Genomic DNA, 55567 nt, shown 5'->3' on the forward strand with positions numbered 1-55567 from the left:
GCTTTTTACACAGCGATACAGGACGACTGTATAAGGAAAAATCCCTTTGACTTCCAGCTAAACACCGTGATTGAGGACGACACAGAGCCGAAAGTACCCCTCACGGGAGAACAGGAAGAAAGCCTTTTATCCTTTATGCAAGGTGATAGTGTCTATCAGAAGTACCGTGACGAGGTTATCATACTGCTGGGGACGGGGCTTAGGATTTCCGAACTCTGCGGGCTGACTGAAACCGACCTTGACTTTGAAAACCGGGTAATCAATGTAGACCACCAGCTTTTACGGAGCGCGGAAACAGGCTACTACATAGAGAAGCCCAAAACACAGAGCGGTATCAGACAAATTCCAATGAGTGAAAAAGTGTATGAAGCGTTGGGGCGCGTGTTGGAGAACCGCAAGGGAGCGAAGCAGATCACCATTGACGGGTGCAGCAATTTCCTTTTCCGGGGCAGGGACGGCTGCCCGAAAACGAATGTGAACTATGCGACCATGTTCCGGGGGCTTGCAAAGAAGTACAACAAGTGCCATGAGGAAGCGTTACCCAAAGTAATGACACCCCACACCATGCGCCATACATTCTGCACCAATTTAGCCAATGCGGGCATGAACCCAAAAGCGTTACAGTATATCATGGGACATTCCAACATCACTATTACGCACACGCAACTTTCGCTTCCGCAAAGGCTGAAATGGAAAGGCTGATTGCCGCATAGGTGCGGGTAGAATTTACTACTTTTTTACTACCGCCCAGAGGGAAAACCTAAAGGTTTATGAGGGTATATGTGAACTTCTCCCCATATCTAAACTGCCGGAAAAGCCCGAAAATACAGGCTATTCCGACATATAAGAATTTCTAAAGAGATAATCTAATTTTACCAATAATTTTCTGCAAATAACAAAGGACTTTGAGATACTAAATTTTTCATAAAATGTAGTTGACAATTTTATTTTCCTGCTATATACTTCTCCTGTCAAACAATTTGATAATCAAAATATTTGATAATCAAAATATTTTTTCGTGACAATTGGTACCTATAGGATAGAAGCACATTTGCACGAGATGTTGCGAGAAAATAAGCCAACCTAAAATTGTATAAAAGGAGAAAAGTCATGTTAGAAAGAATTGCAGAAATTATCAGGGAACAGTTAAATGCGGATGGCATCGCAATCACCATGGACACATCCTTTGAGAAGGATTTGGAGGCGGACTCTCTTGATTTGTTCGAGCTTGTGATGACACTGGAGGATGAATACGGTGTGGAAATCCCCTCAGAGGAGCTAGAGCAGCTCACCACAGTGGGAGCAGTTGTTAAGTATTTGCAGGACAAAGGGGTTGAAGAATGAAAACCAGAATAACGCAGCTATTGGGAATCCAATATCCCATTATACAAGGGGGCATGGCCTGGGTGGCTGAGTATCATCTTGCATCGGCTGTCTCTTTAGCCGGAGGGCTTGGAATCATCGGTGCGGGAGGCGCGCCGGCCGATTTCGTGCATGAGCAGATCCGCCGGATGAAAGAAGCGGGGGATAAGCCTTTTGGCGTAAATATTATGCTGATGAATCCGGAGGCGGAGGCCATCGCCCGTCTGGTAGTCACAGAGGGTGTTAAGGTGGTTACCACCGGCGCAGGCAATCCTGCAAAATATATGTCTATGTGGAAAGAAGCCGGAGTAAAAGTCATTCCTGTGGTGGCAAGTGTGGCAATGGCTAAAATGATGGAGCGGGCAGGAGCGGACGCCGTGGTGGCTGAAGGGACGGAGTCCGGCGGTCATATTGGTTTTGCAACTACTATGACGCTGGTTCCCCAGGTAGTGGATGCGGTAAAGATTCCTGTGATTGCAGCAGGCGGTATCGGAGACGGCAGAGGGCTTGCAGCGGCAATGATGCTGGGAGCGGAGGCCGTACAGATCGGAACCCGTTTTGTGGTGGCGAAGGAATCCATTGTACATGAAAATTATAAGAAAAAAATCATAGGGGCCAAGGATATTGATTCCGAGGTCACAGGAATGAGCCACGGACATCCGGTGAGACAGCTTCGCAACAGTATGACGCGGGAATACTTAAAGCTGGAAAAAGCAGGGGCGTCCTTTGAAGAACTGGAACACTTAACCTTAGGAGCGCTTAAGAAAGCGGTTGTGGAAGGGGATGTGGTAAACGGCACCCTGATGGCGGGCCAGATTGCAGGTCTTATTCAGAAAGAGCAGACCTGCAGGGAAATGATTGAGGAAATGATGGACCAGGCCAAAGAAGCAGGAAAACAGTTTCCGTTACAATAAGCCAGTAAGTGAAGCAGAGTGACGTTTGCAATGATAAGGCGTGGCAGCGTTTGTTGGGAAAGGAATAAAGGAAAAGTTATGGGCAAGATTGCATTTGTATTTCCCGGACAGGGAGCGCAGTATGTAGGAATGGGCAAAGGCTTCTATGAGCAGGAGGCAGTGTCCAGGGAGATTTTTGACAAGGCAAGTCAGATGACAGGAATGGATATTCCTGCTTTATGCTTTGAAGAAAATGACAAACTGAATATTACGGAATATACCCAGATTGCCATGGTGGCTGCGGAGGTGGCAATTTTAAAGGTTTTGGAGGAAAAGGGCATCCGTCCTGATGTGACGGCGGGCCTTAGTTTGGGAGAATACAGCGCTATTGTGGCATCGGGAGCCATGATGGCGGAGGATGCCTTTGCGGTTGTAAGAAAAAGGGGCATTTATATGCAGGAGGCCGTTCCCACAGGCGGAGCAATGGCGGCTGTGCTTGGACTTGGGAGTGAAGTGATAGAGGATGCGCTACAAAATGTGGAAGGAATTGTTTCAATTGCCAACTATAACTGTCCCGGGCAGATTGTGATTACCGGTCAGGCGAAGGCAGTTGCCCAAGCAGGAGAGAGCCTTAAGGAAAAGGGGGCAAAGAGAGTGATTCCCTTAAATGTCAGTGGGCCTTTTCATTCTCCTATGCTTGAAAAAGCAGGGAAACGGCTGAAAGAGGATCTGGAAAAGGCTCGGCTGATGGAATTTACAATTCCCTATGTGGCAAATCTGACGGCAGACTATGTGACGGAGACGGGCCCTATGCGTGAGCTTTTGGAAAAACAGATTTCTTCTCCTGTTAAGTGGCAGCAGTCCGTGGAGCGGATGCTTTCGGACGGCGTGGATACGTTTGTGGAGATTGGTCCGGGAAAGACGCTCAGCGGTTTTGTGAGAAAGATCAACAGGAATGTGACAATGGTCAATATTGATAAATATGAGGATTTGGCCAAGGCAATGGAGGTGCTTGCAAATGCTTAATGGAAAAGTGGCACTGGTAACCGGCGCTGGCAGAGGAATTGGAAGGGCCATTGCGAAGGCTTTAGCAAAAGAGGGCGCCTTTGTGGTGGTAAATTACAACGGTTCCCAGGACAAAGCCAAAGAAACCGTAGATCTGATTGAAAAGGCCGGAGGAAAAGCGGAGATTTATGGCTGCAATGTGGCGGATTTTGCCGCATGCGGCGAAATGGTAAAGGCGTTGATTGCCCAGCATGGGCATATTGATATTCTGGTGAACAATGCGGGAATTACCAAAGATAATCTTCTGATGAAAATGTCAGAGGAGGATTTTGATAAGGTAATCAATACCAATTTGAAGGGCTGTTTCAATACCATGAAGCATCTTTCAAGGCAGTTCCTGAAACAAAGGAGCGGGAAAATAATTAATATTTCATCTGTCACCGGGATTATGGGAAATGCCGGACAGGCAAATTACTGCGCCTCGAAAGCTGGAATCATTGGTCTTACCAAAAGTGCCGCAAGAGAGCTGGGAAGCAGAGGCATTAACGTGAATGCGGTTGCGCCCGGTTTTATTGAGACAGAAATGACAGGCATACTGCCTGAGAGTATCAAAGAGAAAATGAAAGAGCAGATTTTACTTGGCAGAACCGGAGGCGCCGAGGAAGTTGCGGATGTGGTTGCCTTTTTGGCATCTGAGAAGGCGGCTTACATAACCGGACAGGTAATTTCCGTGGATGGCGGAATGGCCGTGTAATAGAAGAAGGGAGAAATGTAAAATGGGCAGACGTGTGGTAGTAACCGGAATGGGGGCAATCACTCCGGTGGGATTAAATGTAAATGCATTTTTTCAGTCTTTGAAGGAAGGCAGACATGGCTTTGGAACCATAAGCAAATTTGACAGCGGGGACTATAAATGTCATGTGGCGGCTGAGGTGAAAGGCTTTGAGGGTAAGGATTACATGGATATTAAGGCGGCAAAACGTATGGAGCTTTTCAGCCAGTATGCTGTGGCGGCTACAAAAGAAGCTTTGGAGGATGCAGGCATCCATATGGAAGATGAAGATCCTTACCGAGTGGGCTGCGCGGTAGGCTCAGGGATAGGAAGCCTGCAGGCTATGGAAAGAGAGTACGATAAGATGGCAGGCAGAGGTCCGTCCAGAATCAATCCATTGATGGTACCTCTGATGATTTCCAATATGGCAGCGGGAAACGTGTCCATACAGTTTGGCCTTAAGGGGAAAAGTATCAATGTAGTTACCGCATGTGCCACAGGAACCCACTCTATAGGAGAAGCTTTCAGGAGCATACAATATGGAGAAGCGGACGTGATGGCGGCAGGGGGAACAGAAAGCAGTATTACACCTCTTGGAATCGGTGGCTTTTGTGCCCTGAAAGCCCTTTCAAATGTAGATAATCCGGACAAATGTTCTCTGCCCTTTGATAAAAACCGCAGCGGTTTTGTCATGGGAGAAGGAGCCGGTGTGGTGATTCTGGAAGAATTAGAACATGCAAAAAAGCGGAATGCCCACATTTATGCCGAGATTTTGGGCTATGGCAGCACAAGCGATGCTTACCATATTACCTCTCCGGCGGAGGATGGAATGGGAGCTGCAAAGGCCATGCTTTTTGCCTTAAAAGACGGCGGGGTTGCGCCTTCTGAGCTTACTTACATCAACGCCCATGGAACGGCCACGCATTTAAATGACCTTTTTGAAACAAGAGCAATCAAAACAGCCTTCGGGGAACATGCTTACAAAATCCATATCAACTCTACCAAATCAATGGTAGGGCATCTTCTTGGTGCGGCGGGAGCAGTGGAGTTTGTGGCATGTGTGAAGGAGTTGGAGGAAGGCTTTATTCATAAAACGGTTGGATACGAGACGCCGGACGAGGAGATGGATTTGGATTATTGTAAAGAGCCCTATCAAGAGGAAGTGCCCTATGCCCTCAGTAATTCACTGGGATTTGGCGGACACAATGCAAGTTTATTGATTGGTAAGTACTGGGGAAAATAAATTTTTCACAGGCAGATGAGAGGAAGAAGGGAAAGAAAAGATGTCTTTACTGTCAGCTAAGGAAATTATGGAAATTATTCCGCACAGGCAGCCCTTTATGCTGCTGGATACGGTGGAGGAGCTAGAGCCGGGAAAGCGTGCTGTGGCGAGAAAGTGCGTCTCCTACAATGAACCCTTTTTTCAGGGGCATTTCCCAGGGGAGCCGGTGATGCCGGGGGTACTGATTGTGGAGGCCCTTGCCCAGACAGGGGCGGTAGCAATTTTAAGCCTTGCGGAAAATAAAGGGAAAACCGCTTATTTTGCGGCGATTCAATCTGCAAAGTTTAAGAAAAAGGTGGAGCCTGGCGATGTGCTTGTATTGGAGACGGAAATAATCAAACAGAAGGGAAGTATAGGCGTAGGAAAGGCGGTTGCCACGGTAGATGGGAAAATAGCCGTGCAGGCGGAGCTTACCTTTGCGGTTCAGTAAATTTGCACACGGAAGGCTATCGAAAGCATGGAGGATTCATATGTCAGCATTATTTCGTAAGGATAAATATATACAGGTAAAAGGTGCGGGCACGGTAAAAGAAGATGCCGAAGGGACAAAAGAGCAGGAGCAGTCAGAGCAGAAAGAAAAGAACAAATATAAAAAAATAAACCAGGTACTGGAAAAAATAAGAAAAAAAGATGAGGATAAAGAGAAAGATGCTACGTTTATCTGCCCCGAATGTGGAAAAGAGTTAAATAGGGCAGATGTTGTAATCAATCACTATATTTGTACAGCCTGCGGCAGTTATTTCAGGGTCAGAACGAAAAACAGAATCCGTATGGTCTGCGATAAAGGCAGCTTTGTTCCCTGGTTTGAGGATATGCCGGTAAGTAATCCTTTAAGCTTTCCGGGCTATGAGGAAAAGCTTGAGAGTATCAAAGAAAAAACGGGACTTCACGAGGGCGTTACGGTGGGAGAAGGCAGAATCTTTGGAGAAAAGGTCTGCCTTGGCGTGTGTGATGCCAGATTCCTGATGGGAAGTATGGGCCATGTGGTAGGGGAGAAAATTGCAGGCACTGTGGAGCGTGCTACCGATATGAGGCTTCCGGTAGTTTTATTCTGCTGTTCAGGAGGGGCCAGAATGCAGGAGGGAATCATTTCTCTGATGCAGATGGCGAAAACCTCGGCCGCTTTAAAAAGACATGCCCAAGCAGGCCTTTTGTATGTGAGCGTGCTTACAGATCCTACTACCGGCGGTGTGACGGCAAGCTTTGCCATGTTAGGAGATATTATTTTGGCGGAGCCTGGTGCGTTGATTGGATTTGCAGGTCCCAGGGTAATTGAACAGACCATAGGACAAAAGCTCCCCAAAGGCTTTCAGAGGGCGGAGTTTCAGTTAGACCATGGCTTTGTGGATGGGGTGGTGGAGAGAGACGGATTAAAGAGCGCTCTGTACCAGATTTTGAAATCCCACAGGGTTTCTATGGAAAATGAAACTTTCAGCAACTTTATGCAGGAGATTCCAAAGTTTCAACCTATGGAAATCAGCAGGGAGCGGTTGGCCAAGACGCCTGTAAAAGATGCATGGGAAAAGGTGAAAGAGGCGAGAAGCTTAAGGAGGCCTTCAGCCCTTACTTATATAGAACTGATTTTTGACGATTTTGTGGAGCTGCATGGGGACAGGAATTTCAGGGATGATAAGACCATTGTAGGCGGTATTGCATGGCTTTATGGCCAGCCAGTTACAGTGATTGGGGTGCAAAAGGGGAATGACGTGAAAGAGTGTGTTCTTCGAAATTACGGAATGACTTCCCCTGAGGGTTATCGCAAGGCTCTCCGGTTGATGGAGCAGGCGGAGAAATTTCACCGCCCTGTTATTTGCTTTATCAATACATCAGGTGCATATCCGGGGATGGAAGCCGAGGAAAGGGGCCAAGGCGAGGCGATTGCAAGAAACTTATTTGAAATGGCCGGGCTTAAGGTACCAGTACTTTCCATTGTAATAGGGGAGGGCGGCAGCGGCGGCGCTTTAGGGCTTGCTCTTAGCAATGAGGTATGGATGCTTGAAAATTCCACCTATTCTATCCTTTCTCCGGAAGGCTTTGCATCTATTTTGTGGAAGGACGGAAAGCGGGCCAAGGAGGCGGCGCAGGTGATGGGAATCACAGCCGATGACTTAAAGAGGCTTGCGGTTATTGAGGAAATTATACCGGAGTATGGCAGTGCGGGGCCGGATACCGTGGCGGATATTGCAGGGTATATGAAATATCATATGACAGAGTTTTTGCGGAAATTTGATAAAATGAGCGGTGAGGAAATTGCATCGGACCGCTATGAAAGATTTAGAAAGTTTTAAGTAATTGCAAATAGACAGGAGGAAAGCTATGCCGGCAAGAATAATTGGGACAGGGAGCGCCCTTCCGGAACTGGTTGTTACGAATAAAGAGCTGGAGCGAATCATGGACACCACAGACGAGTGGATTACAAGCCGGACAGGAATCAGGAAGCGGCATATTGCGGTGAGGGAAACAACCACCTCCATGGCAGTAAAAGCGGCGGAAATAGCTGTGAAAAAGGCAGGCATAGAACCGGAAGAAATCGACCTGATTCTTGTAGGTACGGTGTCCGGAGATAAGTGCTTTCCTTCTACTGCCTGTGAAATTCAGGCATCCCTCAGGGCAGTCGATGCGGTTGCATTTGATATAAATGCCGCCTGCGCAGGTTTTCTTTTTGGGCTGACGATTGCGGATACGTACTTTCAGTCAGGAAAGGCGAAAACAGCGCTGGTTGTGGGAGCGGAAACTTTATCTAAGATGGTGGACTGGAAGGACCGCAGCACCTGTGTGCTTTTTGGAGATGGCGCCGGGGCGGCAGTTGTGCGAAAAGAAGAAAACGGTATCCTGCATATTGTGCAGGGATCGGACGGCGGATGCGGGAATGCGCTGACCTGTGATAACAGGCCGGTAGAGAGTCCTTTTGTGAGGAAGCCTTTTACAAAAGAGTTTTTTGCAGGAGGTGCTTTTGAAAAGGAATCACAGAGCCACGGCCAATTTGTAGAGGAAGCTTATGATTATCTTAAGATGGACGGTCAGGCGGTTTTTCGTTTTGCGGTCAGGACGGTGCCAAAGGCAATTGGCCAGGTGTTAGATGAAGCTGGAATTTTACCGGATGATATTAAATATTTTTTCTTGCATCAGGCAAATATAAGGATTATAGAGGCAGTTGCGAAAAAACTTGCCCAGCCCATAGAAAAGTTTCCCACAAATCTTCAAAAATGTGGTAATATATCAGCAGCAAGTGTGCCGATTTTGTTGGATCATGTAAACCAGGAGGAGAAACTTAAAAAGGGCGATAAAATTGTGCTGGCCGGATTTGGGGCCGGGCTTACCTGGGGAGCGGCGGTTTTGACATGGTAGGATATAGCAGGGCATGCAAGGTGTCATGAATGGACGGTGAGAATATGGAAATGGGAAAAACCCTTAATACTTTGCTTGTGACTTTGTTTCGGGACATTATGAATATTGAACAGGACGCCCTTATTAGCGGGGAATTTACGGATATTACCGTGAATGATATGCATGTGATCGAGGCGATTGACTGTGCGGAATCCAAGCCCAGTTCAGTGATAGCAAAGAAACTTTCCGTGACCATGGGAACCTTGACCAAGTCCATTGACAGGCTGACCAGAACAGGTTATGTTCTGCGGGAGCGGAGCGAGGCGGATAAACGGCTTGTGCTGCTTTCCCTGACAGAAAAGGGGAAACGGGCTTATGCTCATCACATGAAATTCCATGAGGAAATGATTCGGGCGGCTATGGCACAGTTCAATAAGCAGGAGGCAGGAATCCTCATATATTCGCTCCAGGGCCTGGTGGATTATTTTAACAGTCATAAAAAGAGTGAGTCTGAAAGGGTAAGGGCAGCGGAAAACAGAACGAATGGAAAACTGCCATGTTAGGATGGGATGATAGACAAAGAAAAATTTCATGTATTAAATTATATAAAGAAGGAAGAATATACTGCAAGTATGGATGGAATGCGGTATATGCTTAAAAAGAAAGAAACCGGGGAGGAGAGCCGGCTAGAGGCAGTGATTTGGCCGGAGCCTTATTGCTATGCGAAGACGGAGGAAGAAAAAAAGCGGAGAAAGGAATTTCCGTTTTCACCGGAAGGAATAAAACAGGCAGCGGATTGGCTGAATGAACAATATAAGACGCGCGTCTCCTTTTGGAAAGAATCGAAAACAATGAATTGAAAACACTGACAGAAGAAAAAGAGTCATCTTCTGTTGGTGTTTTTTTAATAGGATGTTTTGTATAGGCTGGCGGTGCTTGATAGCTGTAATTGTCATTTTTGCACGTTTATTGCAAATTAATTTGGTAAAAATTGGTTAAAAATTCAATTTATAGAAAAATATGTTTGCATTTTATTGTTTAAAATATATAATAAACTTATGCGCTGTGAATTTTTTTGTAAAGGAAGGTAAAAATTATGGAAATGACACTCAGATGGTATGGGAGTAAGTTTGATACGGTTACTTTAAAGCAGATACGCCAAATACCCGGCGTAACCGGGGTTATTACAACCCTTTATGATACGGCGCCGGGTGAAGTGTGGAGCCGGGAGAGGATCCGTGCACTGAAAGAAGAAGTGGAAGCATCGGGACTTCATATAGCAGGGATAGAGAGCGTAAATATTCACGATGCAATTAAGACAGGCGCGCCGGAGCGCGATAAGTATATTGCAAATTATATTGAGACATTGGAAAATTTAGGACAGGAAGATTTACATCTGGTGTGCTATAATTTCATGCCTGTATTTGACTGGACAAGAACGGAACTATCAAGGGTCCGTCCGGACGGTTCTACGGTGCTTGCCTATACCCAGGAGGCGGTTGATGCCCTTGACCCGGAGAAAATGTTTGAGTCTATAGCAGGGGAAATGAATGGAACGGTTATGCCGGGCTGGGAACCGGAGAGAATGGAGCATGTAAAAGAGCTCTTTGAACTGTATAAAGATGTGGATGAGGAGAAGCTGTTTGAAAATTTGAAATATTTTCTGGAAAAAATCATGCCCGTCTGCAATGCGTATGATATCAACATGGCAATCCACCCGGATGATCCTGCGTGGAGTGTGTTTGGCCTTCCCCGTATCATCACCTGTAAAGAGAATATTCTCAGGATGGTAAAGATGGTGGACAATCCCCATAATGGTGTAACTTTCTGTTCCGGTTCTTATGGCACAAATTTAAACAATGATTTGCCGGATATGATTCGTTCCCTGAAGGGACGGGTTCACTTTGCACATGTGCGCAATCTGAAATTCCATTCTTCTACCAATTTTGAGGAGTCTGCACATTTATCCTCGGATGGAACCTTCGATATGTATGAAATTATGAAAGCTCTCTACGATATCGGTTTTGAGGGCCCGATTCGTCCCGACCATGGACGTATGATTTGGGACGAGGTGGCAATGCCTGGGTATGGGCTTTATGACCGGGCGCTGGGTGCAACCTATCTGAACGGTTTGTGGGAGGCAATTGTTAAGAGTGCAAAATAAAGCATACATTGGAAAAGGTTTAAATCCACTTTGCGGAAATGAGGATAGGAACGAAGTAGCGTAAGCTGTGCTTGCGATACATGATAATAAGCTTTGCCTATTGTATGCAGGAGGTATGGATATGAAATTAAACGAACAAGGACTTAAGGACAGACTAAAATGGGAGGAAGCCGAATATTCCCTTCCTAAATTTGACAGGGGAAAGGTGATGGCGGCTACGAAAGAAAATCCTTTCTGGATTCATTTTGGGGCAGGTAATATTTTCCGGGCTTTTCAGGCAAATGTGGTTCAGAATTTGCTCAATGAAGGCATTTTGGATAAGGGGCTTGTGGTGGCGGAAGGGTTCGACTATGAAATTGTTGAAAAAATGAACCGCCCTCATGACGACTATACCCTGTTGGTCACCTTAAAAGCGGACGGAAACGTGGATAAGACAGTAGTGGGCAGCGTGGTGGAATCCCTTATTCTGGATTCGGAGAATGAGAAAGAGTATGAAAGACTGAAAGAGATTTTCAGAAAGGATTCCCTGCAGATGGTATCCTTTACCATAACGGAAAAGGGCTACAGTCTTGTAAACGGCAAAGGAGAAGTGCTGCCGGCAGTAGCTGAGGATTTGGAAAAGGGACCCGAAAAGCCCATGAGCTATATTGGAAAGGTGGTTTCTCTTTTATACACCCGTTATCAGGCAGGGGAAAAGCCGGTTGCTATGGTCAGCATGGACAACTGTTCCCGCAATGGGGATAAGCTGTATGCGGCGGTCAAGGAATTTGCATTAAAATGGGCGGAAAAAGGGCTGGCGGACAAAGGATTTCTGGCCTATGTCAATACAAAGGAGAAAGTGTCATTCCCCTGGACCATGATTGACAAAATCACCCCCAGGCCGGACGCTTCTGTGGAGGCAATTCTTAAGGCGGACGGCATAGAGGGGCTTGAACCGGTTATCACTTCCAAAAACACATATGTAGCTCCCTTTGTCAATGCGGAGGAATGTGAATATCTGGTGATTGAGGATGCATTTCCTAACGGAAAACCGGATTTGGAAAAAGGCGGCGTCATGTTTACCGAGCGGGAGACGGTAGACAAGGTAGAGAAGATGAAGGTCTGTACCTGTTTAAATCCTCTCCACACAGCACTGGCCGTATACGGATGCCTCCTTGGATACAAAAAGATTTCAGAGGAAATGAAGGATGCGGAGCTTACCGGACTGATTGAGACCATAGGGTATAAGGAAGGACTTCCGGTGGTAGTCGATCCTGGTATTCTTGACCCTAAGGAATTCATTGACACGGTTTTAAAGGTGCGTTTTCCCAATCCTTTTATGCCGGATACCCCCCAGCGTATTGCCACAGATACTTCCCAGAAACTGGCAATCCGTTATGGTGAGACCATCAAAGCCTATCAGGCATCTCCAAAGCTTAATGTAAAGGACTTAAAGCTGATTCCTTTGGTATTTGCAGGATGGCTGCGCTACCTGATGGGGGTGGATGACGAAGGCAATGCCTTTGAGATTAGCCCTGACCCTTTAAAAGATACGGTGTGTCCTTATGTTGCAGGTCTTAAATTAGAGGAAGGTCAGGAGGTGGAGGCAGCCGTTGGGCCACTGCTTAAGATGAAGCAGATTTTTGGAGTGGATTTATACGAGGCCGGTCTGGCGGATAAAGTCTGCGGATATTTGAAGGAAATGACGAAGGGCGTTGGGGCAGTGCGGGCAACTTTGAAAAAGTATGTGCTATCCTGAGGCAACAGCTTGGTATACCCGGACGGTTAACGATATATGGTCAAAAAATGATGAAGGAGGAAGTAAATGCGTAACTTGATTCACTTAAACCAGGATTGGCGGTTTATCCAAAAGGATGTAGGTTTGCCGGACCATCTGCCTGCAGATTGGCGTAAAGTTGATTTGCCCCACACCTGGAATGAGATAGACGGGCATGACGGAAACGGGAGCTATGACCGGGGAAGGTATTGGTATGCCAAAAGCTTTAAGACGCCTGTGCAGCCTCTTGGAAAAGGCAGGGTGTATGTGGAGATTTTAGCGGCCGGTCAACAGGCAACCGTGTATGTGAACGGCAGGGAGGCGGTTTACCATGAAGGGGGTTATTCCATTTTCCGTGCCGATATCACTGATTTATGTAAAGAGAAGGAAGAAAATCTGTTGGTGGTTGCATGCAGCAATGCGTATAAGGACAGCGTGTATCCTCAATCGGCGGACTTTACTTTTTATGGCGGGCTATACAGGGGAGTAAATTTGATTAGCGTGCCCGATGCACACTTTGATTTGGACTATTATGGAGGTTTGGGCTTTCAGGTAACGCCCAGGGTATGTGAGTGCGGAGCCGCAGCTTTTGAGATGGAGGCATGGGTAAAAAATGCGGATGAGAATTTTACCGTTATGTATTCCATTCAGGATGCCCTGGGCAGAGAGGTTGCAGGCGCCGTCCGCCCGGCGCAAGATACCAGGGTCACGGTTTATGTGCCGGATGCCATTAAATGGGATATGGACCATCCTTATCTGTATACGGTAACGGCCCTCTTGCAGCGCCGGAACGAGGCTTATGACGAGGTATCTGTGAGAACAGGGGTGAGAAGTTTTTCCTGCGATCCGGACAAGGGCTTTATCATAAATGGCGTTGAGACGCCGCTGCGGGGCGTAAGCCGTCATCAGGACAGATTGTATGTGGGAAATGCCTTAAGCAGACAGGAACATTATGAGGATGCCGAAATAATAAAGGAGCTTGGGGCAAATACCATCCGCCTGGCACATTACCAGCATTCCCAGGACTTTTATGACGCCTGTGATGAACTGGGATTTGCAGTTTGGGCTGAAATTCCTTTTATCAGCGTGTTTAACACCGACCTGGCAGCCCATGAGAACTGTATCAGCCAGATGAAGGAGCTGATTATCCAGAACTATAATCATCCTTCTATTATGTTTTGGGGGATATCCAATGAAATTTTGATTGGTGGCATTTCGGATAAGCTGGTGGAAAACCATGTGGAACTGAATGCTCTTTGTAAAAAACTTGACCCAAGCCGTCTGACCACCATAGCCCACGTATCTATGACGCCTGCCAACAGCCCTATGCATGGGATTACGGATATAGAAAGCTATAACCATTACTTTGGATGGTATGGGGGAAGAATGGAGGATAACGGTCCGTGGCTGGACGAATTCCACCGCACTCACCCGGAAATCTGCCTTGGACTTTCTGAGTATGGATGCGAGGGCATTGTCACTTACCATGGCCCTAATCCTGCCTGCAAAGATTACAGCGAAGAATACCAGGCCCTGTATCATGAGCATATGGCAAAGGTTTTGGAGGAGCGCCCATGGATTTGGTCAAGCCATGTTTGGAATATGTTCGATTTCGGCTGTGCGGCCCGGGATGAAGGCGGCGTATCGGGGCGCAACAACAAAGGCCTGGTTACCATGGACCGCAAGACCAAAAAGGACAGCTACTTTATTTACAAAGCATACTGGAACAAAGAACCTATGGTTCATATTTGCGGCAGACGTTATGCCCAGCGGGCCGGTGAACGCACAAAGATTCGCGTATATTCCAACCAGCCTGCCGTAACGCTGTACCTGAATGGGAAAAAGGTAGAAGAAAAATCGGCGGATAAAGTATTTGTGTTTACGGTGGCGTTGGAGGATGGCTTTAATACAATCGTAGCAGCCACCGGAAATTTAAAAGATACCATTGTCCTGCAAAAGGTTGAAAAAGAGCCTTCCATCTATGTGCTGCCTGAGGTAAATGAGAGAGCGGAGGGAGTTGCCAACTGGTTCAAGCTTACGGGAGATATGGATTTAAAGGCGCCTATGGAATTTCCGGAAGGAAAATACAGCGTGAAAGATACCATGGAGGAGATTGCAAAATGCCCGCAGGCAATGGAAGTTGTAGCAGAGGCAATTAAGCTTACCATGAATATGAAGGTAACGCCTGGAGAGGGTATGTGGGATATGCTGAAAGCGATGACGATGGAAACAGCGATTTCTATGGCAGGTTCTCTTGCTCCGGAAGGGTTCCTGGAAAGCCTGAACGCAAAATTGATTCGATTTGATAAATAATAATATGATATGTAGCACTTCAATATATAAGACTTGCCTTGTATAAGGTATTCAAAGTTTTGTGAATATTTTAAGGGAGTACAGTTCAAAGATGCAGGTGTAACAGATTTCACCGCGCATGTTTGAGCTGTACTTTGAACTATACTATATCGGGAAAACAAAGCAAGCTATTTGCACAAGAAATTTGAGCAGGCGGTACCTGTCCTATATTTTCCCGTCAACTGCCTGTAAATTTATCATAGCAACAATTTGGTTCTGCATATCTTCAACGGTTTCAATTCTAATCCTGCCAATATTGTTTCTTACTAGTTCAAAATCTATCTGGGGAAACATTCTTTCACAAAATCTATTTGTTTCGGGAGATGCGCCCATTAAAGCGATTACAAGAGAATCAGCGTCAAAATGCCGCAGCGCTTCTTTCAGTTCCTTTTCAGAGATGGCAGAAATCTGCTCAAAATCAGATATCCGCAGCGGCTTTATTTTAGGCTCTAATATTTCATTTATGGAGACGTCATATAATTTTGAAATTTTCAGCAGAACCCCTAAGTCAGGGATGGCTGTTCCGGTTTCCCATTTAGAAACTGCCTGCCTTGATAGATCTAATTTTTTTGCCAAATCATCTTGCGTGTAATTGTGGATTTTGCGCAGAAACTGTAAGTATTTCGATATCATGTTTAGATTCATAAAAATCCCCCATTCTTGCCAGTGATCCATAAATTTGCGCATTCTAGAAATATTGGTAACTTTCAGGCGGCGTTTTTGACGCCTTAAAGTTTCTTAATGCTTTTCGCATACTACTTTTCTTAATGTAATTATACGGTATATGGAAAAAAGAATAAAGAAATTGATAAGCGCTAAAAGGCAAATGGCAATTGCATTGGTTTATTTTTACAGGTCAGGAATGCCCGAGGGCTGCGTGTTAGGCAAGAATATGATTCAGGTGGTGTGTATTTTCTTACTATTTTTTCCTGCAAATGAATAAAAAAGTAGTTTATAGAAGATTGGATGTTTACAAGTATTGGCAGGATGGGGCTATCATATGATAATAAAATTTTGCGTATAATAATTTTGCTATAAAATTATGGGTAAAATTTGATTATCTCTTTAGAAATTCTTATATGTCGGTATAGCCTGCATTTTCAGGCTTTTCCGGCATTTCAGATATGGGGAGAAGTTCACATATACCCTCAAATCCTTTCAGGTTTTCCCTCCCAAACGTAGTAAAAAAAGTAGTAAACTGGTTTGTGCCTATGCTCCCATCAACCTTTCCATTTCAGCCTTTGCGGAACCGAATGTTACGTGTGCGTAATAATTTAGCGTCATGGTGATGTTAGAGTGCCCCATGATATATTGTAACGCTTTCGGGTTCATCCCGGCATTGGCTAAGTTGGTGCAGAACGTATGCCGTAAGGTGTGCGGGGTCATTACCTTTGGCAAGGCTTCCCCATGGCTATTGTTGTACTTCTTTACAAGCCCCCGGAACATACTGTCATAGCTGGTTGCCGTTTTAGGGTAGCCGTCCCTTCCCCGGAAAAGGAAATTGCTGTAACCGTCAATAGTGGTCGTTTTCGCTCCCCTTTGGTTATCCAATACACGCACAAACGCTTCATACACTTTTCCACTCATTGGGATTTTTCTGATACCGTTCTGGGTTTTGGGCTTTTCTATGTAGTAGCCTGTTTCCGCACTCCGTAAAAGCTGGTGGTCTACACTGATTATCTGTTTTTCAAGGTCAATGTCGGCTTCCGTCAGCCCGCAGAGTTCGGAAACCCTAAGCCCCGTTCCAAGCAGTATGGCAACCTCATCATAGTATTTCCGGTAGATGCTGTCACCCTGCATAAAGGATAAAAGGCTTTCTTCCTGTTCTGCCGTGAGGGGGACTTTTGGCTCCGTGTCGTCCTCAATCACGGTGTTCAGCTGGAAGTCAAAAGGGTTCTTCCTGATGCAGTCGTCCTGTATTGCCGTATAAAATGCGGCTTTTAAGGAACGCTTGTCGTTGCTTATGGTCTTATAGGACAATCCCTTTTCTTTCATGCGCAAAGCCCATTCTTTTGCATCGGAGGGCTTCACGCTGTCAATGGGGCAGGAACCAAGTTTGTCCGCTTCCAACAGCTTCATAAGCCGTTCACGTCCCTTTGTGGTATTATGCCTAACATTTCCCCTGTGGCGGTTCTGCTTTGCGTAAAGCTCGCAGACCGTCATTTTCTTTCCGGCTGTGTCTATCCCGTCGTCAAGGTCTTTCCGTATCTCTTTTTCCTGTTCCCGGAGGGATAAGCCGCTACGCTTTCCGGAAGGTGTCCTGTCCGTAGGTACTAACTTCCATGCATAGACAAACCGCACTTTACCAAAAGTATCAGTATATTTGTAAGCGTATCTCCCGTCTTTCCTCTGGCTCTCTCCTGTATTTAAAATCCTTCCCTTGGAATCCCTTCTTTTTTCCATTTTTTTCTCCTTCCTGATAAGGAAAGAGCCCTGATATGACTGTATCTATTATATCATACCCGGGCTCTTTCTGCATCATATTGTGCTTGTTTCATCAAGTAAATTTTCAAATTGTCTCCGCTTAATCTGCATGCGGTTCCCGTTCTTGAGCACCCAGCCTGCCGTGGGATTTTCCTCTGCAAATTTGCGCAGCTTGTTTTCCCCGATACGGAAATATTTTGATGCTTCCTCAATGGTAAGCGTGTACTTTTCCCAGATGGGAACATCAGTCCTGTTCATTATCTTCCTCCTTTCCTACAGAAGCAGGGCTGCCCGTCTCCCCGCATGGAACCTTACGGAACATGGATTCAAACAGGTCTTGGGGATTGCTGGCAGGGCAGTCCTTTTCCCGGTGTTTCGTGGAATAGTGGTTTTTCTTTTCGGCATTCTCCACAATCCGGTATTTCTTTGCGTCCCTGTCATATTCGACCGCACGGATATGATCTTCATCCATTTTAATGGTCAGTGTAATTCTCCGCAGTAGCTGTTCCAGACTGTCAACGGAATCTTCGGGAGAATCGGTGAATAACTGACAGTAGATTTCTTCCGGGTCATATGGGGATGTAATAAGTATCAGGTCACAGACAAGGGGCTTGTCGCTGTATCTGGACGGAGCCATGACCTGACAGCCGAAAGGGTCTAGGATTCGCAACAAATCCGGGTATTTCATCATGCCAGCCCGGAACTCGTCAATGATTATGGTATGCTCGCCGGAATAATTCTGGAAGATATCCCGGCTACTTCCTGTAATGAAGTAAGGCTGGTCTGTTTTTTCGGCATATTCTCTGGCTAGGCTTGTCTTTCCTGTCCCTGATTTTCCACTGATCCATATAACTTTTATCTGTTTTCCACTCTTTTTCATTTCTTCCCGCCATTCAGCCGCCTGAAATTGCAGGCGCTTGCTCCATACGTCTTCAATCTGGCGTTTCATTCTCCCGTACTGACTGCCGCACAACCGTTTTTCTAATTCTTCTTTGGAGATTTCTCCTTTATAGAGAGAATCGAGCAGGATTCTGCTGTCTGTCGTCTGTCTGCTCCGTTCCACTTCTTCCGTGATTCTTCGCATATCTTCCAGATAATTAAAGTTTGCTGTGACTTCTTCCGGTGAATACTGGTGCTTATCGCTGGAATCTCTTGTTCTGTGGATAAGATATGAATAGCCATTTCCTGATTGCCTTTTCCACATCTGCATGTACTGTGGCTCGTCCCCAAGTGCTTTGGCAATGCTGTTGATGGAACGGGCATTTTCAAAGGACAGCATCACATGTACGTGGTCTTTTACGGGCTCTCCCTGTTCATTTACATCTTTGTCATGCACAATCAGTGCATATTTCCTCGGCGACGTCTTTTCAATTAGTGCTGTTAAGTTCTCAACGGTTTTAGCCGGGAGGTGTTCTAACTGTTGTGTGTACATCATGTTTTTGCATCTGACACGGCAGTTTTCGCTATCGTCCATTTGTTGTCACTCCTTTCCTTGGTTTTGCTGTGTTTCTGGATATTTCTGGCACTCTGACACTTTGGTTTTCTGGCGGTATAACAAGCCCACCGCCAGAAAACATTAGCTTTTAAATGAAACTGACACTGACACCACGATTCCGGCAAGCCGGAATCGTGGATGCTTTTCATTCATCCGGGGCGTAGTATTCGGTCATAAGCCTTCCCAATTCCGCATAAACTTCAAATTCCATGTTGGGAAAATGGAGACAACCCGGCGTATCGTGTACGCCATCCGTGGAGGAAAACCAACAATCACCGGCTCCATAAGTACGCCCCACATTCAACGCCTTTAACCGTTCACTGTTCCAAATCAGCCGGGCTTCTTCCACCGTAGGCTTGAACAGGATTTTGGTAGTCATGGCGGATTTCAACATGGATGGCAGTCCCCCTTCTTCCACAGATGCCTCTGCAATGGAAATGATAACAAAACACCCAGCCGAAGCACCCATGGTTATGATGCGTTTCAGCGAACCTTCAAAACTGGTAAGGTTGTATCCCCCGTCCCCCTTGGCTGGCTTCGGGAAAAGGCTCTTCAATGCCACGTATTCATCAATGAACAAAAAGCTGGGATTCATATCTGCATCCCACCATTTGACAGCATTCCCTGTTTCCTCTGAAAGCCTGTTCAATACTTCCTGCCGGGTCTTCATCGTGGCTTCAAACTCCTTCATCTTCTCCATGATTGGTTCAGCTCCCCCGTTGGAATTTACCGTCACAGCATGGGGAATCCTTGACAGTTCCGCTTGTTTCGGGTCAATGATTATAACATTGGAACCATGTCTGTCGCGCCAAAACTGTAAGACCGCGAGCAGGATTGCAATGATTCCCGTAGTCTTCCCGCTCCTTGTCTTCCCGGCAACAAGGATACTGCCGGAGGTTTTCAAGTCAATAAAGGTTTCCGTGTCAATCGGGATTTTCGTCTTGTCTGGCGATTTCAGCCCCTCCACGGAATCCACCGTCAGGCTTTTATCAATCATCACGTCCTCAATCCGGTAAGTCACGCTGTTAAAAGCTTCGTCCGCTTCACTGCTGACAGCCGCATACTGTTTGTACTTCCCGCTTATGGAAGAGGATATGACCGGCGCAATCTTCAATAAATTCTCCACTGTACATGAAACGGCTTTAATTGAGAGTTCAAATGTTGTCCTGTTGATTTTCCGGCACTTGACAGGCGGGAGCAGTTCTCCTTCCCGGAAGCCCAGCGGGTTCCCGTATCTTGGGTCAAACAGCCTCCTTCTTACAAAACGTTCTATATACTTTCCTTCACCTCCCGTGACATACTGGGGATATGATGCTACGAATAGGACAGCCGCTGTCACCATGGATATATCAGAGAATTTTCCGATAAGCGGATTCAGACCAAATACGTCCGGCTGGTTAAAATAAACCAGCAATTTAAAAAAAATTGTGCAAAAGAGGAAAAGTCCCCCTGCCGCAAGAACGCAAGCGGCAGGGGAGATGTACCTCCCTCCCTTCCTATAATGTTTAATAATGCCATACCCTCCTTTCAATTACTTTTCTGGATAGTCCGGATGTCATCAGCTGTTACTGATAACTGGTTACGGTAGTCACCGTACACAACGGCGACCGCATTGACCGGCATAACCCAAGAACCAACCGGAATGCTTGCAGCTTTGCGTATCTTGAAGGTTATCTTTTCGAATGCGTTTGTGACGTGTTCCCCTTCTTTCTGCTTATAAGGAGTATTATCCTTCGCAATAAGGGCTTCGACCTTGACTCCCATATGAGCCTTGGTTTCATAATCCTTCCATTCGCTTGTGCCAATGGTCTGATACACTTTGCCTTTGGAAAATTCCTCAAAGTCAAATTTTAAAAACTGGTTTAATTTCTTTAATGCCATTTCTTTTGTCTCCCTTCTAAATTGAATTTGTGTTAGGTTATATGTTACTACCGGGCAGTTTTACGTCATGTCCGGGACGTGGGACACCATAACATCCATTGGGACACCTCCTTTCAAAAGTGGCTGTTTTTATCTGTTATGAATACTTTAAATCCGGGAATGGTCAGCCATTTGACCATTCCCCAATTTTACTAATTTTTTTTTTACAGGGCGTCAGTGTTCCGCTTTTTCGATAATTTCATGGAGCCTGCATCCCAGCACATCTGCAACCATCTTAGCCGTTATCAGGTCGATATGGTGGCTACGTCCGCTCACATACCCTTTATAGGTGGAAAGGCTGATGCCTGCTTTTTCTGCCACATAGCCCTGCGTATAGATACTGTAATTTTTCCGGCGTTCTTTCCGTTGCTCTTCCAAGGCTTTGATTACCGCTTCTGCGAAAAGCTCCCTTGCGATACGCTCCATCTCGCGTTTCGCACGTCTGGTTTCCTGTTCTGGTTCTTTTTTCCGATTAGACATATGAATTTCTTCATATGATGCGCATCACGATTCCTTTCTTTTTTTTATTTGATATCCGGATGTCATTTTTTTTCCGCATTTGCAACTGCGGGTGTTGGTGGTCGTTGCCACCGATACCATCATCCCATACGCAAAGGTCACTCAACTGACTGTTCCACTATTTTTACGTATCTTTTTCATTCTTCCAGCGGGACTATTGCGGCAAGGGATGGTTTATAAAAATTTTATAAAATTTTAAGAATAATTTAACTAAAAAACTCTTAACTAAAAGACGATATATTTGGAAGGGAAGAGAGAAGTGAGATAAAAGTTTTTTAATTTCAAAGGAAAAAAGGGGAACGGGGACAAATCCCCGTGTTTTTGCTTGCGTATGCAAGCAAAAAATATATAATTTAAAAAAATAAGTAATAATAATGTTTGGTATCTGGTGGAATGATAAAAGAAATATAAAAAGAGAGTGGGCGTGAACCGCCCTTTTTCTATTTTGGAGAAGTCAAAAAAAGAAGGAACCTTCCTTCATTTATTCCATAATGATATTGTGAATTTAACTGCAATAAGGAAGGAAAGCATCATAAAACAGAGGGCTTGCTGTATGGGGGTTTTATAATTTTTAGGCAATGGCTCTTAATAGCCGTACCAGTCAGCCGCACTAGGTTCGCTACGATTTTTTGTCTGTCAGTTACGAAAACCGGCAGGCAGGACAGACAAAAAATCTACCTCTCCAAGTGCTTTGTGACAGCCTGGACGCCAGGCGAATTATTAACAGGGAAATATGGGCGGGTGCAACATAAACTTTTACGGCTATCCGGCAAGGCAGTGTTGCTCCCAAAATACATTTTATGGGAGGGCAGGCTGATAAATTTTTCTATAGTGTTCAATCCGCATATGCAAATGAAAAAAGGGAATTACCTGCATTGGTACAGGCAATTCCCTTTAAAATTATTCTGTTATTTTGTTTCTGTTTCTGCTTCTGTTTCTGCTACGGGAACCGTAGAGATGGCAAGTACACCGTTCATTTTGATGCCGCTTACGCCAAGTGTGGTGGAAAGATAGGTTGCGTCACCTGTACGAACTTCCATGGTAATGGTGGTTGTGTCAACTGTAGCGGGATAAGTCACATTCAGGTACCATAACCCATCATCACCTTTCTCCAGTGTTACTGCACTGTATGATACCTCGTTGCCATCTTCATCCTTTGCAACAAAAGACACTTTACGGTCTCCCATATGATAAATATTGAAAATTGAGCGTGTCGGGTCTTTTGTGATACGGAATTTCTGTCCGCCTGTCACCTGCACATTGAAAGCGTTCGGGTCTTTTGCTGTGCTGGGGGCAGAAACGGTGGAACCGCCATTGCCGGAAGCAGTATTGCTGGATGCGCTGTTACTGGAAGAACCGCCGCTATAGGATTCATTAGCAGAAGAACTGGAAGAACCAGTGTCGGCAGGCTGGGCGGGTTCTGTGTATTCGGGCTGGCTGGGTTCTTCATAAGAAGGCTCACTGGGCTCTTCGTAGGTTTCATCGGAACCCGAACCGCTTGAATCATAGTCATTCCAATCCCATTCTTCTCGTTGTGTATCATCAGTAGGACCACTTGAATCGAATCCAAATGCATGGCTTGTGATGGTTGCAGAAGGGGAAGCCACAAAAAGACCTACGGCAAAAGTTGTTGCAAGTACCTTAAAAATATTTTTCTTCATAAGTTATGTACCTCCATGTTAAATTATTTTGTTTTTAAGTATCAATAGATTAATATTCATTTTAGGTCAATTTCACCCTAATGTCAATAGGTCAATGTGCCATATTGAATGCAAAACATATATGGAGAGATTATCATGTCAAGATTAAAAGAACTTCGTAAACTTAAGGGTTATACCCAACTTAAAATGCAACACCTAACCGGAATTGACCAAAGTGACTATTCAAAAATTGAAAATGGCAAGCGATATTATACTTTTGAACAGTGTAAACGAATAGCGATTGCATTGGATACGAGCATGGATTATTTGGCAGAGTTGACTGATATAAAAACTCCATACCCACGTAATAAAAATAAACAATAAACTGAAAATGATACTTGAAAAAGACTGCCCCTGAATAGAGAGCAGTCTTTTGTCTTTTTATTGGTTTGTTACCAAATATTGAATTTTCTTTCAGACCTACAGTAAAATGAATATTGTATGTTGGTCTTTGGGCTTGCAGGGTTTCGGGTGTCATATCAAGGCTCTTTCCATCAAAAGTAGTAATTTGGTAGTAAATTCAGCTTGAAATCCTGCTTATATGCCCGTAAATCAAGGTTTTTTTGAGATAATCAACATTTTAGGAGAAAAATTTATGTCTGCGCCCCAATTTGCGGGCTGTTGGCAAGAATAGGGGATTCATATGCATGGAAAATAGTAATAGTCCTGCTGGGCCCTTTGGCATGAAAGATAAACTGGGATATATGTTTGGGGACTTCGGTAATGATTTTACCTTTATTTTATCCTCCTCCTTTATGCTGAAGTTTTACACAGATATTATGGGGATTTCCGCGGGCGTGGTAGGCTTGTTGATGATGGCAGCCCGCTTTGTGGATGCTGTTACGGACGTAACTATGGGACAGATTGTTGACCGTTCCAGGCCCACAAAGGACGGGAAATTTAAGCCCTGGATAAAGAGAATGTGCGGGCCGGTTGCCATTACTTCGTTTCTGATTTATCAGTCGGGATTTGCAAATATGGCCTATGGGTTTAAAGTCTTCTGGATGGTAATAACCTATATCCTATGGGGTTCTATTTTTTATACATCTATTAATATACCTTATGGCTCCATGGCGTCTGCAATTTCCGCAGACCCTAAGGACCGGGCGGAGCTCTCCACATGGCGAACCATTGGGGCAACTCTTGCAGGTCTTGTGATTGGTGTTGGGACGCCTATGGCAGCTTATGAAGTAGTGGACGGAAACACAGTTTTATCCGGCCCCCGTATGACAATCATTGCCGGCGTGTTTTCTTTGGGCGCGATTGTCTGCTACCTGCTTTGCTTTCATCTGGTGAGGGAACGGGTTGTGGTTGAAGCGAACAACCGGAAACTGGAGGTGGGCAATCTTTTAAAGAGCCTTGTGATGAACCGTTCTTTGCTTGGTATCATTGCCGCCGCAATTTTGCTATTGCTTGGTATGCTTGGCATGCAGGGCATGTCAGGTTATGTATATCCCAACTATTATGGATCGGCTCCGGCACAGTCTGCCTCTGCGCTTGTTGGAAACGTTGTGATGCTGGTCATCTGTGCGCCTCTGGCATCTAAGCTGTCAGCTAAGTTTGGTAAGAAAGAATTGTCCATGGTATCCTGTGCATTCGGCGCGGGAGTTTATCTGGTCTGCCTGGTGGTCAATCCGCAAAATCCCTATGTATATGTGGGATTTTATTCATTGGCTTATGTGGGGCTTGGCTTTTTTAATACTGTGATTTGGGCGATGATCACAGACGTTATAGACGATGCCGAGGTGAGAAACGGCGTCCGAGAGGATGGTACGATATATTCGGTATATTCCTTTGCCCGGAAACTTGGCCAGGCACTATCCTCCGGCCTGATTGGTGCGGTGCTTAGCATGATTGGATATACGCCGGATACAGCATTTGACCCTGTGGTCACAAAGGGTATTTTTAATCTGTCCTGCATCATTCCAGCAATGGGATTAGGCGCTGTGGCGTTGGCACTTTTCTTCCTTTATCCGCTGAATAAAAAACGTGTGGAAGAAAATGTGGCGATATTGGAAAGACGCCGCAGGAAGGCATAAGAAGATTTAGACAAGTCAGATGTAAAGACGGATCTTTTAATAGTTCCTAAGATGGTAAGGGGCGATTTTGCGTGGCGAAACATGAGATGTCGCCCCGAACGAAACTATGGGTAGTCCCAGGCCGTGAAACGTAACAGGAATTGATTGAAAGATTGTAGAATTTTGATATAATGATATCGTACAAAGGAGTAAAGCTAAGTGGCGAATAATACATATGATATGGTAATGGGCGGAAAAAGTGATAATAATATCCGCTTTGTTGATTCTAGAAATACGATTCTTTCATATGGATTCCGAGAAAGAATCCGGGGAGACCATTATATTTATAAACGTGACGATATAGATAGAAAGAGTAAACATTCAGCCAAGTGGAAATAAAGCAAAAGCATATCAGGTTAAACAAGTAAGGATGCTATTTGAAAAATATGGATTGTAGGAGGTCTTTATGTCTAAATATTCTATGGTTATGTCATGGTCTGAAGAAGACCAGGCCTATATTGTGTCGGTTCCTGAATTGCCTGGATGTATGGCAGACGGAAAAACACCAACTGAGGCAGTAGAGAATGTAGAGATAATTATACAGGAATGGATTGAAACAGCTTTAGAAGATGGAGAAAAAATACCGGAACCGCGTTTGTTTAGCGATAGGGAAATGCTAAAGCAAAGTTGATTAAAGAAAAAACAGGGAACATAATTTTTGAATATGGGGAACGCCGGTATCGAAAGTTATTTGTAATAATGATTTATACTGTTGGCACAGGCGTAGGGGAACAACTGAACAATGTAATAAAAATGAGGGAAAAACTTTAGGTTTTTCCCTCATTGATTAAGATTAAGCTGTCCCACCAAATGTGACCGCATCTGTTGATTCCCGCGGCAGTTTACAATTTTAGTGATAAAGAATCAGCTGTGAAAATATTTACTTGGTATAGTTATCGAAATAACCCTGCACCAGGATAATAGGCGTTCCTTTGTCGCCGCTGCCGCTGGTCAAATCGCACAATGAGCCAATCAAGTCAGTGAGCCTTCTGGGGGTAGTGCCCTGGGTTACCATGGTGCCTACCAGGCTGGCCGCCTTCTCATCCTTTTCCCGGATGTAAGCAGAAATCGCATCCTTTAGGGCATCGCCGGATAAATCGGCAAAGTCATTGTCTGCCAAATATTTCAGCTTCACTTCATTGGGAGTTCCTTCAAGGCCTTTGGTATATGCCGGAGAAACCACCGGGTCCGCAAGTTCCCATATTTTTCCCACAGGGTCTTTGAAAGCACCATCGCCGTAAATCATAACCTCAATCTGCTTTCCTGTTTTTTCAATCAGGCTCCTTTGGATGCGCTCTACCATTTCCTGGCAGTGAATCGGGAACAGCTTAACGCTTTCCTCGGTTGCCTTGTTAGAGCCGAGCAGACCAAATCTGTCATTGTAGCCGCTGCCATCCACGCTTTTTGTAAGGATTTCATCAAGGGTGTAAACCTTTTGGGCACCATTTTTTAACAAGGTGTTTTTCGTTCTGAAGCGGGTGTGGATATCGCAGGTCAGGACGGATTTGGTATAAGAGAGGATCGCCTTGGGCTGGTTTGCAAAGATAATTTGAACCTCCGCCCCTGCATCCTGTATCAATTGTTTGTAGTATTCCACATAATCTATGCCGGTGAAAACATGTTTTTTGTAACCGAACAGTTCCCTGTATTTTTCTTCCGTGAGCACGTCCGTCCAGGGATTTACACCCTTTTCGTCCATGTCTTCCTCGTCAATCAGGTGATTGCCTACCTCATCGGACGGATAGCTGAGCATCAGCACAACCTTTTTAAGACCCTTAGCAATGCCTTTTAAGCAGATAGCGAAACGGTTACGGCTTAAAATAGGGAATAATATACCTACCGTATCATCGCCAAATTTCTCGTGTACATCCTTTGCGATCTGGTCAATTCCTGCATAATTTCCCTGGGCCCGTGCCACAACAGCCTCTGTTACGGCTACCACATCTTTATCATGCAAAGCAAAGCCCTCGCTTTTTGCAGCCGCCAGCACAGAATCCACAACAATTGCCGCAAGATCGTCTCCCTGCCGGATAATCGGCGCTCTAACCCCTCTGGATACAGTTCCTACCAATCGTTCCATTTCTTTCCTCCATTCATTCCGAAGCGTAACCTTCAAGGCATGCAGACAAAAAGCCGAAAAGTTTCCTTATCTGCCTGCTTTACATAGATACCTTCTCTATTTGGGCTGTCAAAACAAACCTCTTATATTATAAAGGCTGCTATATGGTTCATCAAGTAAAAATTAACATATCTAAATATTTTTTAGCTTTTTTTAAGGATTTTCCTAATAAATTCTCAAATAATCCTAAAGGGAAAGTGAAAAAATAAAACAAATTTGATTGTTACAATTTGTTTACAATGTACTGTGAAAGGCTAGGCGATAGGACTGGCATCGGCACGCAATGTAAGGTTAATTCTTAACGGTTCCTTACTGGATACAAAAAACAGGGAAAGGAAAAGGAAAATGGAAAAAATAAATGTTGCAGTAATTTTTGGAGGCTGTTCATCTGAATATAAGGTATCTTTAGAATCAGCCTGCGGGGTGATTCTGAATCTGAACAGGGACAAGTATGAGCCGGTATTGATTGGCATCACCAGGGAGGGGGAATGGTTTTATTTTACCGGAGATGTGGATGAGATAAAAAATGATACATGGTTTACCGGCAAAAATTGCATGAGGGCGATCCTATCCCCGGACAGAAAGGCCCACAAACTTTTGGTTTTTCATAAAGAGGACGGTGTGGACACCGTACCAGTGGATGTGGCATTTCCTGTATTACATGGGAAATGGGGAGAGGATGGAACGGTTCAGGGGCTGATTGAGCTTGCAGGGATTCCCCTTGCCGGCTGCGGCGTTTTATCTTCAGCCCTTTGTATGGATAAAGACCGGGCTCATAAGCTTGTGGAGGCGGCAGGCGTATGTGTCCCAAAGGCGCGTGTGTTTGGGATGCAGGCCAAAATCACAGAGGGCGGCAGGGAGATAAAAGATTTTGCAAAAGAAACAGGATATCCTCTTTTTGTCAAACCGGTAAAAGCAGGGTCTTCCTTTGGGGTAACGAAGGTGGGGGAGGCGGCCTGCCTTAAAGAGGCTGTGGAGCTTGCCTTTTTGTACGATGACCAGATAATTGTGGAGGAAAATATAGACGGATTTGAGGTTGGATGCGCTGTGCTGGGAAAGGAAACTCTGACGGTAGGGGAGGTGGATGAAATCGAGCTTTCCGGAGGCTTCTTTGACTTTACCGAAAAATATACCTTAAAGACTTCCGCAATACATGTGCCGGCAAGAATCAGCGCACAAAAGGCTAAGGAGTTAAAGGAGACGGCAAAGGTTATTTACAGAACCCTTGGATGCGCCGGGTTTGCAAGAGTGGATATGTTTTTGACACCGGAGGGAAAGATTGTATTTAACGAAGTCAACACCATTCCGGGATTTACGGAACACAGCCGCTATCCGGGGATGATGAAGGCGGCCGGGTATTCTTTTGGAGAAATTCTGGAAAAAATCATCACATTGGCATTGGAGGGTATTTAAAAATACCATGCATACTTTTGGCTGGAGCTATGATATGTTTTCAGTTAGAGGCATAACAATTTGGTATGGGCTCTGCTTTGTAAAGAGGCATTGCAGGCTGTGCTTGTGATATGGGGGAGGTATCGGCATGGAGAAAGTTATTTTGCAGAGGGAAAACATTTATACAGGGAGTCTGGTTCTGGTAAACCGTGCTTATAGATGGGCAGCGGGCAGCGGAGAGGATTTGGAACCGGTTCAAAGCGGAGAGTGCGATATCCTGATGCAGCGTATGGCGGTCAAACTTTTAACCAGGCTCATGGGGAAAATAAACGGCTGGCAAAGAATCGTTCCGGTCAGCGGCTGGCGGTCAGGAAAAGAGCAGAGAGAAATTTGGGATCATTCACTTGCGGAAAGTGGCAGGGAGTTTACGGAAAAGTACGTTGCTTACCCTGGCCACAGTGAGCACCAGACAGGTCTTGCCATTGACCTTGGCTTAAAACAGGAAAATATTGACTTTATACGCCCGGATTTTCCTTATGAAGGAATCTGCCAGACGTTCCGGCAAAAAGCGGTTCAATATGGCTTTGTGGAGAGATATCCTTCGGGAAAAGAAGAAATCACGGGAATCGGGCATGAACCTTGGCACTTTCGTTATGTGGGCATTCCCCACGCTATGATTATGGAGCAGGAGAATTTAGCCCTTGAAGAATACATTTCTTTTGTCAAAAAGTATCCCCATGGACAGAAGGTTTATAGCTTTAACAAAAATGGAATGCGGGCTTTCATTTCTTATTTAGAGGCGGAGCAGGGGCAAACCACCGTGCTTGAAATGGAGGAGGATTATCCCTATACGGTCTCAGGTAACAATGTGGACGGATTTATCCTTACTCAGTATGAGACAATGAGAACTATTTTAGATTGAATATGAGGGAGAGAAGAAAATTTGAATACGAATCAAACTTACGGAGGGCTTGACAGATTCAGGGTGATTGCGGCTTTTATGGTGGTGGCCATTCATACATCGCCCCTTTTATCTTACAGCGCGGACGCGGACTTTTTACTGACAAGGGTTTTGTGCCGGGTTGCGGTTCCCTTCTTTTTTATGGTGACAGGGTATTTTGTGGCGGGCGATTTTTTTATACGCCGGGATGGGGCTTTCAAAAAATTTTTAAGATATATAAAAAAGACGGCTGTTTTGTACGGCAGCGCTATCTTGCTTTATCTGCCTGTAGGTATTTATGCGGGCCACTATAAGGAATTAAACATAAGCTCAGTAATCAGAATGCTGCTATTTGATGGAACCTTTTATCATTTGTGGTATTTCCCCGCCTGTATGATCGGTGTGGCGCTGGTGTATTTGATGAGTATATCCGGAATAAAAATACAGGTATGGATGGTGGTATCGGGAGCGCTTTACCTAATCGGGCTTTTAGGGGATAGTTACTTTGGCTGCATAAAAGAAGGTTCCGTTTTGTACCACATTTATATGCAAGGCTTTCAGATTTTTTCCTATACAAGAAACGGACTGTTCATGGCACCAATCTTCTTAATTTTGGGGATTAAAATTTTTTTAGGGAATAAATTTTATTCAGAAAGTAAAGTTTCTTTCGAAAACAAAAATGCTTTAAAGACAAAGAAACTTTCAGGGGCTGGAATGGAAAGTGGAAAAAGCACCCAGGATTCCTTAAATTTGTTGGCGAATTGTATAGGACTTACGGTTTTTGGATTGTTGATGGTGGCAGAAGCATTTACCCTGCGGCATTTTGGAGTGCAAAGGCATGACAGTATGTACATTATGCTGATACCAACTGCAATCTTTCTCATGAAGGCGCTTTTAGCATGGCAGGGTAGGTCTTCTAAATTCTTAAGAAATACGGCAATGTGGATTTATATACTGCATCCCGTCATGATTGTAGTGGTGAGGGGAGCGGCCAGGGCTTTGCATTTAACCGGAATTTTGGTGGATAACAGCCTTGGGCATTATCTTGCGGTGAGTTGTTTTTCCACGATTGCAGCCGTGGTCCTTTCTCAATGGACGGAGCGTAAAAAAAAAGAGGATTTTAAATGCGGGAGAGCGTGGATTGAGCTGAGCAGAAGCGCCCTGCGGCAAAATGTAACGGCTCTGCAAAAGAGAGTGCCGGATGCATGTAAGCTGATGCCTGCCCTTAAGGCGGATGCCTATGGACATGGAGCGGTTCTGATCGCAAGGGAATTAGCCGATATGGGTGTGGACGCTTTTTGCGTTGCCAGCGTGGAGGAAGGGATAGAGCTGCGCAGACATGGGATAAAAGGTGAAATTCTAATTTTGGGTTATACCCACCCTGACTTGTTTCCCTTACTTTTTAGGTATCGCCTGTCACAGACCGTGGTTGACTTTCCTTATGCGGTGCTTTTGAACCGCTATGGCAAAAAAATACATGTGCACATTGGAGTGGACACCGGAATGCATCGTTTAGGGGAGCGCAGTGAAAATGTGGACAGGCTGTACAATATCTGCCGGATGAAAAATCTGATTGTGGACGGTATGTATACCCACCTTTGCGCCGATGATACCCTAAAAAAGCGGGAAATGGAATTTACGGATTTGCAGGCGAAGGTTTTTTATAAGCTTATTAAGGAATTAGAGGAAAGAGGCTGTCCGCGGCCTAAAATCCATTTACAGTCAAGCTACGGAATCTTTCATTACCCGGAGCTTGCGGAGGATTATGTACGGGTGGGTATTGCGCTGTACGGTGTTTTGAGCACCGGGGAAGATACGGAGAAATATAAAGATATATTGAAACCGGTTTTATCTTTGAAGGCAAGAATTACATCGGTAAGAAACTTGTATGCAGGTGAAAGCGCAGGGTATGGTCTGGAATTTCAGGCAAAAAAGGATATGAAGATCGCCGCGCTTTCAATCGGATATGGGGACGGCTATCCACGGGGGCTTTCCGGGGGCGAAAGCGCAGTTTTAATTGAGGGCCGCAGGGCTCCTGTGATTGGGCGCATCTGTATGGACCAGACCATTGTGGATGTAAGCGGCATTCCGGGGGTGAAAGCAGGGGATGTGGCGGTGCTGATTGGGAAAAGCGGTGAGGAGGAAATTTCAGTCTGCCATCTGGCAAAGGAGACGGGGACGATTACAAATGAGATTTTAAGCAGAATGGGTGCGAGACTTGAAAGAATTGTGGTGTAAAGAACGGCGCGAAATAATGTTTTCCGCGTGTTTTTTACTTTTTGGAAAATAAAGGCGGCAGTTTTCAGGCTGCTAATTCATATAAAAGATCTGAAACTCTATGAAACATGTAGAGCTCAGGTCTTTTTTATATCAGCGCGGTGTGTGAATCATAGGCGCCTGTTTTTTGACTTGACAAATCAATTTGCAGCGCATGACAATCTGTAATTATCCCAATCAATATGCATAAATGAGAAGGAACACATGAACGATATTTTGTTGTTTACTGTCCGAATTTGTCTTATTATAGTGCAGAATATACCTAATGTAGGAGAGAAAAGCATTGCAGACGAAAAATAAAAAAACATTTCATAAAATTATATATTTTACGAAATGCAAAAAGAAAGAAATAATTGCAAATAAATGTAAATATTACAAAAACGCTAAAGAAACTATACTACAAACCACTAAAAAAATCAACTATGTATTTTATTTTTACATTTTTTATCTTTATTTCAAATAAATCCACTTATTTTTTCGAAATATTAAAGGCTTGGATTGCTGCTGATGGTATATTTATCTGAAACTATTGTTCTTAAATTTTTTTTAGACCGTCAAAATTCTGGTCAAAAAGAAAGGAGTCAGTCATGTCAAGAAGAGGAGCTAATATTTATAAGAGAAAGGATGGCCGCTGGGAAGGCCGTATTGTAATAGAAAGAAGCAAAAACGGTATACGCAGCTATCGTTCTGTCTACGGAAGAAATTATAATGAAGTGAAGGAAAAGCTGGAGCTTTTCAGAAAACCCACAAAGTGGAAGGGGAGCCTGTGAAAGGCAGCCTTGCGGATGTGATAGATATGTGGCTTAAGGAAAAGGGACCTTCATGGAAAAAAACCACTTATACGGTTTACTGCCAGACAATAGATAAGTATATTATCCCCAGAATTGGAGATGTGAAAGCAAATCAGATAGATACCAAGAGGTTAGAGGCATTTGTAGAAAGCATCCGGGAGGATACGGACGGAGCCATGCTTTCTGACCGGTATTTAAGAAGTATATGCGCAATTGTCCTGCGTGCCCTTAGATATGTAAAAAAGAAATACCACTACGCCATAGAAATTCCAGAGAACCTGATTATGCCGGCCAGGAGGACACAGGTGATGCTTCCCGGACAGCAGGATATGGGCGTTTTAGAAAAATATCTTTTGGAAAATGCAGGGGATGATACCTGTCTTGGGGTTTTGATTGTTTTTTATACGGGCATTCGAATTGGGGAAGCCTGTGCTCTGACCTGGGGAGATGTGAATCTTGAGGAGGGCGTTATTTATGTTCGAAAAAACATGCAGAGGGTAAAAACATCTGAAGGGAAGAAAAGCAGTACCGAAGTTCTATTGCAAACACCGAAGACATGCACTTCATTTAGAATTATTCCTATTCCACCGGTGCTTTTTCCACTTTTACAACAGTATAAGCAGGAAGATGCTAAGTATATCATTAAGGGGAGGAAAAAAAGCTGGGTAGAGCCGAGGACCCTGCAGTACCGATTTGCAAAAATATTGAATGAATGTCAGATTAAGAGCTTTAACTTTCATATGCTCCGGCATGCTTTTGCTACCAGATGCATTGACAAAGGGTTTGATGCCAAAAGCCTCAGTGAGATTTTAGGACACAGCAGTGTGCAGGTCACATTAAATTTGTATGTTCATTCCAGCTTGGAGCATAAGAAGGAACTGATGGAAAAATTTGATATATGCTGTTATGGGAGTTAGAACTTGCATTTGTATTATAGATAATAAATATGTGTAATAAAGGGAATATTTGCTTACTACCTAAAAAAAGAAATACTGTGAAATTTGATAAAACGATATGTAATGTGCTTAATAATATACAATTTGTTTGTCTTTTCAAAATTATAAAATTTTTTTAGACCGTCAAAAATCTGGTCAGGAAGCAGGGCATATGTCCTGCTTCCCTTCATTTAAAGGTTTTTAGGAGCCATCTTGCTTATTTCGTAAAATATATAAATTTACGAAATAAGAAAATGCAAATTCAGGTAAAATCCGGCGCTTTCATAGTGGACTGGACGGACGCAATGGACGGCAGATTTGGATGTTCAGGCCATTGTCTGGTGCCATAGCAGAAAGCGAATAGGGAGGAAGGTGAAAAAAAGCTTGGATTCCTACATAGATATTCATTCCCATATTCTGCCTCAAATAGACGATGGGGCGGAAAGTTTTGACACAAGTATGGAAATGCTGCGCACAGCATGGGGCGATGGAATACGGGAAATTATCTTAACGCCTCACAACAAGCCCGCACACCATAATGCAGGACCTGAAAAAATAGAATTGCTCATAAAAGATTTGCAAAAAAGAACCAAAGAGGAAGGAATAAACATGGCCTTTCATATGGGAAATGAAATGTATTATGGCAGTGACATGACGGAAAAGTTAGACCAGGGAAAAGCCTGCACCATGGCGGGATCTGCTTATGTTCTGATTGAGTTTGGAGTGGGGGACGATTTTGATCACATCAGGTATGGACTGTATGAGGCGCTTGCCCATGGTTGGCGGCCCATCCTTGCCCATGTAGAAAGATATAGCCGGATGCTTATGAAGACAGAGCGGGTAGAAGACTTAGTCAGGATGGGATGCTATATACAGGTGAACGCTGGCAGCATCATGGGAGATTTTGGATTTGGGGCAAGGCAGTTAACCAAAAAGCTTTTGGCACAGGGGCTGGTACATTTTGTGGCAACGGATGCCCACGACATGGGAAAAAGGCGGCCCATGCTTTCGGAATGCGCAAGATATGTGGGTAAAAAATATGGGGAGGAGTATGGGGAGAGACTCTTTTACGGGAACCCCATGCGCGTTATAAGGGATGTATATATCTAAAGTTGTGCCTGCGTTTGTAATGGAAAGCTTTTTTGGATGAATAAACTTTTACAAAGTAGAAGTTCCATGTTGGGAGCTTTGAGCAAAAATGGGAAAGGAAAATGGAAATCAGATGGGTAATGATGAAATTGAAATAGACCTTCTTGAAATCTTTCATATCTTGGTCGGAAGACTATGGCTGATTTTGAGCGCCGGACTGCTGGCAGCGCTGGTCTGCCTGTTGCTTAGCAGCTTTGTGCTGACACCTTATTATGAATCAACCACAAGGATTTATATCCTGAATAAAACAGAAAATGCTGCAGTCAGCTACAGTGATGTGCAGATTGGCACCCAGCTTACAAAGGATTACGCGGAGCTGATTAACAGCCGTTACGTGTTGGAAGAGGTTATTCAGAAGCTTTCTTTAGATGTGGAATATAAAGAACTGTTAAAAAAGGTCAGCGTGGAAACGCCTACGGATACCCGTATTGTGGCAATTACGGTGGAGGATGCGGATCCGATACAGGCGATGGAGACGGCTAACTGCATTAGGGAAGTGGCTGGCAGCCACATACAGAATGTGATGGACATAGAAGCAGTGAACGTGGTGGAACAGGCAAACATGCCCACAGAAAAAGCGGGCCCCAGTGTGTTGAAGTGGACGGCAATTGGAGGCGCTATAGGCGTTCTGATTGTATGCGCTATTATCATAGTGCGGTACCTGATGGATGATACGATCAAATCATCAGAGGATGTGGAGAAATACCTGGGCTTAAGCACCTTGGCGCTGATACCGGCGGCAGCGGATGAAGCGGGCAGTAAAAAGAAGAAAAGCAGCAGCCAGGTCAGGAGCGGAATTTTGTCTCGCAGAATAGGCAGAGCATAAAACAAAGATATGGAAGCTATACGTAAGAGGGGAAATTATATTTCAATTCCGGAAGTTGTTTTCAATTCCAGGTGCGAATTGTAAAAAGAAAAGGAGGCAGGAAATGGCTGTCAGATATTTACCAAGAAAAGCAGCAGGGTTTAAGAGGCCGGTGAAAGAAGGAAGCGAGACTCTGCCGGAATATTTAAGGCAGCTAAGAGTCTCCAGCCACTACAGGCAGAACTTTGTGGCCTCTAAGCTTAATATCTCAAGACAGACCTATTCCCACTATGAGACAGGGAGAATCAGACCGCCGGCCGGGGCCTTGTACGGCCTGGCGAGACTGTATGAAGTGCCTGTGGAAAGTCTGCTTTCCCGCATGGCGTTCAGTCAGTATGGAATAGAAAGCAATCAGGACCAAGACGAGGATTCTAATTACATAAATATGGGAGATAAGAAGCCAAAGGTCCATGTCCCGGCATATGAGGATATGAATCAGATGGAAAAACACCTTATCGCCTGTTTCCGGGATCTGGGTGAAAAAGACAGGGAAGATATTCTTTCTATTATGGAATTAAGAAGAAAGAAATAGCATGAAGTGTGAAGAAAAGCTCTAAGGCATTAAAAAACGCTGCCTAAGAACAAAGAAAACTGTTAAAAAAGGATAAGGGGAAAGAAAACCAAAATGCAGAGCGTAAAGCTACAGTTTAATCAACAAGTAGAAGATTACCGTATGAAGGAGGCCTTCAAAACACTTAGAACGAACATAGAGTTCTGTGGAAGGGATGTGAAGGTGGTGGCGATTACCAGCTGTACGCCTAATGAGGGAAAATCCAGTGTGGCTATGGAGATGGCAAAAGCCTTTGCAGAGGCAGGCAACAAAACCATCCTGCTTGACGCGGACATGAGAAAGTCGGTGCTGGTAGGAAGATACAGGACAGGAGCCGTAAGACAGGGAATGACCCACTGCTTGTCGGGCAGGGCGGAATACAAGGATGTGATGTGCGAGACGAACATCCATAATCTGTATGTGATTTTTTCAGGCCCGGTACCCCCTAATCCCAGCGAGCTTCTTGGAGGTGAGAAGTTTGGCTCTCTGATTCAGGGACTTAGATATTCTTTTGACTATGTCATCATTGATACGCCGCCTTTAGGGAGCGTGATTGACGCGGCTGTTGCGGCAAAATACTGTGACGGAACCGTGCTGGTGGTGGAGAATAATGCGGTGAGCTATAAATTTGTACAGAGAGTAAAAGAGCAGCTGGATAAATCAGGAAGCCGGATTTTAGGCGTGGTGCTTAATAAAGTGGATATGAGCAGCAAAGGCTACTACGGCCACTATGGCAGGTATTATGGAAAGTATTACGGTAAGTATTATGGAAAATATGGGGAGGACAATCATGTGGAGCGGACAGCCCAGGATAGGGAACATTCCTCAAAAGAGGACAAATCCTCTTTTGAGGATTGGCATGAATCGGCAGGCGGGGCTGGAGAGGAAGGCAGAGACGAATTCGCCTATGAGGTTATGAAGGAAGATGATGACTTTGCAGATTCGGAAAACGTATAGTCTGGTCAAAAACGAAATGAGGAAAAGCGGATGAAGCAGGGCAGGATAATAGGGATAGCGCTTGCTGTGGCCAATGGAATCTTAATTTTGCTGTGTGCCATTTTATATCTTGGGAAGGACAGACAGGAGCCGGAGTTTACTTTTCAGTCAGTAGATACAGTATATAGAGAAGAAAACGGGACAAAGGAGCTGCTTACAGGTGCAACTGCCTGGGATAAAGAAGATGGAGATTTAAGCAGTCGGATTGTAATAGAAAAGATTAGTGAAAACAGAGAAGATGGTACGGTAGTGGTATTTTATGCAGTCAGCGACAGGGCAGGGAATGTGGCAAGAGCTTCCAGGGTATTTGCAGCAATTTTTACAGGCCAGGATGAGGAAAGTTTGGCAAGTCAATATAAAAATAGATAGGTAACGGAGGATTCCCTTAAGTGAAAAGTAAGAAAAAAAGGGATGCATTGGCGGATCAGGAGAAGGAGCGGCTCTTAAATCCTGAAAAGCTGAAAGAAAAGAAAAAGAAAAAAATAAGAAAGATAGCGCTTATGGTTCTGGTGGAAGTGGCGGTGGTCACAGTGATGGTCTGCATGCTTTTTCAGATTGTCCGGGCGGTGGGTAGAAATAACCTGCTCAGCAAGGCGCAGCCAGCGCCGGAGCTTACCCCTGTCATAGCTTCCGAACCTTTATCAAAGGAAGAAGAAGAAAAATGGCAGCAGGGATGGGTGAAATATAAAGAAAAGGTCTATGCCTACAATGAAGATATCATGACCTTTTTGGTTATGGGGATTGACAAAAACAGTGATGTGAAGGAAATGAAAGAGGGAACCGATGGGGGACAGGCGGATGCTTTATTTTTAGCAGTAATGAATCCCCATGACAAATCCATAAAGGTAATTGGAATTAACCGCAACACCATGACAGATATAGATGTTTACAACGAAGAAGGAGCTTACGTAAATACCATTACAGCTCAAATTGCTGTGCAGCACGGTTTTGGCAACGGAGTGGAGGAGAGCTGTGAGTATCAAAAGAAAGCGGTTCAGAAACTGTTCTATAACCTGCCCATCCATGGTTATGCGGCGGTGAATATGAGCGCAATTCCTGCCGTCAATGACGCAGTGGGAGGGGTGGATGTAACCGTACTGGAAGATTTAACCTCAAAAGACAAAAGTTTAAAAGAAGGAGAAAGGGTCCATTTGGAAGGGGAAAGTGCTTACTGGTATGTGAAATACCGGGATACCAGTATATTTGCCTCGGCGGATCTGCGGCTTGCCAGACAGAAACAGTATCTGACAGCTTTTATTGACGAGGCGAAACATGCAGTGAAAAATAATCTTTCCGTAGCATTGGAATTATATCAGAATATATCGCCACAGATGGTAACGGACGTTTCCCTGGATGAGGTATCCTACCTGGCGCCCATCATAGTAGATTACAGCTTCGGAAGCGATAGTTTCCGGATGCTGGAGGGCGAGACCATTATGGGAGAGGAGTTTGAGGAATTTTGGGCAGATGAGGAAGCCCTTTATGAACTGATTATAGATGTGTTTTATGAGGAAGTTTCAGCGGATTAGACAAGGATAGAGAGCAGGATTACAAGCACAGCTTACATATGCAGGGGGATATAAATGTGAAAAAGAATGACAGACGAACTTGGCTTCAAAAAACGATATGGATTTATATACTGGCGGCTATTATGCTGGCTGGCTGCGGAGCAGAAAAAGCAGCAGATGAAAATTTGGGATTGGATGCTGAGGTGGAGGAGCGCAATGGAGATAGCATACAAGAAGAAGAAAAGACAGGCGATGCAGGCGCTGACAACACAGAACATGCATCTGTCGGGGAAAAAACAGCCATTGCCGGTGAGACAGCAGAAGATACCGTGGTAGACATTAAACCATTACAGGAAGAAAACCCTGATATTTTCGCATGGCTTTACATACCGGGGACAGATATTGACTGCCCGGTACTTCAAAGTATGCAGGCGGACGACTATTACGAAAGCCACAATGCTTATGGTGAAACTGATGGGGAAGGAGCTGTTTACACAGAGCTTGCCAACCTGACAAATATGTGTGATTTTAATACGGTTATCCACGGGAAGACCAGTTTTGATGGGGAGAGCGGGCTGTTTGCAGACCTTTACCAGTTCGCAGACCCAAATTTTTTTGATGAACATAAGACAGCATACCTGTACTTAGACGGGAACCTGCTTACCTATGAGATTTTTGCTGCATATGAAAGAGAAAATACCAGCCTGATCCGTACCTATGATTTCACCTATATTGCAGGCTGCCAGAAGTTTCTTGATGATTTATATCATACAAGAGTTATGGGAATGAATTTCCGGGAAGGATGGGAGGATTTAACCCCATATCACTTCCTGGTGACTTTGACGACTAAGAAAGGGGAGGACGCCCAAAAGCAGTTCGTGGTTTTGGGAGGACTGGTAAATGATGCAGCCGGAACCATAGACAGGGTTATGTATGAATAAGAGAGGAAGATTTTCTGTCAGGAAAGAAGCGGTATTTCCGCTGAGGGCACATGCCTGAGGCGTAAATATAAACCACACTCAAAACACCCGGCATAACCGGGAGAAAAGGAGGAGATTCCAGATGAAGAGATTAATTGCATTAGCATTAGCGGGGGCAATGGTATTTTCCCTGCCTGTCATGGCAGCAACCAGCCCCTCCGCATCAGCAGTGGTTGCGTCATCATCATCAAAAGCAAAAGCAGCTGCGGCTGATACATCAGACACAGTGGAGGGCGTGCCCTCATCCGTAGTGTCTGCAGCAGCGTCTGTGGGAATGTCAGTTGGGGAATACATGAACAACGCAGTTGTATCCGTACCCGGACTTGACAGCGTAACCCCTATTGGACAGGGAGGACACATTCTCATTAACGGCGCGCCCAGCAACGTTACCTTTAACCTTAGCAAGCCTGTATTGGCGGCTGTGAATTCAGCAAAGGCACAGGCGGCAGCTCTTGGCGGAAAGGTTCTGAATGTAGTGAAAGTTTCATCCCATATCGGCGGCTTTAATACCGCACAGGTGAACTACTATATGAAGGGCGTTAAGACCGGACAGTTGGTTAAGGTATACCAGCTGGTAAACGGCCAGTGGGTAGAACTTACGGTAGCTGAGATAAGAGACGACCATGTGGTTGTTGATATGACATCCTTTGGAACTTTGGCGTTTATCGAAGTTCCGGGAGCGGTGGCGCCTGCAGCTGAATAAGCGAGAGAAAGAAATAATTGGTTATGCATGATTAATTATACATATGGAGCTTCCTGGAAAGAAGCATATATGTAAAGGATATTTCAATAAACAGGAAACCACTCCATAAAGGACTTGCTTTATAGAATTGGTGGAATGTCAAGAAAATTACAAATCCTGCAGGAAACTGCAGAAAGGTTGACTGTAGGGCGCAAAGCGGCATACAGTCTTCAGAGTGTGGGGATTGGCGTGCTGCTACGGAAAGGGAAACACTTTAGCAGAAAGCCAAACGGTTACCGAAAGTGACAGTACGCCGTAAATAAAAGTTGAAAATAACATACCTTAGAGTTGGCAGCGATTCGTAACAGTTCAGCCCAAGGCTTTGCAATAACTTACTTTTGCAACCTTGGCTATTGCAATGGATATTTTAGAACTATGCGTTATCGCAGGCATGGCTTTGTGATATGCAGGGGGAGTACCGCAAGCAAAGTTTGCTGTATACAGGGGGTATCAAAATGGACGGAATAAAGATTTTGACGAAGGATATAAGCACTGTCCAGGAAAAGCAAGGATTGTATGAGAATCATTTATTATATACGCAGAAGCCGATAATGTACCGCTTCTCTAAAAGGGCAGTTGATATAATAGCAGCGATTCTGGGAATTATATTGCTGTCTCCCATCTTCTTATTAACGGTTGCAGCGATTTTGATGGAAGATGGACCCGGAGTTATTTATACACAGGAGCGGATTGGAAAAAACAGGAAGGTTTTTAAAATATACAAATTCCGCAGTATGTGGAAAGATGCAGACAAACTTCACGAAAAATTAAGAAAAAAATATAATAATACAGAAGTTTCCTTTAAACTCACGGAAGATCCAAGAGTTACAAAAACAGGAAAAATCATCAGAAAATTTAACATTGATGAATTACCACAATTACTCAACATATTAGCCGGTGATATGAGTTTTGTTGGCCCAAGACCATTGCCGGTATATGAATACGAGGAAGAACAAAAAAGATATGGAGAAAAATACATACAAAGATACTCTGTGCCACAGGGACTTACCTGCTATTGGCAGATTTCGGACAGAGCAAAACAGTCCTTTGAAACAAGGATGCAGCAAGATGTGGACTATGCAGCAAACTGCTGCATAAGTGAGGATATCAAGCTTATGATAAAAACCCTTTTCTTTACAATTTGCGGCAAAGCAAAATATTAATTTTAGAGTGCAAAAGACAGAACGGATAAAATTGAAAAATAAGGAACCGGATAAATGGCAGTTTTGGTTTGTGGCGGGGCAGGATATATCGGCTCCCATGTAAATAAGCAGTTATATAAAGAAGGCTACGAGACGGTGGTATTTGATAATTTAATTTATGGACACTGGGAAGCAGTGAAATGGGGACATTTCATACAGGGAGATTTAAAAAACCTTGATGAGATAGAGGCAGTATTCAAAGAGTATAACATAGAAGCGGTTTTTCATTTCGCAGCTTTTGCTTATGTGGGAGAAAGCGTTGTAAAACCGGAGAAATATTATTACAACAATGTGACTAACACTTTAAATCTGCTGCATGTTATGAAAAAATACGGCTGCAATAAACTCATATTTTCCTCTACCTGCGCTACCTATGGGGAACCGGAAAGGGTTCCGATTACTGAGGAGATGAAGCAGAATCCAATCAATCCTTATGGAGCGTCCAAGCTGATGGTGGAAAGAATCTTCCAAGACTATAACAAAGCATATGGGCTTAAGTTTGTGGTGTTTCGGTATTTTAATGCGGCAGGCGCTGATCCGGAAGGCGAAATAGGAGAAAGCCATACGCCGGAAACACATCTAATCCCTCTGGTTTTAGATGCGGCCAGTGGTAAAAGGCGGGATATCAAGGTATTCGGAACCGATTACGCCACACCAGATGGGAGTTGTATCAGGGATTATATCCATGTGTATGATTTAGCGACTGCACATTTACTTGCATTGCATTATTTAGAAGAAGGAAAAGAAAGTAATTTCTTTAATTTGGGAAATGCCCTTGGAACATCGGTGCTTGAAGTAGTGAAAACAGTAAAGAAAGTAACCGGCAGGGATTTTACAGTCACTTTGGCAGAAAGGCGGGCAGGAGATCCTGCAAGGCTTGTAGGAAGCAGTGAAAAGGCGCAAAAGATGCTTGGCTGGAAGCCCATTTATGGAGACATAGACATTATTGTGGAACATGCATGGAAGTGGCATGAGAAGGCAGAATATTGATGACAATAAAGCACTAAAGAAGGTTTTATCAGATGCGTGAAAGAAATAAATTGGAAATTCCCAAGTGGTAAAGGGAATTAGCAATATACAGGAACAGATGAATTACATTTTTATATGATAAATTACTAAAAATGTACAAGAAGGGGTATGGATGGCAAGGCGAAAAAGTTCCCGGGAGAAAGAATGTATGCATGATGAAAAGGTCATTTTATCAATCATTGTGCCTGTATTTAATGGTGCGGAATATTTGCGTGGATGTGCAGAGCACTTGACCAGACAGACATTTACAAAGTATGAAGTGATTTTTGTAAATGATGGTTCAACGGATAACTCTGGTGATTTGCTAGAAAAAATTGTAGAGCAGAATAGTAAATTCAAAGTAATCCATAAACCAAATGGAGGAACTGCCAGTACAAGAAATGCAGGGCTTGATGCAGCTGTTGGAAAATATGTTACGTTTTTGGACTGTGATGATGAACTGGATTCTACTATTTATGAAAAAATGATTAATATGATAGAACGACACAATGCAGATATGGTCACTTGCGGGTTTTATTTTAAGGTAGAGGCACAAGCCGGAAATATATATTTGGAAAAAAATACTTATCCTACTGCTTTTTATAAGACAAGAGATGCAATAAAAGAACACCTGGTAGAGATGTGGGATTCTGATATTATGTCAAATGTCTGGAATAAAGTATACCGGATGAGTCTCATTAAGAATAAAAAGCTTCGGTATAGAGATGGACACGTCTATACGGAGGATAGGGTTTTTAACAGGCAGTTTTTAGAAAACTGTGAGAGCATTGCCTTTGCGGATGAATGCTTGTATTACTATGTGAGAGAAAGAGTTGGGTCTACCACAGAAAAGTACAGAGATGATTATTTTTCGATTCGTTTAAAAGAATTCAAGGAGTTTCAAACTCATTTTAAGAATATGGGTGTCTGGAATGATAAAGCGAAAGAATATGTTTGCCGTGAATTTACGGAAAGAATTGCAGGATGTATTGAGAATATTTTTCATTCGGAAAAGATGTCAAATTGCGAGAAGTATCAGCAGATTGCATCTGTGATTCATCATAAAGACGTGCGGTTGGCCGTAAGATATGCAAGATGCCGTTCCTTAAAAATGCGTATCTTTATATTGCCTATAAAATGTAACTGGACATTTGGGGCCTATGCAATGGGAAAGATTATTTATACAATCCGAAAGCATAATCCTGTATTGTTTCATAAATTGAAAAATAATAGATAAGAAAAAGTATTTTTAGGAAGTGCTGCAAATATAGCTTGCGATACATGACAATAGGTTTCGCCTGTTGTATGCAGGAGGTGTAATGATGAAAATAGTATTTATTAATCCGCCATTTAAGGAAGAATATGGGAAATTTTCCAGGGAACAGAGAAGTCCTGCAATTACCAAAAGTGGATGCTTTTACTATCCGCTATGGCTTATATATGCTGCAGCAAGGGTGGAGCGGGATGGATTCGAAGTTGTGTTTATGGATGCACCGGCTAAATTGTTGGGGAGAGATGCCTGCTTGGATAGGATAAATAGAACATCACAGGATGCCAGTATGTTTGTCGTAGATACAACAACGCCGTCAATTTATAGTGATGTTGAATTTGCCGCCGGCTTAAAAGAGCAGTTTCCCAATGCAATAGTAGTTCTGGTAGGAACCCATGTTTCAACGAAACCAGAAGAAACATTAGGACTGAATAGACAAATTGATGCGGTAACGCGTAAAGAATATGACTTAACAGTCCATGAAATTGCATGTGCTCTGCGCGATGGGAAAGACTGGAGAAGTGTAAAAGGAATAACTTATAGAGATACAGATGAAACGATCAAATCAAATGAGGATATGCCGTACATAGAATATATGGATGATGTACCCTTTGCATCTGAATTTATCAGAAAACATTTAGATGTGGAAGACTATTTTATATCAATAGCAACATTTCCGGAAATTCAGATTTTTACTGGGAGGGGCTGTCCTTTTTTTTGCAATTTCTGCTTGTATCCACAAACAATGCATGGACATAAGTACCGGTTCAGAAGTCCTCAAAATGTAGTGGAAGAATTTCAGTATATTGTTGATCATTTCCCGAATGTAAAAGAGGTCGTCATAGAGGATGATACATTTACAGCAGATAAAAGCAGAGTGCAGGCTATATGCCAGTTATTAATTAATAAGGGAATTAATAAAAAATTACGTTGGATGTGTAATGCAAGGGTTACGTTAGACTTTGAAACAATGGTAATCATGAAAAAGGCTGGGTGTAGATTATTGTTACCGGGATTTGAAAGCGGAAGTCAGGAAATCCTGAACAATATCCGCAAAGGCACTAAGGTGGAGCAGTATAAACCCTTTGTGGATCATGCGCGGAAAGCAGGAATGCAGGTACACGGCTGCTTCATTGTCGGAAACAAAGGGGAAACGCGGGAAACTATGCAGGAAACGCTGCGGGTAGCCCTTACGCTTAAATTGGATACGGTGCAGTTTTATCCATTGATGCCATATCCGGGAACAGAGGCGTATGACTGGGCTGTAGCGCAGGGGTATTTAAGTGGAAAATATACGGATTATTTGCAGGAAGATGGGAACCACAATACCAGTATGCATATTGGGGATATTTCAGCACAGGAATTAGTGGAGTTCTGTAATATGGCGCGTAGAAAATTTTATTTAAGGCCGTGGTACATAGGACATCGGATTTGGATGGGGATACATAGTTTTGATGATTTAAAGCGTGCGCTTAAGTCATTCATTAGATTTAAAGATTATCTAAAAAAATAAATTAGATATTGACTATTAGGGAAAATATGGAAAATTCTATAAATGAATTAAAGGTAAGGATGCTATAGATATTATTATCAGAGGTACAAATTACTATGTATAGAATACAAGTTGTTGAATACGCGGAACGGTGGACAGAAGGTGGAACGGAATCTTATATATTAAATATTATTAGGAAAATAAATCATGAAAAATTTGATGTACAGATTGTAGTAGCACAAAAAGAAACAGAGCTTTATGATTCTGAATTAGCAGAGTATGGATGTGAAGTAAAAAGTTTATTAAATAAAATATATGAGAATCCTATAGAACGAGTAATGGCTACACAACATATATTTAGAAATTATTTTGACAGAAATAGGTGTGATATTTTGCACTTACATATAATTCAAGGGGTGGCACTGAAATATGCAAAATATGCTAAATCGTGCGGAATAAGAAAAGTAGTGGCCCATTGTCATAATACAGAAATTGGAACAGGTCATAAAATACTTAAATTGTTAGGGCATTATTTGGGAAAGCATTATTATAGACAATATGTAGATGAAAAAATAGCTTGTTCGGATCTTGCGGCAAAATGGTTATACACTAAAAGGGATATAAATCAGGGTAAGGTTAAAATATATAAATATATTGTTGAGATGGATATATTTCAATTTAATATAGGCATTAGAAATGAAATGCGCCGGAAATATGGTGTTGGTAAAGAAAAAGTATATTTAAGCATAGGAAGAATGGAGTATCAGAAAAATCAGTTGTTTTTACTGGACGTTTTTAAGGAAATATCAAAAGCAGAGCCATTGAGCAAATTTATTTTAATTGGAACCGGATCGTTAAAAGAAAGTACGCTTGAGCATGCGCATAACATTGGGATATATGAAAAAGTAATTTTTATTGAAAAAACCAGAGAAATTCCTTCGTATATGTGGATGGCTGATGTTTTTATACTTCCATCACTCTTTGAGGGAAATCCCATTGTGGGCATAGAGGCCCAGGGTGCAGGATTATCCTGCATATTTGCAGATACTATTACGAAAGAAGCTAAAGTATTAAATACAGTAATATATATAAGTCTAAAAAGGGATGCTAAGTATTGGGCAGATAAAATTATTACAATTAGTCTAATGTCTTATGATTCACGGATAGTAGCTGCAGAGATTATGAGGAATTCAGGTTATGAAATAAAGCAACAGACACATGAATTAGAAAAAATGTATATGAAAAATAATATATATTAGTACAAATTACAATTTAGAAAGATATATGGGAAGTCTATATAAAAATGATGATATATTTGATAGTATTTTTTATTTCAGCATTAATTCTATATATTGGAACACGGCAGAAAAATAAAATATTGACTTGGCTGTCAATATTTGCAGCATTGTTTTTAGTATGTTTTTTAGCGGCATTAAGAGATGAAGAAGTTGGAACAGATGTGTTGACTTATGTAAAGATGCTTTTTTATAGAGCAAGGGCATCACGTTCATGGGCAGGATATTACGTAAGAAATAAGCATTTCGAAATTGGGTATTTAGCATTAAACTACATAATTAGCAGAATAACAGACAAGTTGTATATTTTACATTATTTAATTGAGTTTATCATTTGTATTAATATTGTTATTTCTTTTTTGGAGTTGGGAAAAAAGGATTATCTTTGGTTTGGAATGACAGTATATTATTTACTGTATTATAACCAATCTTATAATTTAGTCAGACAAACTATTTCTTGTTCGTTTGTATTTTTAGCTTTTTCATTACTCCGAAATCAAAAATATGGAAGAACAATATTTTTTTTAGCAATTGCAATTAGCTTCCATATATCGTCAATTATAGCTGTTTTGGGTATTGTATTATATATTGCTTCAAAGAAGTTTGCACTAAAAGTTACACATGCAATATGTCTAATATCCATAGTATATTATTTGATTGGTGAAAGGCTAATTTATATTATCATTAATTGGATTAGTATTTTTCAAAAATATAGTTCTTATTTTTTAAGAGAATATACATATGATATTCCAATTACTCTTTTGTTATATTTGGTTTTTGCACTTATAGAATCTATTCTTATTTACAAAACTTCCATGAGGGGACAAGCGGATAGTAGTGCAGACAATGATAAAGAGACAAACCATTGGAATTTATTTCTTATGAATATAAATTTAATTTCTGTTATTATGATTCCATTTTTGTCTGGAGTGGTTTTCTTTTGGAGATTAAGTCTGTCACTCAATTTTTTGTCAATGTATACATTGATAGATGTTCCAAAGAGAGTTTTGAATATTAATGTGAGAGGGAAATATCAAAAAAATATTTCACAAGGAATTGTTATTTCATTTTTAGTAATATATTGGATCGTATATTATGTAATCTTTAATAACAATGAAACAATTCCATATGTTTTTGCAGTTTGAGACTGTATGTTAAATATAGAGCTACTATGGTTGGTTTATTCCATCTGCAATACTTGAGCGAAAGTTGGTAATAGATAAAATGAATAAAATTTCAGTTCTAATGTGTGTGTATGATACACCGGTAAACTATTTGCAGGAAGCAATAGACAGTATTTTGAATCAGAATTTCTCCGAATGGGAAATGATTATCGTTGATGATGGATCAAACCAGCAGACAGTCGAAGTATTAAAAAAATATGCAAAAAAAAATAATCAGATAAAAATTATAAGAAATAAACAAAATTTAGGATTGACGAAATCTTTGAACATTGGATTGAAAAAATGTTCTGGAAGATATATTGCCAGGATGGATAGCGATGATATTTCTTTAGTTGATAGGTTAAACAGGCAGTATAAGTATATGGAGGAGCATCAGGAAGTAGATGTTTTAGGGGTAAATGTTGAGAATTTTGGAGATAAGAGTATATACCAGCCTAAATTTAGAAATTATATGAATGATACTAATGTTTTCCGTGTAAAGATGCTATTTAATAATGTTGGACCAAGGCATCCTTCAGTAATGATTCGTAAATCTTTTTTAGACGAAAATAATATATTGTATCAAGAAAAAATGGTAAAGGCACAAGATTATGCTTTATGGGTTGATTGTATAGAAGCTGGGGCCATATTTGCATGTTTAAATGAAAAGCTGTTACTTTATCGAATACATAAGGAACAGATTACAACATCTGCGCATGGTGAACAGTCTCAGTATTTGAAAAAAATCATCCAAGGAAATTTAATGAAAATATTTGGAATTGAACAAGAAGGTGCGGAAGTACTATCGACCTTATATTCAGATAAATTTGAATTTACTGTAGAAAAATATATTTTTTGGATAGATTATTTAAGTAAAACGAATAGAATATATTCTCCAACAATATTTGATAATGAATTAAAGGAGAGATGGATACATAAAGTAATTAAATGTGCTAAATATTCTAAGGACTATAGAGGATTGAAATATATTTTTACATTGCGATGTGTATTTTCTAAAAGCTTATTTAGTTGGATAAGATATAGTTTCTTATAAGGAGAGCAAGAAATGGATTTTTTACAGATGCTAAAGGCCAATATTAAAGAGATATTGCAAATACATGATATAAAAATTAAGTTTCCGGAGAATTTAACAGATATTGAGATAACAGATATTTATCAAAAGTATGTGGATAATGTTAAGAAATACTTATTAAATATTGTTCATAAAGAGAGAATTGGCTATTTTTCCGATAATTCTCAAAAGAAATCAATTTACGCATATGCTTATTGGATAATGACAGCAAAACTTATAGGTATGGAATTAGATGAAAAAGTTTTTAGAATTCTGAAAGAAAATATTTGTGGATGTCAGATGGAAGATGGGTTGTGCTGGGATGAATCTATTGTTAACTTGCAATATTTGAATGGAGATGGGTGGGGAGCTAGACATTTTATGCCACATTATTTTATTGCAATTGAAAGGCTGGGAATTAAGGCAAGGTATTCATTAAAATATGTAACTCCATTTTATAAGAATGATATATTAAAAAAGCTTTTAGATGAACTTGATTGGACACATCCGTGGCAATCATCAAACGTTGTTATGAATATTGGAGTTTCACTGTTTTATGAAAGAGAACGGTTCCAAAATAAGGAAGCTGGTAAGGCTGTTAAAGTGTTACAAAAATGGCTAATGAGTCACATACGTGCTGACTGTGGAATGTGGGGAGAGGGAAATTTAAAATCTAAGTCCTTTAAATATGCGCTTGTACGTGGCGCTTATCATATGTATTCTTTTTTAATATATGACAATATTGATATTCCATTTAAGGAAAAAGCAATAGATTTGATTTTGGGGTGCCAGAATAAATATGGAGGATATGATTTTCAGGCCAATTCTTCTGCATGTGAAGATATAGATGCAATTGAATCATTGATTAGGCTATCATTGCTTACGCCCAAGTACCGACATGTTGAAATTAGGAATAGCATTTCTAATTCTCTGCAATGGGTAATCCAAAATCAACTGGATGATGGTGGATGTGTTTTTAGGCTGGGTCAATTTTTTGATTATGGAAGTATAAATATGACATCTAATAAAAATGAGAGTAATTTATTTGCAACATGGTTTAGGACATTGAGCGTTTGTTATATGTATGATTTTTTATCGAATAATATAAGGGAATACATTGACCTCCCAGGCTATAAATATCCACTGTTTAGGTGATGGAGATGAAACAAGAAAACTCTTTTCTAAAAAATACGATTTGGTTGACAATAGGAACGATTTTAAATAAAGGGCTTCAATTTTTAGCAGTGCTTTTCTTTAGTAGATGGCTTTCAACAGAAGAGTACGGAAGATTTGATTTGTTATATACATATATTTCTTTACTTATTCCACTAATAACATTATCAACACAAGAGGCCGTATTTAGATTTTCCGTTAACGAAGGAAATGAAGATATTAAATGTAAAAATGTATCGAGTGCATTTCTATTTGATATGGTTAATTACTTTGTATATTTATGTATTGCATTTTTTATAGTTGGGCGTATTAATGTAATACTATATTTGGCATTTTCTTTTTATCTTATAGCGGAATTATGGTCTGTCTATTTGAGAGGGTTTTTGAGGGCCATAAAGAGGTTGGACATATATGCATTTGCTTTAGTCTTACAGACGATGTTTATGCTTTGCAGTGTTACAGCTTTTGTATATAAGTTACATATGGGCCTAATCGGAATATTATTGGGATATGCAGTTGGAACATTTATAGGCGATTTTATTTTGGTAATATGGGGAAAGTGGATTAAATATTTTGATGTTAGAGAAATAAGCAAAAAACAAATAGAGAAACTTATATCTTATTCAGCACCACTTGTACCTAATGAGGTGTCTTGGTGGGTTATGACCGCATCTGACCGACAAATTATAAATATTTTTTGTGGAGATGCCGCAAATGGAATATTTGCAATCACACATAAAATACCAGCACTGTGTTCAGTGATATTTAATATGTTTGCAATTTCGTGGCAGCAGGAAATAGTGACTAAAGTTGAGAATAATGAGGATGCAGATGTGGTAGGTATATTTAATAAAATGTTAATTACACTTTTATCAATATGTTGGTGTCTGCTAGCAGGAAGCTTTGTGTTTTATTTTTATTTTTTTGATATAAAATATTTTGAAGCTATTTTATATTCACCCATACTTATAGCAAGTGCTGCAGCAATGGCTATTTCTCAATTCTATGGTGGAATACAGGCTGCATATAAAAGAACCAAAAGCACAGGAGTTACGACCATTGTAGGAGCAGTATTGAATATAGTAGTCCATTTGGCACTGATTGATGAAATTGGACTTTATGCAGCAGCGGTTTCAACTTTGGTTGCCAATATCGTAATAATCATATTACGAATGATTAGTATAAGAGATGTATTTAAAATAAAGATGAAAAAAGAAGCAAGTTTTAATTTACTTATTTTTCTTTATTTCTTTATTACTGCATACTTTAACAGGAATATGTATTTTAATTGGATCAATTTTTTTGTAGCTATTTTGATAGCTGTTTTTATAAATTATAGCCTAATTAAAACAATGCTATTTACTTTATTGCAGAAGTGACAAGGCAAGTGTGTTAAGAAATAAACAGGTATAGCACAAAGAAGTGTGCTTAGGGAGAAAGGTATGATGGGTTTCTTTGCTGTCCGATTAATCAACTTGCCAACATTAGAGATGTAGTTACTATTCATGCTCTGGGAAGTTCATAGTAACATTTAAGGTGATATTTTGAATTTTGCCACTAAAGATTACCCCTCACACCTGAATTATATTTTCATTTAATATGTATTTCATGAAAAGTAAGAGCTGTACCTTGACAACTACATACCTTATATAAAAAGCTTGCCAAGGGGCTTTTACTCTGCTATAGTTGATTTATCAATTCATAGTGAATCTCTTATTTCTTCCTGGTAATATCTGCAGTGACTTGTCTGAGAGGAAGAAATCTATATCGGCAGCTCGCCGGAAATTCACGGAAGAAAATCTAAATAAGAAGGCAGAGCTGCGGCCGGTGTATGGCAATATTTTACGGCAAATATTTGTATGCTCTGCCGGGGAGGGTATATGGGATATCCCAAAAAGACATTGCAGGAACTTAACCTGATTGACAATTTTCTGTCTAATGCAATTGCTTCTAACAAGGAGTTTAACGAACCGTTTTACAAGCTGCTATTGTCTGTGCTGCTGGGAAAAGAGTTAAAAGCGGTCCAGGTGCTGGCACAACAGATCATTCCCGCAGCGACACCGGAATTAAGGGGGATTCGGATGGATGTGGAGGTTACGGAGTACGATGAGGGAACTGTCACAAACGTATACGACATAGAGCCGCATCTTAAGGATGGGATTCACCTGCCAAGGCATAACAGATACTATCAGGCAAAGATAGATGGCAGATATGTAAAAAGAGGATTGAAAGATTTCTCTGAAATTCCCAACCTTTATGTTATTACCATTACAAATTATGATTTGTTCGGTAAAGATTACATGATGTATACCATCCACAATCAGTGCGAAGAAATACCGGATATGGAATATGACGATGGCTTACAATTTCTTTATTTTTACACAAAAGGAAAAAAAGGCGGTAGTCAGGCAATAAAAAATATGCTAACATATATCCAAAATAGTGACAGCAAAAATGCGGTGGATGACGCAACCAGAATGATTGATTTTTATGTGAGCAGGGTGAAGAGTCTGCCGGAAGTGGAGGCGGGATATATGACTCTTGGAGACTGGATTGACAGCATTAAGGAAGATATGGCAGAAGAAATCAAGGAAGAAATAACAGAAAGCGTGACAAGAGAAGTGACAGAAAGTGTGACAAGAGAAGTGACAGAAAGCGTGACAAGAGAAGTGACAGAGAAAGTGACAAAAGAAGTAAAAGAAAAAGTAGCAAAAGAAATAAAAGAAAAAGTAGCAAAAGAAGTAAAAGAGCAGGACATAAAGATTATGGTTGAAATGTTTCAAGAATACCATGATACAAAAGAGAATGCAGTGATGAAACTTTGCAGTAAATTTCCGGAATATGCCCAGCAGGCAAAAGAACTGGTAGAAAAGTACTGGGAAGAATGTTAGGAAATGCGTTAGAACAGTTTGGGAGAAGACGAAACTGCTGCAAGGCTTTGCCGTGAAAGGAAAGCGCCGCCTTGAATGGGGATGAAACTTTGATGGGGAGCAGGTAGAATTTATCAAGTGTCATGAAAGAGGTTTTTGATATAAGGTATGTAGATATCTTATGTCGGAAACCTTTTTTCATGCAGTTAAGGAAGGAAATGTAGTTCAATATTCAACAGCAAGCATTTTAAAATAAAAAGTATACTTGGAGGGAAACGAAAAATGAAACGCAAAAGAGTATTGGTAACAGGCGGCGCCGGCTTTATCGGCTCCCATTTATGTGAGAAACTGTTAGAGCAGGGAAATGACGTGGTTTGTATGGACAACCTTTTTACGGGGCAGAAGGATAATATCCGTCACTTGATGGATAATCCATATTTTGAGTTTATCCGTCAGGATATTCTGGAGGACATTTATGTAGAGTGCGACCAAATTTACAATCTTGCCTGCCCTGCCAGCCCGATCCATTACCAATACGATCCCATCAAGACAGGGAAGACCAGCGTGGTGGGAGCTTTACATACCTTAGGGCTTGCGAAACGTTGTCATGCCCGCATTTTACAGGCAAGCACCAGCGAGGTATATGGCGACCCGGAAGTACACCCACAGCCGGAGAGCTACCGGGGCAGCGTTAATCCAAATGGGATCCGTTCCTGCTATGATGAAGGGAAACGAATGGCGGAAACTTTATTTTTTGACTACCACAGGCAGCATGGCGTAGATATCAAAGTAATCCGCATTTTTAATACCTATGGTCCGCGGATGCGTTCTGATGATGGGCGGGTGGTGTCTAATTTTATCGTCCAGGCATTGAGGGGGCAGGATATCACGATTTATGGGGATGGAAAGCAGACGCGCAGTTTTTGTTATGTGGATGATTTGGTGGATGGCATGATACGGATGATGAACAGCCGTGATGATTTTACCGGCCCTGTCAATTTGGGGAATCCGGGAGAGTTTACCATGCTGCAGTTAGCAGAAATGATCATCTATATGACGAATTCCAAATCAAAAATTGTGTACCTGCCGCTTCCGCAAGACGACCCAACGCAGAGGAAGCCGATTATAGACCTGGCGAAGAAGGAACTAAGCTGGGAACCATCCATACCGCTGGAAGAAGGACTTGTGAAGACTATTTTATATTTCAGGGAGACGATGGAGAAAGACAATGCTATAAATTTTTATCAGTAAAAATGTTAATAGAAAATGACACGAGGGATAAGAAAATGAAAATTGCAATAGCGGGAACAGGATATGTAGGCCTGTCAAATGCCGTACTTTTGGCACAGCACAACGAGGTTTGGGCGGTGGATATCATACCGGAGAAGGTGGAGATGTTAAGCCGGCGCAAATCTCCTGTTCAGGATAAAGAATTAGAAGAGTATCTGACACAGAAGAACTTAAATTTAAGAGCGGTCACAGACGGAGCTTTGGCATATAAAAATGCTGATTTTATCATTGTATCAACGCCTACCAACTATGATCCGGAGAAGAATTACTTTGATACATCATCGGTAGAGTCTGTCATTGAGCAGGCATTGGGTATCAATAGGTCTGCCTACATTGTGATTAAGTCTACAGTGCCTGTGGGATTTACGGAGCGGATGCAGAAAAAATATGCCAGTAGTCATATCTTGTTTTCCCCGGAATTTTTAAGGGAAGGGCGGGCGCTATATGACAACCTTTACCCGTCAAGGATCATTGCAGGTGTATACAAAGACGATGAGGAAGCGCTGCATAAGGCGAAGCAGTTTATTGGTTTGCTGGTACAGGGGGCACGGAAGAAGGAAATAGATACTTTGATTATGGAACCGACAGAAGCCGAGGCGGTAAAACTCTTTGCCAATACTTACCTGGCGCTGCGGGTTGCTTATTTTAATGAGATGGACACATATGCAGAGGTACGGGGATTGAACACAGAGCAGATTATCAAAGGAGTCTGCCTGGATCCGCGCATTGGATCTCATTATAACAACCCATCGTTTGGATACGGGGGCTATTGTCTGCCCAAGGATACCAAGCAGCTTCTTGCAAACTACGACCATGTGCCCAATAATATTATCGGAGCGATTGTGGAGGCTAACCGGACGAGAAAAGATTTTATAGCAGACCAGATATTAAGGAAACTGCGGTTTAAAGAAAAGAGCAGGGCCGGACAGAAGTGTACGGTGGGGGTTTACAGGCTGACAATGAAAGCGCATTCTGATAATTTCCGGCAGTCCTCTATCCAAGGAATCATGAAGCGTCTGAAGGCAAAAGGGGTGGAGATTATTGTTTATGAACCGTCCTTAAAGGAGGAGACATTTTTTGGGAGCTGTGTGGAAAAAGATTTGCAAAAATTCAAGGATAAGTGTGAATTGATTATATCCAACAGAAAGGAAAAGGAACTGGAAGACGTGATGGACAAGGTGTATACGCGAGATTTATTTATGACGGATTAATAAAGAAGGTTGCCAAATGGCTTTTGCTCTGGTAGTGTAAAATAGTTTGTGTCTTTGGAAAAAATTGGCTCCTTTTTGGTAAGAATATAGATAGTAAGCGCCAAATATTAATGCGGTCAGATACAAAATTACCCCAGCCCTTTGTGAGTTGGAGTAGTTCACTATAATTCACATGCGATTTTTGATAGATTGAAGTTTTTCACTCCACGGCGCCAGTTCCGCCAGCTG

Annotated in this window: 51 protein-coding genes and 1 pseudogene; 43 read left to right on the top strand and 9 right to left on the bottom strand. The window is 42.4% G+C overall.

Annotation, left to right across the window (positions count from 1 at the left end; all coding sequences use genetic code 11):
- From D5281_RS15615 to D5281_RS15680, 14 genes and pseudogenes are all read left to right on the top strand, one after another.
- Nucleotides 1–713 (top strand): annotated as a pseudogene (locus tag D5281_RS15615) (tyrosine-type recombinase/integrase); the annotation flags it as partial.
- Nucleotides 714–1110: 397 nt separating this feature from the next.
- Complete coding sequence (gene acpP / locus D5281_RS15620) at nt 1111–1344, top strand: acyl carrier protein (protein ID WP_160561040.1); 234 nt, start codon at nt 1111–1113, stop codon at nt 1342–1344.
- The gene (gene fabK, locus D5281_RS15625) at nt 1341–2276 is read left to right on the top strand and encodes an enoyl-[acyl-carrier-protein] reductase FabK (protein WP_160561041.1); all 936 of its coding nucleotides are present in this window, start codon (nt 1341–1343) and stop codon (nt 2274–2276) included. Before acpP ends, fabK begins: the two co-directional genes overlap by 4 nt.
- A 78-nt stretch (nt 2277–2354) precedes the next feature.
- Nucleotides 2355–3281 (top strand): ACP S-malonyltransferase, encoded by a 927-nt coding sequence (fabD, locus tag D5281_RS15630; RefSeq protein ID WP_160561042.1) that lies wholly within the window; start codon nt 2355–2357, stop codon nt 3279–3281.
- Entirely contained in the window at nt 3274–4014 is a 741-nt protein-coding gene (gene fabG, locus D5281_RS15635; RefSeq protein ID WP_160561043.1) for a 3-oxoacyl-[acyl-carrier-protein] reductase, read from the top strand. Before fabD ends, fabG begins: the two co-directional genes overlap by 8 nt.
- Before the next feature lie 22 nt (nt 4015–4036).
- The gene (gene fabF / locus D5281_RS15640) at nt 4037–5275 is read left to right on the top strand and encodes a beta-ketoacyl-ACP synthase II (protein ID WP_160561044.1); all 1239 of its coding nucleotides are present in this window, start codon (nt 4037–4039) and stop codon (nt 5273–5275) included.
- Nucleotides 5276–5315: 40 nt separating this feature from the next.
- Nucleotides 5316–5744 carry a 3-hydroxyacyl-ACP dehydratase FabZ gene (fabZ, locus tag D5281_RS15645; protein WP_160561045.1) on the top strand — a complete coding sequence of 143 codons (429 nt, stop codon included), beginning with the start codon at nt 5316–5318 and terminating at the stop codon, nt 5742–5744.
- A 40-nt stretch (nt 5745–5784) separates the two neighbouring features.
- The gene (locus D5281_RS15650; RefSeq protein ID WP_160561046.1) at nt 5785–7602 is read left to right on the top strand and encodes an acetyl-CoA carboxylase carboxyltransferase subunit alpha; all 1818 of its coding nucleotides are present in this window, start codon (nt 5785–5787) and stop codon (nt 7600–7602) included.
- A 28-nt stretch (nt 7603–7630) separates the two neighbouring features.
- Entirely contained in the window at nt 7631–8662 is a 1032-nt protein-coding gene (locus D5281_RS15655; protein ID WP_160561047.1) for a beta-ketoacyl-ACP synthase III, read from the top strand.
- A gap of 29 nt (nt 8663–8691) precedes the next feature.
- Nucleotides 8692–9204 (top strand): MarR family winged helix-turn-helix transcriptional regulator, encoded by a 513-nt coding sequence (locus D5281_RS15660; protein WP_330585069.1) that lies wholly within the window; start codon nt 8692–8694, stop codon nt 9202–9204.
- Nucleotides 9205–9210: 6 nt separating this feature from the next.
- Nucleotides 9211–9501 carry a hypothetical protein gene (locus tag D5281_RS15665; RefSeq protein ID WP_160561048.1) on the top strand — a complete coding sequence of 97 codons (291 nt, stop codon included), beginning with the start codon at nt 9211–9213 and terminating at the stop codon, nt 9499–9501.
- 236 nt (nt 9502–9737) lie between these two features.
- A complete protein-coding gene (uxuA, locus tag D5281_RS15670; RefSeq protein ID WP_160561049.1) occupies nt 9738–10805 on the top strand; it encodes a mannonate dehydratase in 1068 nt (355 codons plus the stop codon).
- A gap of 121 nt (nt 10806–10926) precedes the next feature.
- A complete protein-coding gene (locus tag D5281_RS15675; RefSeq protein WP_160561050.1) occupies nt 10927–12543 on the top strand; it encodes a mannitol dehydrogenase family protein in 1617 nt (538 codons plus the stop codon).
- A 66-nt stretch (nt 12544–12609) separates the two neighbouring features.
- Nucleotides 12610–14874 (top strand): glycoside hydrolase family 2 protein, encoded by a 2265-nt coding sequence (locus D5281_RS15680; protein WP_160561051.1) that lies wholly within the window; start codon nt 12610–12612, stop codon nt 14872–14874.
- A 204-nt stretch (nt 14875–15078) separates the two neighbouring features.
- On the opposite strand, the gene D5281_RS15685 is transcribed toward D5281_RS15680, so the two are convergent.
- From D5281_RS15685 to D5281_RS15720, 8 genes are all read right to left on the bottom strand, one after another.
- Complete coding sequence (locus tag D5281_RS15685; protein WP_160561052.1) at nt 15079–15558, bottom strand: helix-turn-helix domain-containing protein; 480 nt, start codon at nt 15556–15558, stop codon at nt 15079–15081.
- 564 nt (nt 15559–16122) lie between these two features.
- Entirely contained in the window at nt 16123–17316 is a 1194-nt protein-coding gene (locus tag D5281_RS15690) for a tyrosine-type recombinase/integrase (RefSeq protein WP_160561053.1), read from the bottom strand.
- Between the two features lie 75 nt (nt 17317–17391).
- Nucleotides 17392–17595: an excisionase gene (locus D5281_RS15695; protein WP_160561054.1), complete on the bottom strand. Its 204-nt coding sequence runs from the start codon at nt 17593–17595 to the stop codon at nt 17392–17394.
- Complete coding sequence (locus D5281_RS15700; protein WP_160561055.1) at nt 17582–18811, bottom strand: Rep family protein; 1230 nt, start codon at nt 18809–18811, stop codon at nt 17582–17584. Before D5281_RS15700 ends, D5281_RS15695 begins: the two co-directional genes overlap by 14 nt.
- Before the next feature lie 166 nt (nt 18812–18977).
- Nucleotides 18978–20363, bottom strand: a complete 1386-nt coding sequence (locus D5281_RS15705) for an FtsK/SpoIIIE domain-containing protein (RefSeq protein ID WP_160561056.1) — start codon at nt 20361–20363, stop codon at nt 18978–18980.
- Nucleotides 20360–20713, bottom strand: a complete 354-nt coding sequence (locus D5281_RS15710; RefSeq protein WP_160561057.1) for a hypothetical protein — start codon at nt 20711–20713, stop codon at nt 20360–20362. Before D5281_RS15710 ends, D5281_RS15705 begins: the two co-directional genes overlap by 4 nt.
- A gap of 213 nt (nt 20714–20926) precedes the next feature.
- On the bottom strand, nt 20927–21232 hold the full coding sequence (locus D5281_RS15715) for a helix-turn-helix domain-containing protein (RefSeq protein WP_160561058.1): 306 nt from the start codon (nt 21230–21232) through the stop codon (nt 20927–20929).
- A 947-nt stretch (nt 21233–22179) separates the two neighbouring features.
- Complete coding sequence (locus D5281_RS15720) at nt 22180–22932, bottom strand: hypothetical protein (RefSeq protein ID WP_160561059.1); 753 nt, start codon at nt 22930–22932, stop codon at nt 22180–22182.
- Between the two features lie 135 nt (nt 22933–23067).
- On the opposite strand from D5281_RS15720, the gene D5281_RS15725 reads away from it, so the two are divergent.
- The 4 genes from D5281_RS15725 (at nt 23068) to D5281_RS15740 (ending at nt 25680) form a co-directional block, all read left to right on the top strand.
- Nucleotides 23068–23295: a helix-turn-helix domain-containing protein gene (locus D5281_RS15725; RefSeq protein WP_160561060.1), complete on the top strand. Its 228-nt coding sequence runs from the start codon at nt 23068–23070 to the stop codon at nt 23293–23295.
- Nucleotides 23296–23618: 323 nt separating this feature from the next.
- Nucleotides 23619–25010: an MFS transporter gene (locus D5281_RS15730; RefSeq protein ID WP_160561061.1), complete on the top strand. Its 1392-nt coding sequence runs from the start codon at nt 23619–23621 to the stop codon at nt 25008–25010.
- A 198-nt stretch (nt 25011–25208) separates the two neighbouring features.
- A complete protein-coding gene (locus D5281_RS15735) occupies nt 25209–25388 on the top strand; it encodes a hypothetical protein (RefSeq protein WP_277935398.1) in 180 nt (59 codons plus the stop codon).
- A gap of 67 nt (nt 25389–25455) precedes the next feature.
- Nucleotides 25456–25680 (top strand): type II toxin-antitoxin system HicB family antitoxin, encoded by a 225-nt coding sequence (locus D5281_RS15740; RefSeq protein ID WP_160561062.1) that lies wholly within the window; start codon nt 25456–25458, stop codon nt 25678–25680.
- Nucleotides 25681–25929: 249 nt separating this feature from the next.
- Here D5281_RS15740 and D5281_RS15745 read toward each other — a convergent pair whose 3' ends face one another.
- A complete protein-coding gene (locus tag D5281_RS15745) occupies nt 25930–27129 on the bottom strand; it encodes a coenzyme F420-0:L-glutamate ligase (protein WP_160561063.1) in 1200 nt (399 codons plus the stop codon).
- A gap of 384 nt (nt 27130–27513) precedes the next feature.
- Between D5281_RS15745 and vanG the strand changes: the two genes are divergently transcribed.
- The 25 genes from vanG (at nt 27514) to D5281_RS15870 (ending at nt 55339) form a co-directional block, all read left to right on the top strand.
- Nucleotides 27514–28581: a D-alanine--D-serine ligase VanG gene (gene vanG, locus D5281_RS15750; protein WP_160561064.1), complete on the top strand. Its 1068-nt coding sequence runs from the start codon at nt 27514–27516 to the stop codon at nt 28579–28581.
- 127 nt (nt 28582–28708) lie between these two features.
- Nucleotides 28709–29482 carry a M15 family metallopeptidase gene (locus D5281_RS15755; RefSeq protein WP_160561065.1) on the top strand — a complete coding sequence of 258 codons (774 nt, stop codon included), beginning with the start codon at nt 28709–28711 and terminating at the stop codon, nt 29480–29482.
- Between the two features lie 21 nt (nt 29483–29503).
- The gene (gene vanT, locus D5281_RS15760) at nt 29504–31738 is read left to right on the top strand and encodes a serine racemase VanT catalytic subunit (RefSeq protein ID WP_277935399.1); all 2235 of its coding nucleotides are present in this window, start codon (nt 29504–29506) and stop codon (nt 31736–31738) included.
- Between the two features lie 626 nt (nt 31739–32364).
- Nucleotides 32365–32547 carry a hypothetical protein gene (locus tag D5281_RS15765; RefSeq protein WP_160561066.1) on the top strand — a complete coding sequence of 61 codons (183 nt, stop codon included), beginning with the start codon at nt 32365–32367 and terminating at the stop codon, nt 32545–32547.
- The gene (locus D5281_RS15770; protein WP_160561067.1) at nt 32544–33485 is read left to right on the top strand and encodes a tyrosine-type recombinase/integrase; all 942 of its coding nucleotides are present in this window, start codon (nt 32544–32546) and stop codon (nt 33483–33485) included. The genes D5281_RS15765 and D5281_RS15770 overlap by 4 nt, the downstream gene beginning before the upstream one ends.
- Nucleotides 33486–33875: 390 nt before the next feature.
- Nucleotides 33876–34613, top strand: a complete 738-nt coding sequence (locus D5281_RS15775; protein ID WP_160561068.1) for a CpsB/CapC family capsule biosynthesis tyrosine phosphatase — start codon at nt 33876–33878, stop codon at nt 34611–34613.
- Between the two features lie 88 nt (nt 34614–34701).
- Complete coding sequence (locus D5281_RS15780) at nt 34702–35478, top strand: YveK family protein (protein ID WP_277935400.1); 777 nt, start codon at nt 34702–34704, stop codon at nt 35476–35478.
- Nucleotides 35479–35581: 103 nt separating this feature from the next.
- Nucleotides 35582–36049 (top strand): helix-turn-helix domain-containing protein, encoded by a 468-nt coding sequence (locus D5281_RS15785; protein WP_160561069.1) that lies wholly within the window; start codon nt 35582–35584, stop codon nt 36047–36049.
- Between the two features lie 93 nt (nt 36050–36142).
- On the top strand, nt 36143–37024 hold the full coding sequence (locus tag D5281_RS15790) for a polysaccharide biosynthesis tyrosine autokinase (protein WP_160561070.1): 882 nt from the start codon (nt 36143–36145) through the stop codon (nt 37022–37024).
- Between the two features lie 30 nt (nt 37025–37054).
- Nucleotides 37055–37432 (top strand): DUF5011 domain-containing protein, encoded by a 378-nt coding sequence (locus D5281_RS15795; protein ID WP_160561071.1) that lies wholly within the window; start codon nt 37055–37057, stop codon nt 37430–37432.
- A 20-nt stretch (nt 37433–37452) separates the two neighbouring features.
- Nucleotides 37453–38592, top strand: a complete 1140-nt coding sequence (locus D5281_RS15800) for an LCP family protein (protein ID WP_330585071.1) — start codon at nt 37453–37455, stop codon at nt 38590–38592.
- A 56-nt stretch (nt 38593–38648) separates the two neighbouring features.
- Nucleotides 38649–39512 (top strand): class B sortase, encoded by an 864-nt coding sequence (locus D5281_RS15805; protein ID WP_160561072.1) that lies wholly within the window; start codon nt 38649–38651, stop codon nt 39510–39512.
- A 121-nt stretch (nt 39513–39633) separates the two neighbouring features.
- Entirely contained in the window at nt 39634–40254 is a 621-nt protein-coding gene (locus D5281_RS15810; RefSeq protein WP_160561073.1) for a hypothetical protein, read from the top strand.
- A 494-nt stretch (nt 40255–40748) separates the two neighbouring features.
- Complete coding sequence (locus D5281_RS15815; protein ID WP_277935401.1) at nt 40749–41456, top strand: sugar transferase; 708 nt, start codon at nt 40749–40751, stop codon at nt 41454–41456.
- Between the two features lie 54 nt (nt 41457–41510).
- Nucleotides 41511–42485: a UDP-glucose 4-epimerase GalE gene (gene galE, locus D5281_RS15820; protein ID WP_160561074.1), complete on the top strand. Its 975-nt coding sequence runs from the start codon at nt 41511–41513 to the stop codon at nt 42483–42485.
- 151 nt (nt 42486–42636) lie between these two features.
- Nucleotides 42637–43740 carry a glycosyltransferase gene (locus D5281_RS15825; protein WP_160561075.1) on the top strand — a complete coding sequence of 368 codons (1104 nt, stop codon included), beginning with the start codon at nt 42637–42639 and terminating at the stop codon, nt 43738–43740.
- Between the two features lie 82 nt (nt 43741–43822).
- The gene (locus tag D5281_RS15830; RefSeq protein ID WP_277935402.1) at nt 43823–45286 is read left to right on the top strand and encodes a B12-binding domain-containing radical SAM protein; all 1464 of its coding nucleotides are present in this window, start codon (nt 43823–43825) and stop codon (nt 45284–45286) included.
- 95 nt (nt 45287–45381) lie between these two features.
- On the top strand, nt 45382–46524 hold the full coding sequence (locus D5281_RS15835) for a glycosyltransferase (RefSeq protein WP_160561076.1): 1143 nt from the start codon (nt 45382–45384) through the stop codon (nt 46522–46524).
- Nucleotides 46525–46568: 44 nt separating this feature from the next.
- Entirely contained in the window at nt 46569–47705 is a 1137-nt protein-coding gene (locus D5281_RS15840; protein WP_160561077.1) for an EpsG family protein, read from the top strand.
- Nucleotides 47706–47784: 79 nt separating this feature from the next.
- Nucleotides 47785–48777 (top strand): glycosyltransferase, encoded by a 993-nt coding sequence (locus tag D5281_RS15845; protein WP_160561078.1) that lies wholly within the window; start codon nt 47785–47787, stop codon nt 48775–48777.
- A 12-nt stretch (nt 48778–48789) separates the two neighbouring features.
- Nucleotides 48790–49950 carry a prenyltransferase/squalene oxidase repeat-containing protein gene (locus tag D5281_RS15850; protein WP_160561079.1) on the top strand — a complete coding sequence of 387 codons (1161 nt, stop codon included), beginning with the start codon at nt 48790–48792 and terminating at the stop codon, nt 49948–49950.
- Between the two features lie 5 nt (nt 49951–49955).
- Entirely contained in the window at nt 49956–51347 is a 1392-nt protein-coding gene (locus D5281_RS15855) for a lipopolysaccharide biosynthesis protein (protein ID WP_160561080.1), read from the top strand.
- 501 nt (nt 51348–51848) lie between these two features.
- Nucleotides 51849–52859 (top strand): hypothetical protein, encoded by a 1011-nt coding sequence (locus D5281_RS15860; RefSeq protein ID WP_160561081.1) that lies wholly within the window; start codon nt 51849–51851, stop codon nt 52857–52859.
- Nucleotides 52860–53120: 261 nt separating this feature from the next.
- Nucleotides 53121–54089, top strand: coding sequence for a UDP-glucuronic acid decarboxylase family protein (locus D5281_RS15865; RefSeq protein WP_160561082.1), 969 nt, complete (start codon nt 53121–53123; stop codon nt 54087–54089).
- Nucleotides 54090–54124: 35 nt separating this feature from the next.
- Nucleotides 54125–55339: a nucleotide sugar dehydrogenase gene (locus D5281_RS15870; protein ID WP_160561083.1), complete on the top strand. Its 1215-nt coding sequence runs from the start codon at nt 54125–54127 to the stop codon at nt 55337–55339.
- Nucleotides 55340–55567 lie beyond the last annotated feature (228 nt).

Source organism: Parablautia muri (assembly GCF_009917485.1).
Classification (GTDB): Bacteria; Bacillota; Clostridia; order Lachnospirales; family Lachnospiraceae; genus Suilimivivens; species Suilimivivens muri.

What these genes read in the sequence shown, in the direction of transcription:
- acpP (WP_160561040.1), top strand. Translation starts at nt 1,111, where the DNA reads ATGTTAGAAAGAATTGCAGAAATTATCAGGGAACAGTTAAATGCGGAT.
- fabK (WP_160561041.1), top strand. Translation starts at nt 1,341, where the DNA reads ATGAAAACCAGAATAACGCAGCTATTGGGAATCCAATATCCCATTATA.
- fabD (WP_160561042.1), top strand. Translation starts at nt 2,355, where the DNA reads ATGGGCAAGATTGCATTTGTATTTCCCGGACAGGGAGCGCAGTATGTA.
- fabG (WP_160561043.1), top strand. Translation starts at nt 3,274, where the DNA reads ATGCTTAATGGAAAAGTGGCACTGGTAACCGGCGCTGGCAGAGGAATT.
- fabF (WP_160561044.1), top strand. Translation starts at nt 4,037, where the DNA reads ATGGGCAGACGTGTGGTAGTAACCGGAATGGGGGCAATCACTCCGGTG.
- fabZ (WP_160561045.1), top strand. Translation starts at nt 5,316, where the DNA reads ATGTCTTTACTGTCAGCTAAGGAAATTATGGAAATTATTCCGCACAGG.
- D5281_RS15650 (WP_160561046.1), top strand. Translation starts at nt 5,785, where the DNA reads ATGTCAGCATTATTTCGTAAGGATAAATATATACAGGTAAAAGGTGCG.
- D5281_RS15655 (WP_160561047.1), top strand. Translation starts at nt 7,631, where the DNA reads ATGCCGGCAAGAATAATTGGGACAGGGAGCGCCCTTCCGGAACTGGTT.
- D5281_RS15660 (WP_330585069.1), top strand. Translation starts at nt 8,692, where the DNA reads ATGGACGGTGAGAATATGGAAATGGGAAAAACCCTTAATACTTTGCTT.
- D5281_RS15665 (WP_160561048.1), top strand. Translation starts at nt 9,211, where the DNA reads ATGATAGACAAAGAAAAATTTCATGTATTAAATTATATAAAGAAGGAA.
- uxuA (WP_160561049.1), top strand. Translation starts at nt 9,738, where the DNA reads ATGGAAATGACACTCAGATGGTATGGGAGTAAGTTTGATACGGTTACT.
- D5281_RS15675 (WP_160561050.1), top strand. Translation starts at nt 10,927, where the DNA reads ATGAAATTAAACGAACAAGGACTTAAGGACAGACTAAAATGGGAGGAA.
- D5281_RS15680 (WP_160561051.1), top strand. Translation starts at nt 12,610, where the DNA reads ATGCGTAACTTGATTCACTTAAACCAGGATTGGCGGTTTATCCAAAAG.
- D5281_RS15685 (WP_160561052.1), bottom strand. Translation starts at nt 15,558, where the DNA reads ATGAATCTAAACATGATATCGAAATACTTACAGTTTCTGCGCAAAATC.
- D5281_RS15690 (WP_160561053.1), bottom strand. Translation starts at nt 17,316, where the DNA reads ATGGAAAAAAGAAGGGATTCCAAGGGAAGGATTTTAAATACAGGAGAG.
- D5281_RS15695 (WP_160561054.1), bottom strand. Translation starts at nt 17,595, where the DNA reads ATGAACAGGACTGATGTTCCCATCTGGGAAAAGTACACGCTTACCATT.
- D5281_RS15700 (WP_160561055.1), bottom strand. Translation starts at nt 18,811, where the DNA reads ATGGACGATAGCGAAAACTGCCGTGTCAGATGCAAAAACATGATGTAC.
- D5281_RS15710 (WP_160561057.1), bottom strand. Translation starts at nt 20,713, where the DNA reads ATGGCATTAAAGAAATTAAACCAGTTTTTAAAATTTGACTTTGAGGAA.
- D5281_RS15715 (WP_160561058.1), bottom strand. Translation starts at nt 21,232, where the DNA reads ATGTCTAATCGGAAAAAAGAACCAGAACAGGAAACCAGACGTGCGAAA.
- D5281_RS15720 (WP_160561059.1), bottom strand. Translation starts at nt 22,932, where the DNA reads ATGAAGAAAAATATTTTTAAGGTACTTGCAACAACTTTTGCCGTAGGT.
- D5281_RS15725 (WP_160561060.1), top strand. Translation starts at nt 23,068, where the DNA reads ATGTCAAGATTAAAAGAACTTCGTAAACTTAAGGGTTATACCCAACTT.
- D5281_RS15730 (WP_160561061.1), top strand. Translation starts at nt 23,619, where the DNA reads ATGGAAAATAGTAATAGTCCTGCTGGGCCCTTTGGCATGAAAGATAAA.
- D5281_RS15740 (WP_160561062.1), top strand. Translation starts at nt 25,456, where the DNA reads ATGTCTAAATATTCTATGGTTATGTCATGGTCTGAAGAAGACCAGGCC.
- D5281_RS15745 (WP_160561063.1), bottom strand. Translation starts at nt 27,129, where the DNA reads ATGGAACGATTGGTAGGAACTGTATCCAGAGGGGTTAGAGCGCCGATT.
- vanG (WP_160561064.1), top strand. Translation starts at nt 27,514, where the DNA reads ATGGAAAAAATAAATGTTGCAGTAATTTTTGGAGGCTGTTCATCTGAA.
- D5281_RS15755 (WP_160561065.1), top strand. Translation starts at nt 28,709, where the DNA reads ATGGAGAAAGTTATTTTGCAGAGGGAAAACATTTATACAGGGAGTCTG.
- D5281_RS15765 (WP_160561066.1), top strand. Translation starts at nt 32,365, where the DNA reads ATGTCAAGAAGAGGAGCTAATATTTATAAGAGAAAGGATGGCCGCTGG.
- D5281_RS15780 (WP_277935400.1), top strand. Translation starts at nt 34,702, where the DNA reads ATGGGAAAGGAAAATGGAAATCAGATGGGTAATGATGAAATTGAAATA.
- D5281_RS15785 (WP_160561069.1), top strand. Translation starts at nt 35,582, where the DNA reads ATGGCTGTCAGATATTTACCAAGAAAAGCAGCAGGGTTTAAGAGGCCG.
- D5281_RS15790 (WP_160561070.1), top strand. Translation starts at nt 36,143, where the DNA reads ATGCAGAGCGTAAAGCTACAGTTTAATCAACAAGTAGAAGATTACCGT.
- D5281_RS15795 (WP_160561071.1), top strand. Translation starts at nt 37,055, where the DNA reads ATGAAGCAGGGCAGGATAATAGGGATAGCGCTTGCTGTGGCCAATGGA.
- D5281_RS15810 (WP_160561073.1), top strand. Translation starts at nt 39,634, where the DNA reads ATGAAGAGATTAATTGCATTAGCATTAGCGGGGGCAATGGTATTTTCC.
- D5281_RS15815 (WP_277935401.1), top strand. Translation starts at nt 40,749, where the DNA reads ATGGACGGAATAAAGATTTTGACGAAGGATATAAGCACTGTCCAGGAA.
- galE (WP_160561074.1), top strand. Translation starts at nt 41,511, where the DNA reads ATGGCAGTTTTGGTTTGTGGCGGGGCAGGATATATCGGCTCCCATGTA.
- D5281_RS15825 (WP_160561075.1), top strand. Translation starts at nt 42,637, where the DNA reads ATGGCAAGGCGAAAAAGTTCCCGGGAGAAAGAATGTATGCATGATGAA.
- D5281_RS15830 (WP_277935402.1), top strand. Translation starts at nt 43,823, where the DNA reads ATGATGAAAATAGTATTTATTAATCCGCCATTTAAGGAAGAATATGGG.
- D5281_RS15835 (WP_160561076.1), top strand. Translation starts at nt 45,382, where the DNA reads ATGTATAGAATACAAGTTGTTGAATACGCGGAACGGTGGACAGAAGGT.
- D5281_RS15840 (WP_160561077.1), top strand. Translation starts at nt 46,569, where the DNA reads ATGATGATATATTTGATAGTATTTTTTATTTCAGCATTAATTCTATAT.
- D5281_RS15845 (WP_160561078.1), top strand. Translation starts at nt 47,785, where the DNA reads ATGAATAAAATTTCAGTTCTAATGTGTGTGTATGATACACCGGTAAAC.
- D5281_RS15850 (WP_160561079.1), top strand. Translation starts at nt 48,790, where the DNA reads ATGGATTTTTTACAGATGCTAAAGGCCAATATTAAAGAGATATTGCAA.
- D5281_RS15855 (WP_160561080.1), top strand. Translation starts at nt 49,956, where the DNA reads ATGAAACAAGAAAACTCTTTTCTAAAAAATACGATTTGGTTGACAATA.
- D5281_RS15860 (WP_160561081.1), top strand. Translation starts at nt 51,849, where the DNA reads ATGGGATATCCCAAAAAGACATTGCAGGAACTTAACCTGATTGACAAT.
- D5281_RS15865 (WP_160561082.1), top strand. Translation starts at nt 53,121, where the DNA reads ATGAAACGCAAAAGAGTATTGGTAACAGGCGGCGCCGGCTTTATCGGC.
- D5281_RS15870 (WP_160561083.1), top strand. Translation starts at nt 54,125, where the DNA reads ATGAAAATTGCAATAGCGGGAACAGGATATGTAGGCCTGTCAAATGCC.